Raw genomic sequence first — 57,671 nt, 5'->3', positions numbered from 1 at the left:
GCAAACTCAGATTTTTTAACAATGCGGCATATTTGCATCAGGATGGCATCATCAAAGGCGTGTCTTTCGACAGAATCAATCTGCGATCCAATGTGGAGTATGAAGTCAACCCAAACTTCAATATTGCGCTGAATATCGCAGGAAGAGTTGAAGAACGTAAACAACCGGGAACATCACCCGGATCTCAGGATATTACGATCAACAATTATAAAAATATCATTTTTTATTCCATTCTGGCAAGACCAACCACACTTCCAAATCTGCCTGAGGGCACAGCATTGGGTTGGGGCAATCCGATAGTGGCAAGAGATCAATCCGGATTTTATAACCAAAAAAGAAAGATTTTTCAATCTACTGCTACATTTAAATATAAGATACCCGGCATAGATGGACTAAATGTCAAAGCCAATCTGTCATACGACTATGAAAACAGCCTTGCCAAACACTTTCAGGTGCCCCAAAGATTGGCTACATGGGATTATGCCAAACGCGAACTGGTGTATTTTGACAGATTAATGTCCAAAGATATCGCGTCTAATAAAAATGAACTTTCTCAGGGATTCAGTGATTATCACCGAATCACCACACAACTATCTGCTGACTACAATAAAGCTTTTGGCAAAAATACACTTAATGCACTGGTCTTATTTGAAGAACAGAGTACTAAAACTTCATCTTTTGGGGTAGCAGCTCAGGATCTTCCTCTTGCATCATTGCCTGATTTGAATTTTGCAAGCCAATATATAACCAACAGCCTATATGGGAGTCGAGGTCAAAGAGGTACCAGAGGTTTGGTATCAAGAGTAGGCTATATCATCAATGATAAATACATGACAGAATTTACGGGCAGAGCAGACTGGTCTTCCCGATTTGCCAAAGGTAACAGATTAGGCGTTTTTCCTGCCATAGCTCTTGGCTGGAACATCAGTCGGGAAAATTTCTTTCAGCCATTGACTCCTGTAGTGTCACGATTGAAGTTGAGGGCGTCAGCAGGACTTTTGGGCAATGATGACATCGGAGATTTCAGATTTTTAAAAAGATTTAATTTATCGGGCCAGCCTGAAGTCATATTTGGTGACAGGTCATATCTGGACCTTTTGACGGGCGCAGTACCAAGTTATGACATTACCTGGGAAAAGACAGTGACCTACAATGGTGGATTTGAAGCAGATATATTTGATGGTATGTTTTCTCTTGAGTTTGATGCATTTTACAAAGTCACTTCAGATATTTTACAAAGCATAGCAGGAGTATTTCCTCCTTCAGTAGGTGGAAATTTCCCATCCGTGGTCAATGCCGGAAAAATGGAAGCCAAAGGATTTGAAGCCATAGTCACTCACCGTAAACAGGTGAATAAAGATTTTAATTATCAGATTTCGGCCAATGTCACCCTTTCTCGAAATAAATTTTTGGAAACTGATGAGAGCCCAAATGTACCACCATGGCAACGCAGGACAGGTCAACCTCTGGGAGCTGTCTTAGGATGGGTATCTGACGGTCTGTTTCAGAATGCTGAAGAAATTGCATCATCGGCACTGACCACTTATGAGGTCAAACCAGGATTTATCAGGTATAAAGACCTCAATGGCGATGGTGTGATTAATTTTGCTGACAGAACATGGATAGGCAGAAGTCCGATTCCGGAGGTGATAGGAGGTTTGAATCTAAGTGCCGGATACAAAAACCTGTCAGTCAGCGCATTTTTTCAGGGAGCTACGCGCACAGACCTGATGCTCACGGGAGAGTACCTTGGTGCAGGTTTTTCTGATGGTACATTTTTTACCCAGCCATTCAAATGGGGAGCCAATACACCGTATTTTATCCTTGAAAACACCTGGCAAAAAGAAGGCGATCAGACAGAATTTCCCAGATTGACTACCATTACACCATTTAATAACAACCTGTCTACAGATTTCTGGAAAAGAGATGCATCTTATCTCAGACTCAAAACGGTAGAAGTGTCATATTCCTTCAATCTCAAGCCAAATAAATATTCGGGTCAAACCAAACTTAATGTATTTTTTAGTGGTACCAATCTGTGGACACTTAGTCGGCTGAAATTCATAGATCCTGAAGCGCCTACCGTCAATAATGGATTTTATCCACAGCAAAAAGTGTATAATTTTGGTATAAATCTTTCAATCTAACAGAAATGAAAAAATATATCGTCTTTTTATTCATAGTTTTCGGAAGTTGCTCCGACACAATAGATTTTGTACCAACCAACAGTTACAATGAAATAGCTGTATGGGAAAATGAACAAAGTGTCAACCTGTATATCAACTCCTTTTACCGAATTTTTAATGACTATTTCAATTATGGTGCCAGGCCTATTGGCAGTGATGGTACTATGTCAGACGGTCTTACAGACATAGCCAAGTATTCTTCCAATTCTCCCGGTGAGGGCACTGCCAATCTTATCATGACACAAGATGGATATACGTCAGTAGCGGCCAATCACTTTGGAGTATGGGCCAATGCCTATGCGTGGAACAGGCGAATTTTGGAATTTCTTGAAGATCTTTCCAAATATTCATCTAAATTTTCGGAACCTGTGAGGTTGCGTATGGAAGCAGAAGTCAGATTTTTCAGAGGTTATATTTTTTTCCTGACCTTCAGAAGCCATGGTCCATTTATCATCAGAAAATCTCTTGCTGATCCGTTGGAGATGTCGATCAATTCAGAAGGAGAGTGCTGGGACTTTATAGAAGCTGATTTTGATTTTGCAGCAACACATCTTCCCGGAAGCTGGCAGATCAATACAGACGATGGCAGGGTGACTAAATGGGCAGCCCTTTCTATGAAAGCTAGGGCCATGCTTTATGCTGAAAGATGGCAAAAGGCCGCTGATGCATCTAAAAAAGTTATCGATGAAGGCGGGTTTGCTTTAGAAGCCAACTTTGCTGACATCTTTGTAAATGATAAAAACAGAAAAAGCAAAGAACACATTCTGTTAAAAAAATATAACCATACCTTTGGCTTATTCCATGGTATAGACGAGATGATCGCTCCAAGCGGAGACATCCAGGGTAAGGGTTGTCGTTTATGCCCGACACAGGAGTTGGTCGATGCTTTTTTTATAAGTGATGGTACGGTTTTCAGTACGGCATCGCCTTTTGACTCTACGATGTATCTCAACAGAGAAAGCAGATTTTATGCCACAATTTTGTATAATGGTGCAACATGGAAAGGCAGGAAAGTGCAAACCTGGGTAGGCGAAAATGCAGGAATTGGCAACGGCATAGACAGATTTCTCCCATATAACAGCTCTCCTTATCCAAATACCACAGTTACAGGATATTACTTCCGAAAACTTGCAGATGAAGCCAACCTTAACTTTGATCTTGCCTACAGAAAAAGTGATCAGGACTGCATAGAGATACGTCTTGCAGAAGTGTACCTGATATTGGCAGAAGCATATATCAACCTCAACAGGAAATCTGATGCAGAACAATGGATACTGAAAGTACGTAACCGATCTCTTCAAGAGGATGTCACTACATTAAAATCTGATATCAAGGCTGAATTAATCAAAGAACGAATGCTTGAACTGGCACTGGAAGGACATAGATTCTGGGATCTGAGAAGGTGGAAACTTGCCTCCAATGTATTGCATGGTAAAAAATTGCACGGTGCGATGATCACAAAACTAAGTAATGGCAAACTAAAATATGAAAGGGTAGATATAGATGTCAACACAAGAATATATCCTGAAAGATTTGACAGATTTCCATACCCGATCAGCGAATTGAATAATAACTCAAAAATAACAACCCAACCCAATGGATGGTAAACATTTTTTTTATCAAATTTTTGTGACAGCACTGATCGTTGTCACCTTATACGGCTGCCAGAAAGAACAGGTATTTCCTCAAAGCACCAATAATACTATTTTGAGTATGTCTATGGCATATGCAAAGGATCCCTTTAAAATTTATAATCCGGTATCCAATGATGCAGCAAAAGGTGAGTTACAGTTTAAGATCCCACCATTGCAGGATGCTACATTTACTCAAATGAAAGTAAATATTGTCGTACCTAATGCTGCAGTGATTGTTCCTGCTTTTAAGGGTACTACTAATCTTTCAAAACCTTACCGATTTTCTGTTATAGCTGAAAACGGTGACAAAAAGGATTATTTAGTCGTTGTATATCATTAAATCACTTTTTTATAATTATTAAAATCATTAAATTATGTTAACCGTATTAAAAAGATTCAAAAACCCATCATTACTGCTCATAGGAATGATCATGCTGCTACTTACACTTGATTCATGTAAGAAGGATGAACCTGAAGTAGTAGATCCAAATCTTTCAAAGTATGTGGTCGAGAAAGTAAAAGTACTGACTACTAAAGGTGATGACCTGAATGCACAATCTACCATCACCAAAGTCAATGAAAACGAATATACCGTAGATGCTATCGTACCTGATGACGGCAATGACGGTAAGAGATTTAAAATCGAGTTTCAGTATCCTTCCGGTATTACTCCAGTTTCAGTGACCCCTTCTGTCGCAGATTCGATTGATTTTTCTGTGGCAAAAACATTTACGATCAAATTTACAGAAGCAGTGAGCCGTAAATTTACGGTAAACATCATCGAGCAGGCACCTCAGGCTCCTGTAATAACAGCCATTACGATAACCGGTGCCCAACAGACAGTGATTGAAGAGGATGTAAGAAGAATTAGTGTCAGAGTAGCTCAGGGTACCAACCTGACCGCTATCACCCCGAAAATCACGTTAACACCTTCAACAGCAATCTTAGTAGGTGGTGAAAAAGCACTTGATTTTACTTCTCCTCAAGCTATAACAGTTAAAAACGGCGGTTCTTCAAAGACCTATACTGTCAAAGTTGAAGATTATGGATTTACAAAAATCACCAAACTTATGGATCGCTCCCTTGCATCATCAATGAGACCAGGTATTTTTGCCACCAAATCTGAGACGTCCTTAGCATTGGATTCCAAAGGTGAGTTTGCTTTTGTGTCATATGCCGACGGTATAAAAAAGTATAATCTTGCTACACCTGCAGCTGAACCCACCGACCTTAAGGTAACTTATGCAGATGGCAAATCAGCATCTTTCAAAGTTCTACAAAACGTTGGAACGGTATTACTTGGGTGTAACAATCCATGGGGCGGCGGTGAAGTTGTAATCAGCGCCTGGCCAACAACCGGACCAAGTGACTCTCCGATAGAAGCAGCAAGAATTCCTGTACCGTCCGGCGGTATCATTCAGAATTTCCATGTAAAATTAGATGGGGCTAATATTACAGCTTATTTTGTGGACAGGGCTCCACTGCGCAAAAGTCCGAAAGAAGACCCGGTCATGTATAGCGTCACGATTCCTTTTGCCTCTGTTTTAGCGGGTCAGAAAGTGACATCTTTTACATCCAATCAAAAGATAAACGGACTTCTTGTATCAGGAGCCGGAGACGGTCCTAACGTCGAGTTACTTCCAATTCCGAATTCCAATGAATTTTTCTATAATTCAGGAACATCTACTCCTACAATTTTGAATAGCACATTGGGTAGTCCTGCTTCATTTTCAGGTGCATTAGTAAATGGTTCATCAGTAGGAATGAAAGCATTTGAACACAATCGTGGTAAGTATATCATGTGGGGAGTTTTCTCATGGTCCACCAATGCGGCAAATCCAAAAGCAAGCAAATTTGTTGTACTGGATGTGTCCAAGAAAGGATACAGAAGCAGTATTACTGAAATCAATGCTGAACTGGCCAATTCTAAATTTACAACCTGGAATGATGTACAGAAAATAGATGTCGGACTTGGAGGCACATCAGGAGAATTGGGTGACTTTTACTGTCAAACAGCTTTTGCTACAACTGCAGCCGGCAAACTGAGATTGGCATGTCTGTCAGCGCAGAATGGATTTGTAGTGTATGAAGTAGAATAAGTTAAGTTAGTGAAGGGTTTATATTATTATTGTTATTTTGACGATTCTAACATTTTTAATAAAATCCATAAATCATGGGTCATTATCAATCTTTGGTAATGACCCAATTTTAAATAAAATTATTAAATCATAAGAGAGTGAAAGTTTTTCAAATTTTAATAGGATTGGTTTTGTCTTTTTCATTACTATCATCAGGGTGTAAAAAAAGCGACCCTATGACTGTAGATGAAAGCAGTTTTGTCATTGACTCCATCAAAGTATTCAGCCCAAACAATGAACCCCTATATGTAAACTACAATATAAATATTAATAAAATTGATGCGTTGGTCGAAAACGATGGCGTGGCGGGCAAGGCTTTTATTGTAAAATTTATTTTTCCAAAAGGGGTAAATCCTTTGAGCATTTTTCCTGACATTTCAAAACCTGTTGACTTTAAAAGCCCTGTTACATTTGAAATACAATATACCAGCGCCATAAAAAAATCATATACTTTCACTCTTAATGAAGAAGCTATCAATCCGGCAAGGTATAACATCGAAAGTGTCCAGGTACTCAATGAAGACAACTCTGCAACTAATATCAAATTGTCGCAAGCTGGAAATGATTATATAGGTCTGACTCAAAATCAAACATCAGGCAAAAAATATAAACTTAAAATTACTTTTCCTTCAAAAATAGTACCTTTATCTATCTTGCCGGACCCTGCTACCATCACAGATTTCAGTAAAGAAGTTGTTTTTACAGTCAAATATGACGACCAGATCGTTAAAACTTATACGGTAAAAATCGGCAACTATAATACAAGTGATTTTGCTCGAAAAGTAGTAAGAGGCGTATGGGTAAGTGACGTAGGCAGTGATGTGTTTGCCTCCAAAGCCAATATTGCTGAATGTGTCAATATATGTAAAGACATCGGCATCAATACCATCTTTGTAGTCACCTACAACGATGCTAAAACCAAATATAAAAGCCAGGTGATGAAGGAATATATGGGTGTAGAGATAGACCCGAAATATGCCGGAAGAGACCCTCTCACCGAGATGATAGAAGCTGCAAAACCCCATGGCATCAATGTGGTAGCATGGTTTGAATATGGGTTTGCTTCAGTATATGGAGATAATACCGGAGGAGCATTGATTGCCAAATATCCGGCCTGGGCCTCAAGGGATGCAGCAGGCAGCATTACTGAAAAAAATAAATTTTACTGGTTGGATGCCTTCAATCCTGATGTACAGCAATTCATAAAAAAACTCATGGTAGAAGTGGTACAGAAATATCCTGACCTTGCTGGCGTCCAGGGTGATGACAGGCTACCGGCATTGGCATCCAATGGTGGTTATAATGCCACAGTCACAGCACTTTATAAAACAGAGACAGGCAGAACAGCTCCATCAAATTACCTTGATGCACAATGGCTTCAATGGCGTGCCAACAAATTATCAGATTTTGGAGAATATATCTTCAAACACATTAAATCACTGAATGGCAAACAAATGGTGTCGTGGTCTCCATCGCCATACAGTTGGTCCTTGCAAAACTATCTTCAGGATTGGCCGGAATGGATGAGACGCAACATAGTAGATCATCTTCATCCACAGCTCTATCGTACCAATTTCAATGACTACAAAGCTTCTTTTGATCAGGCAATGACAAATCTGGCACCATTTAATTTTAAAGAATTGATATTCAGTCCGGGCATATTGGTTGGAGTAGGCAGTGGTGATAGCGTCACACCTGCAATTTTGGACCAAAAACTGGCATATAACAGACAGCGTGGCATTGAAGGAGAGACATACTTCTACTATGAACGCATCAGAAAAAATGTAGGATTTCAGGATGTGATTAAGAAGCATAATAAGTAATTTCTCCAATAGGTTTAATATGATAAAGAAGGGAAGTAACCTACTTTTTATTTTTTGGATTTTTTTCAGTTTTGCCCATGGGCAGGAAAAAATCAGCCAGGATTCTGTCTCTTTTTTGAATGCGGTATGGTCATACGATACTATAACCAATGGTGTCATCCACACACATTTCCATTTTGACAGCAATCAGATATTCAACTCCAATCAAAACATACATATCCTTCGTGTGCCTAAAAATAGTTTAAACGTCCAATGGGAAATCGGAACTGCAGGAAATGAGCTCCTGAAAACCAGTAGCATCGCACAAAAAGAAGGGGCACTTGCAGCGATCAACGGTTCTTTCTTCAATATGAAAAAGGGCGGAAGTGTCAATTTTATTCGCATTAACGGTATCATGACTGATACTTCTGCCAATGAAAAAGGCCCTGGAATCTACGGACAAAATCAAACCGGCGCATTCGCCTTTGATAATAAAAATTTTGTCATACTCCAAAGAGAATCGCCTTCTTATGGTAAATGGGAAGAAAATATCCCATACCCTAATGTAATGGAGTGCGGTCCAATACTGCTCGTAAATACTCAAAAACAACCACTACTTGACTCGCCATTTAACAACAACAGGCACCCTCGCACATGCGTCTGCACTACCGAATCAGAAACTTTGCTCATCACGGCTGATGGGCGCAATGCGAATGCTCAGGGTTTATCGTTGCACGAACTTGCTGACGTACTAATATGGTTAGGATGTAAGGATGGGCTCAATCTGGACGGTGGAGGATCTACTACTTTTTATTTGAAAGACAAAGGTGTTGTTAATATGCCCTGTGACAACAAACTGTGGGATCATGAGGGAGAGAGGCCGGTGAGCAATGCGTTGATGATTGTGAAAAAATGATCATCCCACGGAAAAAATATCCGGGTATCTGAACATTTAAAAAAGTAGCTTTTTCCAATCAGTTGGAGTGAGTAAAACATAACTAATTTCATCCCATAAAACTTTTGTTGAGTCTCATTATATGCTTCTACACTATCTTTTATATCCGATTAACGTATTTGGCCAAGTCTATTTCATATGACAATATTTCTATTGCCAAGTGTTTTTAACAATATTTTCATTGTCAAAATTAAATATTATTGCACTTCTTCTCATATTATTTTGATTTACAGAGTGTTACATCCAAATACATTATCCTAATACCTAAGTAAAATATGGGGTTTAAGGCTATTGGGCAACAGCTGGGCAACAAAAGTAGGTAAAAGAAAAAAAAGAAAGAGATAAAAAGTTTCTTCTTTAATGCAAACGATAATCTTCCAACTTTTAATTTTGAGAACAAATATTTGAAAAGTATAATTATAATTTCTGCAATCATAATTCCAATTATTATTTTAGTTTCAAACAGAAAAATACAGTTTAGAGAAGGCATTACAGGGAAATATAATATTCTAAAAATGACAATCAATGGAATTGAACAGACTTCTGCATCATAAAGAAAAATCAAAAAATGAAAAGACAAATTCTGATAATTTTCACAACCGGATTAAGTCTAATGACTTCTTGTAGTCAAAATAAAAGTGAAAAAATAGCAGATGTTGAAATTTGGAAACTTGGTTGGAGAATGATTGCAAGTTCAATGGATGAAAATTATGAACTCTCAAGTATACAATTTGATTCATTGAGAAACAGCACTGAAATAATTGATAGAAAGTATCTTGTAACAGGACTTGAAGCAAAAAATAAACTTGGAAAAGTCAATGAAGTTACTGAAATCATAAATTCCCTGGACACAAAGATGCTGAAGGATATTTGTGGTAAAGGTTTTTTGTCAAGTTATCAAATTTGTAAAGAACATTCAATTGAAAAAGTCGAGAATAAAGAACTTCAAATTGAATTGATTAAAATGTATATAAATGATCAATATGTCAGATCAAATTTGATGACAGATTTACTTTCAAAATACAATTTATTAAAAAGTGAAGTAATAATTGACTCATTTGGGGTTGATACAGATGAACGAAATAGAGAGAGACTAAAAGAGATAATTAAAGAAAATGGTTTTCCAACAAGGAATTTAGTAGGTAATGATGCCATGCAAGGAATATTTTTAATAATCCAGCATAGTGATGGGGATAAAGAATGGCAGAAATCGCAACTAATTAACATAGAGAATGCAGTAAAAAAAGGAGACATGGACGGACAAAGTTTTGCGTATTTATATGATAGGATAAAAATAAACAGTGGAGAAAAGCAGTTATATGGGACACAATTTTCTAAAGTTGATCCAGTAAATAAAACTGTAGAATTAGCTGAAACAGAAGATATAGAAAATTTGGAAAGACGAAGAATGGAAGTGGGAATGATGCCAATAAATATGTATAAAGAATTTATGCTTAAAAATTTATAAAAATGAATACGAAGCAGAACAACGGCTATGATGATAGTTTGGCTATCACCAAAACCATCACATAGCCTAGCCGTGTCTTGAACAACCTATGCAGATAGGTTGATGCTGTATGATAGATGAGAGTAGGTCTCTCGGTGGCTTGAAGCCCGTTAAAAATTGACCGCAAATCAATTTAGGAGCGAACTGCGAAACTCTTTTCGCAGCGAGGAAAGGTAAAAAAAAGAAGTGAAGGTCAATTACTATTTCAAAGCATACAAAGAATAGGGATGAACTCCTAAACCCTTTTGCAGCTAATCAGGTTTATTTAGTTCTATGGGAAGGTTGGGGTGAAATTCTCCTGCCTGAACCGATTAGTGGCAACCATTGGACACAACCTTCGCAATTAGAAATGGACAAATTCACAGATATACTACAACAAGCTAAACTAACTGACGAAGACATTGATGCTTTGCAAAAAATCATTGTACCAATAAATGTGAAGACTAACAAAACATTGATAAATTACGGCGATAAGTGCACATCTATTTATTTCATATTAAAAGGCGGATTTGCTATGCAACTTCTAAAAGAAGATGGCACAGAAAAAACAATCAATTTCTTCTTAGATAGTTTTCAGCCATTTATGACAATTCCACAAAGTTATTTTCAAGAAACAAAAAGTACCTTCAAATTATTGGCAGTCAAAAATTCCAACATTTTAGCATTTTCAAAAATAGATTTACTACAAACCATAGAGAATAGTGCTGCAATCAAAGACTTTTATCAATCCCAAATCATTTTGGCATTACTAAGTGAATTGGATTTTAGGACGAAACTCTTAACCTACTCACCAAAAAGAATGTATGAACTGCTGATTTCTGATTATCAGGAAGTAATTAAAAATGTTTCATCACGACATATCGCAAATTTTATAGGTATTTCACCCGAATGGTTGAGTAATCTAAAAAGAACTCTTTAAGTCTTAAAGTTCTTTAAGGGTGTACACAACTTTTTCGTCTCATCTTTGCATTATTGTTTCACTTAAAATATTGCAAATATGAATTGGGTAGAATTAACTGTATTGCTTAGTGGTATTGCTTGGACAATTACATACGTAGCACTTGTTTATCGTGGCATCAAAGACAAATCTTATGGTATGCCGCTTGTTCCATTAGCATTAAATATTGCTTGGGAAGTTACATTTTCACTTATTTATCCACCTCACGCCAGCGGTGGCTTGGCAACAGTAATCAATACTATTTGGATGATTTGTGATGTGGGTATTGTAATTACTTTCTTCTTATACGGCTACAAGTACTTTCAAAGTAGTTACAAAATTTCAAAAGCAGAATGGATAATGCTTGCTGTTGTTGCTTTTGTATCTTCGTTTGGAATTATGATCGCTGGTGGTCCATTCTTTGGGCAGTTTGAACCTTATTTTCACAAAGAAATTTTTGAAGGTGCAAAATTCATTGCATTTATTCAGAATCTTGTCATCTCTGTTTGTTTTGTTTTGATGTATTGGCAACGACAAAATTCCGAAGGTCAATCGTTTACAATAGCTTGGTCAAAATGGATAGGAACTTCAATGACAGTGGGACTATCTTACCTTTTGGCTGACCACATAGGCGAAGATGCTACTCTAATGTTCATCGTTATTTTAACAACCTTTGTGTTTGACACCTACTATATGCGATTGATTTACAATCAACTTAAAAAAGAAGGTATCAACCCTTGGACAAGATTATAAATTATGGAAATAACAATGTGGATTTTAAAAGGGCTTTTAGCATTGCTTTTTGCCTTTGTTGGTATCAACAAACTTTTTTTTGTCAAAATCTAAATTACTGGACAAGGGAATGAAAGGTTTAATTCATCTTGACGAAAGACAAATTAAAGTAGCAGGCTTTTTAGAACTTTTGGGCGCAATTGGATTAGTTCTTCCATCATTACTTAATATTTATCCAGCTCTATCAGCAGTTTCGGCTTTATGCTTAAGTTTGACCATGATAGTAGCGGGACAAATAAATTATAAGTTAAAACTCTCAATCGTACCGAACTTAGTAATTTTTATAATCTGCGTTTTAATAGCGTATTGGGAATTGAAATAAGGCTGCCACACACAAGGTATATCCAGGCAAAAGCAGGGCTGATGGAAGTAATTAAACATTTGTTACTTCTATCAGCTTTTGTGCTATATTTGAACTTAGGTACTTTCTATTTCACACAGGACGCAAAACCGCTAACCGTGTGTGTCTTGAACAACCTATGCAGATAGGTTGATGCTGTATGATAGATGAGAGTAGGTCTCTCGGTGGCATGAAGCCCGTTAAGAATTGAACGCAAATCATTTTTGGATCGAACTGCGAAACCCTTTTCGCAGCGAGGAAAGGTAAAAAAAAGAAGTGAAGGTCAATTACTATTTCAAAGCATACAAAGAATAGGACGGATCTGCGAAACCCTTTTTGCAGCGTGAAAAAGGCAAAAAAAAGAAGTGAAGATCAATTACTATTTCAAAGCATACAAAGAATAGGGATGAACTCCTAAACCCTTTTGCAGCTACTCATGTTTAATTAGTTCTGTGGGAAGGTTGGGGCGAGATTCCCCTGCCTGACCCGATTATTTGCGATTATTAAAACCATAGTTCTAAAAGTAATATAAAATGAAAAGAAAGAAGATTATCCTAATGGCATTTGCTTTATTAATTTTAGCTGTCATTCTTTTTCTATATATAAATAGAGATAAATTCACCTATGTTGGACAAATAGAATTAGTTGAAGTTGACTGCAATAAAAAAGGAGAAATCCTTGATAGTGTTTACCAAAGTGACCAAAGAATTAGGATGTCAAATGTACCTTTTGAGCAATTTGCGAAGGAAGACCATAGAAACCAGGAATTGGCAATAAGTATCATAGAAAAATGCGGAATGCCTTCATTAAAGGAAGTGAGTCGCAAACAACTAGATGCAATTTGGCTGGCATTACAACATACTGACAAAAAGTATAGGAAAAAATACTTTCCACTGATCGAAGAAGCTGTCAAAAAAGGTGATTTGTCAAAACAGCAGTATGCATTAATGAAAGATCGCATTCTTATGGATGATGGTAAACCTCAATTATATGGTTCGCAAATTAAAAATGGCAAGTTATACGAATTAGAAGCTCCGGACAGCGTCAATGAGAGAAGAAAAGAAATGGAATTGGAGCCATTAGAAGAGTATCTGAAAAATTTTAATATAGAATATAAACCTAACTAATAAACCACAAATAACAAGTGTTTTGACGACATACGGCTAATCGCCGATACGATTGCAAAGCACCAAACCGTGTCTTGAACAACCTATGAAGATAGGTTGATGCTGTATGATGGATGGGAGTAGGTCTCTCGGTGGCTTGAAGTCCGCTAAGAATTGATCATGAGGTCCGCTGCATCGTACAGAATTATCAGAACTTCTTTATAGCATAGTGGGCGTATACAAAGAATTTAATTTACTTTGTGTTGAAATTTAAATTGGTTTCATTTCACAAAAGTCACATATGTCACAACGCAACAAATACCTGATCCCGTTTATCCTGATTACCAGTCTCTTTTTTATGTGGGGTATTGCCAATAATCTGAACGGCATTCTGATACCACATTTGCGCAAAGCCCTGCAACTCACCAATCTTCAGTCCACGCTGGTGGATACGGCGGTATATCTGGCTTATTTTCTGATGGCTATTCCGGCAGGAATTATTTTGAAGAGATTTGGTTATAAAAAAGGAATAATTATGGGTCTGTTGATTTTTGCGGCGGGAGCATTGTTATTCATTCCCGCTGCCAATATGCAGACATATAGTATTTTTTTAGGAGGTCTGTTTATACTTGGATGTGGACTTACACTGTTGGAGACAGCGGCCAATCCTTATGCGACTAGACTTGGCGATCCTGAAGATGCTACCTTCCGGATCAATTTCGCTCAATCATTCAATGGACTTGCTGTATTTATAGCTCCTATCATTGGTACATTGTTTATACTTTCCGGCAAAGAATATACGCCTGATCAATTGGCTGCCATGCCAGAGTTGGAAAAAATGGCCTACCTGACATCCGAAGCCCAATCTGTCAAAATGCCATATATGATCTTAGGTGGTTTTCTGATTGTTTTGGCATTAATATTTTATATCATGGATTTGCCTGAAATAGGAAGTGAAGAACCAAAGTCGGATAAAGCCAAGAGTGGAGTATTTGATACACTGAAATATAATCATGTACGGTGGGCAGTGATAGCTCAGTTTTTTTATGTAGGTGCACAGGTGTGTGTGACGAGCTTTTTCATAAGGATGGCTATCAGCGGTGGTGGTGTGGACGAAAAAACAGCCGGATGGTATCTCAGTGCGTATGGACTATTATTTATGATAGGAAGATTTGTGGGCTCAGGTTTTGTCAAATTCATTAGGCCTGCAAAACTATTGAGTTTATACTCTTTCATTTGTATTTTGCTGAGCTTAGTGGCCATATATGCGGATGGAAAATTTGTCGTACTGGCATTGGGTGGGCTTGGATTTTTTATGTCTATCATGTTTCCGACGATATTCTCACTCGGTATCGAGGGCTTGAAAGAAGAAACCAAACCCGCTTCTTCATTGATTGTCATGGCGATCATTGGCGGAGCTATATTTCCTGTCATCATGGGCGGTATTATTGACAGCATGGGTGATAACATCCAGATAGGATATATCGTGCCGTTCTTATGCTTTTTTGTGGTGTGGTATTTCGGCTGGAAGGGTCATAGAGTCTTCAATAATCCGGTAGAATCCTGATCATGAGGATAAAGCTTGTTATTTTAAGTCTTTTTGTCATACCAGCGATAAAGGCACAACCTATTCAAAAGCTATGGTATAAAAGCCCCGCTGACCAATGGGTAGAAGCCCTGCCTTTGGGAAATGGCATTATTGGTGCTATGGTCCATGGTCGTACGGGAAAAGAATTGATCCAGCTCAATCATACTGATTTTTGGTCAGGAACCATCAAAGACGAAAACTCTAAAAACCCACCTCTCGACTTTGAGAAAGTCAAGTCCCTGATGTCTATGGGCGATTATGCCGCAGCCGAAAAGCAATTACAAAGTATTCAAGGTGCATTTACCCAAGCTTTCCAGCCTTTGGGAGATTTGATATTGACTTTTCCAGATTCATCACATATTTCCAATTATTACAGAGACCTCCGCATTACCGATGCTACCTCTACCATATCATATCAAACACCTCAGGGGCGCTATCAAAGAGAGCATTTCATAAGCTATCCTGACAAAGCGATGGTTATAAAACTTACAGCTGACAAAAGTAAACTGATCACTTTTAAGGCTGCACTGCAATCAAAGGTAAAATACAAGCTCTATACCGAGAACGGGATACTAAAAATGCGGTGTAAGGCACCAAAACACTCAGAGCCCTCGTATAGAGGTGTTTATCCTGATGGAAAAGACATCATCTATGACGACTGGGGTGGAGCAGGTATCGAAGCTGAAGTCCATGTAAAAGTCATAGCCAAAGGCGGAAAATCAGTAACCAATGAAGAAGGAATCTCTGTGACCAATGCTTCTGAAGCAGTAATCATGCTCACAGTAGCAACAAGTTACAACGGACGATTCAAAGCACCACACTCAGCAGGCCTGAATCCTGAAACCGAAGCAGAAAGATACTTAAAAAAGGTCGGGGCACTATCATATAAAAAATTGAAAAACAATCACATCAGCGACTACCAAAGGCTGTTTAATAGGGTTAGTCTTGATCTGAAGAGTACTGAAGATACACCAAAATCTACAGCTGAGCGCATAGTCAACTTTAAAAACAATGCTGATCCCAAACTGGTAGAATTGCTTTTTCAATACGGAAGATTTCTGCTCATAGCATCATCTCGCAGTGGTGGTCAACCTGCAAATCTGCAAGGTATATGGTCACATGAGTTACGCCCTCCGTGGAGCTCCAATTATACTATCAATATCAACACTGAGATGAATTATTGGCCTGCAGAATCTTGCAATCTTTCAGAAACTACTGAGCCATTATTCAGGCTAATCGCTGATCTGGCAGAAAGAGGCAAAGCAACTGCTCAAAAATCTTATGGTGTCAATGGATGGTGCGCCCATCACAATACTGACATATGGGGACACACAGCTTCAGGAGGCGACTATGGTGAAGGCGACCCGAGATGGGCCAATTTTGCTTTTGGCGGAGCGTGGTTGTGTCAGCACTTGTATGAACACTATCTTTTCAGCGGAGATGCGGCATTTCTTAAAAAAATCTATCATATCCTCCGAGGGTCTGCTGAGTTTACTGTAAACTTGCTGGATAAAAACAAAGATGGTTACTATGAAACATTCATTGGGACATCTCCCGAAAATGAATTCAGCTGGAAAGGACAGTCGAGAGTGGTCACCCATGGTCCGGGCATTGACCTTGCGATCACACGTGAGATTCTTCATAATTGTACTGCATCTGCAAAAATACTCAATCTGGAAGATGATCTTACCCGAAAGATAGATCAGCTATTGCCACAATTGCAGCCTTTCAGAATCAACAAGCTGGGCCGTCTCAACGAATGGGGCGACGAAGTGACCGATTCAGAACCTCATCATCGGCATTTTTCACACCTTTATGGACTTCACCCCGGCAACCAAATCAATGCATTTGACAATCCCGAATTGTTTCTTTCCGTAAAAACAGTCTGAATGGTCGTGGCGATGAAGCCACAGGATGGTCCATGGGCTGGAAGACCAATATGTGGGCACGCCTTCTCGACGGCGATCACGCATTGGCCATCATCAAAAATCTGATCAAACCAGTTAGCTTCAAAGGTATAGATATGCATGGTGGCGGTGGTTTGTATCCCAATATGTTTGATGCACATCCACCTTTTCAGATAGATGGAAATTTTGGTGTAACGGCAGGAATCACAGAGATGTTGCTCCAATCCCACAACGGTGCCATACACCTGCTTCCTGCACTTCCATCAAGCTGGCAAAATGGGTCAGTATCAGGCTTGAGAGCAAGAGGCGGATTTGAAGTATCAATGTCGTGGAAAGATGGTAAAATAGCCACAGCAACCATTCAATCAAAGTTAGGCGGTATATGCCGAATCAGATCTGTGGTACCTTTAAATATTTTAGGTGCAATACGCGCCACTGATAAAGATGTAAATCCATTTCAAAAACCTATTCCGCTGCCGGCTCCTGTCATTACAGCGGGAGCGGAATTGGGACATTTGGAATCGCCAAAATATTACGATTATGTAATTAATACAAAACCTGGAGATAGAATAGTAATTAAGGAATAGGTTTTTGACTTTAGACAGTCCGACAAAAGTTTGGACTTATTATTACTCAACAACTAAATAATTATAATTGATGAAGATCCGTTTTTTTCTTTTATTCGTGATTTTATTGTCAACAATACCATTGACATATACTCAATCATATACGCCAACACAAGCCAATCTCGAATCGAGAAAATTGTTTCAGGATATGAAGTATGGTATGTTTATACATTGGGGTGCATCCAGTATTTTGGGACACGGAGAGTGGGTGATGAATAACCGTAATATCCATGTCTCTGAATACAAAAAGTTGGTCAATGTATTTGATCCGCACCTTTTCAATGCACAGGAATGGGTAAGCCTTGCCAAAAGCAGTGGTATGAAATATATCACTTTTATCACCAGACATCACGATGGGTTCAGCAATTGGGATACCAGATATTCTGACTGGAAAATCACTAAAACCCCTTATGGCAAAGATTTACTCAAACAGTTGTCTGACGAATGCAAAAAGCAGGATATCAAGCTTATTTTATATTATTCTCTCCTCGACTGGAGCAGAGATGACTACCAATACAGCACAGGTAAAACAGGAAAAGGTACCGGGAGAACAAAAAAGGAACCCTGGCAAAACTATCTTGATTTTATGAATAATCAATTGACAGAATTGCTTACAAATTATGGTGAGATTAGTGGCATTTGGCTGGACGGACATTGGGATCAATTGGACAATGATCACGACAAATCTCTCAAGTCTAAAGTGGATTGGAAGTATGATATCATGTACTCATTGATACACAAGCTGCAGCCAAAATGCCTGATAGGAAACAATCACCATCTGACACCTATACCCGGGGAAGATTTTCAAATGTTTGAAAAAGACCTGCCAGGCCAAAATACAACGGGCTTTGGGGGTGCGGACATCTCGGCCTTACCACTCGAAAGCTGCGAAACGATGAATGACAATTGGGGCTACAGCATCACTGACCGCAATTTTAAGTCATCAGAAAAACTCATCAAATATCTTGTCAATGCAGCCGGAAGAAATGCAAATTTCCTCCTGAATATAGGTCCGAGACCTGATGGCACCATTCAGGAAGAGTTTAAGGACACGTTGGCTGTAGTAGGCAAATGGTTGCAAAAAAATGGGGAATCCATTTACGGCACCAGAGGTAATGTATATCCTGTACAGAATTGGGGAGTCATCACTCATAAACAGAAAACATATTACCTCCACATTCTTGATTGGTCCAAGATTATGAATCCACTATTTTTAACCGGATTTAATTATGGTATCAAAGATATTACAATGCTAAGAGACAATACAAAAGTTACTTTCAAACAACAGGAAGAAGGCACTTTTATATATCTGAAAGATACTAAACCGGATCCGATTGATACCATTATAAAAATAGAGCTTAAGTAGGTGACCTTTAGAGTTAAGGATACAGCGATAAAAAATAAACACTAAAAAACATTTAACTTTACAACCAAAAAAAAATGCAACGTTTCTGTCTCGCCTTAGATCTCATGGATGATCCTCAGCTCATTGCGGAATATGAGCGATATCATGAACGGATACCAGAAGCCATAGATAAAAGTATCAGGGACTCAGGCATTACCAATCTTGAGATTTATCGCATCGGTAGCCGGCTCTTTATGATCCTCGAAGCCAATGATGATTTTACTTTTGAGAAAAAAGGCAAGATGGATGCTGACAATCCGGATGTACAGGCTTGGGAGACCCTCATGTGGAAATTCCAAAAGCCATTAAAAGAAGCCAAAGAAGGCGAAAAATGGATTTTTATGAATAGAATTTTTCAGCTTTAACACACAAAGTGAAAGTAAAAAATGATAAAAATAATATCTTTTTTAGTATTAATTTTTACAATGGTCGCTCAGATCAATAGTAAGATTTTTGCTCAGAAAAGACCCAATATCCTGATACTCTTTACTGATGATCACAGCTATAATACTATCGGTGCATTAGGCAATAAATCCATTAAAACAACTAATTTAGACAGATTGGTCAAAGAAGGTACTGCTTTTACCAGAGCCAGTTGTCTTGGCGGCAAGCATGGTGCATTGTGTATAGTGAGTCGTGCAGGTATTATGACAGGTCTTTATTTAAATAGCCTCAAGGGAGGTGCAGATGTGATTCCGGCCGAAATCACCATGATGCCTGAGCATCTTAAAGCCCATGGATATAAAACTTTTGCTACAGGCAAGTGGCACAATGATAAAGAGTCATTTGTCAGAGCATTTGAAGATGGTGACAATATCTTTTTCGGAGGCATGAATTTTCCTAAAGATGGAGGTCATGAGCATACCTTAATGTATCATTTTGATCCGAATGGTCAGTATCCCAAAACAACTCAGTTCAGGGCTGAAAAATATTCCAGTACCATGTTTGCCGATGCAGCAATAGCCTATTTGAAAAAAAACAAGGATGTCCAACAGCCCTTTTTTGCTTATGTAGCATTCACATCGCCTCATGACCCTCGTACGCCTCCGCCACCTTTTGACAAGATGTATGATCCCGATAAAATTCCGCTGCCAAAAAACTTTTTGCCAAAACATCCTTTTGACAATGGCGAAATGGAAGTCAGGGATGAAAAATTATTGCCGGTACCAAGGACAGGAGAAATGATTCAAAAAGAAATAGCCTTGTATTATGGTATGATCAGCGAAGTAGATGCTCAAATCGGACGTATCCTGGATGCTTTGAAAACCAATGGACTGGATAAAAATACTTTAGTCATCTTTGCGGGAGATAATGGATTGGCTGTCGGTCAGCACGGGTTGATAGGAAAACAAAGTGTGTATGATCATAGTATGCGTGTACCATTAATCCTGAAAGGCCCAAAAATCCCAAAAAATAAAAAAAATCATGCTTTGGCGTCTCTTTCAGATATATTTCCAACTGTTTGCAGCTACCTGAATCTTAAAACACCTGAAACATCCGAAGGTAAAAACCTGATGGAAGCCATAGTAAATCCGCGTAAAGTCTTCAGAGAGAACATGTACTACAAATACAGGGATATTCAGTTGGCAGTACGAACTAATGATAATTGGAAGCTGATCAAATACAATGTGGATGGTACAGAACGTACGCAATTATTTAATCTCAATCAGGATCAGTATGAAACAAATAATTTGGCAGGAAAGCCTCAGTATCAAAAAAAGCAAATCGAATTGACAAATATTTTAAAAAGGGAAATGGCGTTTTATCGCGATGAGCTGGATATAGATAAACCTGATTGGGGTAGGAAGAAGAGTAAATAAATTGGAATATTTTAGATAACTGTTTTTAATATATACAAAAATTATGAATCCACTTTATAATACAAACTATCCCGGCATAGACGACCTCAGAAATCGAGCGAAGGCACGCATCCCTCGTTTTGCATTCGAATATCTAGACGGAGGCTGCAATGAGGATGTAAATCTTCACAAAAATACTTCAGAACTAAGAGAAGTGGAACTTAAGCCACATTACCTCAGTCCGCATACTGAATCAAACTTAAGAACTAATCTCTTTGGTGTGACATATGATGCCCCTTTTGGTATCGCACCTGTAGGATTGCAAGGCTTGATGTGGCCCAACGCTGCGGAAATCCTTGCAAAAGCAGCTTTCAAACATAATATTCCCTTTGTACTGAGTACAGTGACAACTTCAAGCATCGAACGTATAGGTGAAATCACCGAAGGTAAATTTTGGTTTCAACTCTATCATCCTGCTGATAACAATTTACGAGATGATATACTAAAAAGAGCCGCTGATGCAGGATGTAAGACGCTATGTGTACTATGTGATGTGCCTACTTTTGGCTTCAGGCCAAGAGACATCCGCAATGGTCTGGCGATGCCTCCCAGAATGACTCTGGCCAATATGTTACAGGTAATGGGTCGTCCCAACTGGGCCATCAGTACACTTATACACGGACAACCTGAATTTGCTATAATGAAAAAATACATGCCCAAAGGTCTGAACATGGCTCAACTCGGAGCTTACATGAATGCTACTTTTTCGGGACGAGTCAATGAAGCAAAAATAGCTCCTATCAGAGATATGTGGAAAGGCAATCTTGTACTCAAAGGTGTGGCCAGCGAGCAGGATACAGAGATGGCTATACGATTGGGATTTGACGGAATCATCGTCTCCAATCACGGAGGAAGACAATTAGATGCCGGCCAATCTTCAATAAAATCATTATCTCCGATTGTGGACAAGTACAAGGATAAACTCTCTATCATGATGGATAGTGGATTGCGCTCAGGACCTGATATAGCACGTACCCTGGCTTGTGGAGCAGATTTTACATTCCTTGGGAGATCCTTTATGTATGCTGTAGCAGCACTTGGTACTGAAGGTGGTGACCATATGATTAATATTCTAAAAACGCAACTAAAACAAGTGATGGAACAGGTCTGCAGTGCTGAAGTGCATGATCTTCCCAATCACCTTATCAAAAAGTAACGAGCATGTCTGAAAAGAAAACAATAGCACACCTCCATCCTGATGATAATGTCCTGGTAGCACTGAAAGATCTGCCAAAGGGAACAACCATTAACCACAATGGAAGCAATTTGGTATTAGCTCAGGATATCGAAGCAAAACATAAATTTTCCATAAAGTCACTCCATATAGGCGATGAAGTTATCATGTATGGTGTACTTGTTGGTAAAGCCATCCAACCCATTGCTCAGGGTGAGTGGATATCTACAACCAATTTAAAGCATGATGCTGAGCCATACAGTTTATCCAACCGTGGTCAAAAGACAGATTGGATACTTCCGGATATCACCAAATGGAAAAATCGAACATTCAATGGATATCATCGCAGTGATGGAAAAGTGGGAACCCGAAATTTTTGGCTGGTCATTCCCCTCGTTTTTTGCGAAAACCGCAACATCATGATGCTGAAAGATGCTTTCGAAAGAGAGTTGGGGTTTGCGCAGCCTGAAAAGTATCGTCTTCAGGTCAGACAATTGCTTGAACTATATAAAAGTGGAAAACCGACAGAAATAGACCAGCTCACATTTGACGAAGACCAAAACAAACCAACAGTCAGAAACCCTATTTTCCCCAATGTGGATGGCATAAAGTTTCTGACCCACGAAATGGGCTGTGGCGGCACCAATGAGGACTGTCAGTTATTGGCCGAAGTTTTTGCAGGCATGTGTATCAATCCCAATGTAGCAGGTATAACCGTCCTGAGCCTCGGCTGTCAAAAAACCCAAATCGAAGATCTGCAGGCAGCAATTAAAAACAGAACCAACCACTTTGACAAGCCATTACTGTACTATAATCAGCAAACTTATGGGACAGAGTATGCTCTCATGAGCGCTGCCATCAGAGACACATTCAAAGGTCTGATACAAATCAATAACATCCGACGCAAACCAGCTCCGCTTTCTAAAATCAATCTCGGTTTAAAATGTGGCGGTTCTGATGGTTTTTCAGGTATTTCTGCTAATCCGGCTCTTGGTCATGCTTCAGACATTTTGGTGGCTCTGGGCGGTACGACATTACTCGCTGAGTTTCCGGAACTATGTGGTGTGGAGCAGGATCTTATCAATCGCTGTGAGAAGGCAGAAGATGCTGAAAAATTTATCTATCTCATGGATACATACAACGATGAAGCAAAATCACAGGGCTCAGGCTTTGACATGAACCCATCCAAAGGTAATATAAAGGATGGTCTGATCACCGATGCCATCAAATCCGCAGGGGCTGCTAAAAAGGGAGGAAATGCGTCTGTTTCCGGGGTATTACGGTATACTGAGTTGCCGAAAAAAGGAGGTTTACATTTGCTCTGTACTCCGGGAAATGATGTCCTTGCCACTACAGGTATGGCTGTTTCCGGTGCTAACCTGATTGTGTTTACTACAGGGCTCGGAACACCCACAGGAAATGCGATCACTCCTACAGTAAAAGTATCTACAAACAACCTATTGGCCACAAAAATGCCGGACATCATTGATTTTGATTCAGGTACTATCATCTCCGGTGAGGAAACGATTGCCGAAAATGGAGAAGCCATGCTGGAATATCTCATAGGTTTAGCCTCAGGTGAATGCCTCACAAATGCTGAAATATTGGGCCAGGATGATTTTATACCGTGGAGGAGAGGAGTGAATTTATAGATGGTTTTTAAGTGTATACTTTCTGAGAAAATTATAAATTATAAAAATGATGTTTAGTCTTAAAGATAAAGTAGCAGTAATCACAGGAGGTGGCAGTGGTATAGGCCAGGCCATCGCTGTCTTGTTTGCCAAGCAAGGAGCAACAGTTCATATACTCGAATTATCTGCTGAGTCAGGTGCTGAGACAAAAAAACAAATAGAAAATACAGGAGGTCACTGTACCATCCAAACTTGTAATGTAGCTGATCAAAAAGCTGTGCTGTCTCTATTTGAAAAAATAGGAAGAACAGACATATTGGTCAATAATGCCGGAATAGCCCATGTAGGTACAGTTGAAAGCACGTCAGAAGATGATTTTGACAAAATTCTGAATGTCAATGTCAAAGGTGTGTACAACTGTCTGAAAGCATCCATTCCTCAGATGAAAACACATGGCGGCGGCGTCATCCTCAATATGGCAAGCATCGCGGCATTGGTGGGTATTCCCGACAGATTTGCGTATTCGATGTCCAAAGGTGCAGTCCTTGCAATGACATTATCCACAGCCAAAGACTATCTCAAGGATAATATAAGATGCAACTCAATCTCACCTGCAAGGATATATACACCTTTTGTGGAAGGATTTTTAAATAAAAATTACCCGGACAACAAAGCAGAAATGTTTGACAAACTTGCAAAATCACAACCCATCGGGCGCATGGGTACACCGGAAGAGGTAGCACATCTAGCTCTTTACCTTTGCAGTGATGAAGCAGGATTTATTACAGGTTGTGATTATCCTATCGATGGTGGTTTTGTGAAGTTAAATAATTGATTAAAGTTCTATAAATATTAATATCTGAATAATGAAACTTTTCAAATTTATACAAAACGGTCAAACTCATTGTGGTGTCGAAATCAACCATCAGAAATATGATGTATCTCCCCATTTCAATGATTATGACGAAATGTTTTTTGAATCCAATGGCTTGGAGAAATTGAAAGAACTGGCGCAAAAGGGACAATTATGTGTTTTACCAGCTGATGATTTTATATATACTGCACCCATCGGCCGTCCATCAAAGATAGTATGCATAGGACTGAACTATGCCCAACATGCCGCAGAATCAGGTATGGCTGTACCACCGGAACCAGTTATTTTTTTCAAATCCACAACGGCTTTATGTGGTCCCAATGACGATGTGATCATACCACGTGGCTCGGAAAAAACGGATTGGGAAGTAGAATTAGCCGTCATCATTGGAAAAAAAGCAAGCTATATCGATGAAGATGAAGCCATGGATTTTGTGGCAGGATATACATTGCATAATGATTACTCTGAGCGGGCCTTTCAGCTGGAACGTTCAGGCCAATGGGTAAAAGGTAAAAGCAATGACACTTTTGCTCCTCTGGGTCCATACCTTGTGACAAAAGATGAGATACCTGATCCTCACAATTTGCGACTATGGCTCTCTGTAAATGGCGAAATGCTGCAGGATTCAAATACTGATGATATGGTATATAAAATTCCTTTTGTGGTCGCTTATCTGAGCCAGTTTATGACGTTGCTACCGGGAGATGTTATTTCTACAGGTACGCCTTTCGGAGTTGGATTGGGTTTGAATCCCCCGCGTTATCTGAAAGCAGGGGATGTAGTGGAATTGGGAATTGATGGATTGGGAACACAAAGACAAGTGGCAAAAAATTGGGTGAAACAATGAAAATAGACGGTCATCAGCATTTCTGGCAGTTTGATCCCGTCCGCGATGCGTGGATAGATGAAAAAAGCATGTCCATCATCAGACGTGATTTTCTACCGGAAGACTTATTGCCTGTACTCAAAAAAAACGGGTTGCATGGATGTGTTGCAGTTCAGGCTGATCAATCTGAAAAAGAGACATTGTTTTTATTGGATCTGGCTGAAAAAAATAACTTTATACAAGGTGTGGTGGGCTGGATAGATGTAAAATCCGAAAAACTGCCTGAAAGACTGGAATACTTCGGTCAATACCGGAAACTGAAAGGTTTTCGGCACATTCTTCAGGGTGAAAAGCCGGAATTTATGCTTAACCCTGATTTTGTGCGTGGTGTCAGATTGTTGGGTCAGAAAGGCTACACTTATGATATCCTTGTTTTTCCAAAACATCTCAAAGCTGTAAAGCTGTTTTTGCAACAATTAGAAAATCAGCCATTAGTAATTGATCATATCGCAAAACCCTATATAAAAAAAGGATTGATCAAAGAATGGGAAAAAGACATCAAGGCCATTGCCCGACATACAAATGTATATTGCAAAATCTCCGGCATGGTCACAGAAGCTGACTGGAAATATTGGAAAGACAGTGATTTTACTTCATATCTTGATGTAGTATTTGAAGCTTTTGGTGTAGATAGGTTGATGTATGGCTCAGATTGGCCGGTTTGTCTTTTGGCAGCTGAGTATGATCAGCAAATGAGTATTTTGAAAAACTATATTTCAAAGCATGCACCTACAGCAGAAGCAAAAATATTCGGAGCTAATGCAGTAAGATTTTATAATTTGTAAAATAAAAAGATTGTGGATTTAAATCTAAAAAATAAAGTCATCATCGTCACCGGTGGTGCAAAAGGTATAGGAGAAGGGATCGCTGAAGTATTGGCTTCTGAAGGGGCGATTGTCTCTATTGTAGGACGCAACGAAGCAGATAACCAAGCAACAGTTGACAAAATAAAAGTAAAAAAAGGCAAAGCATTTTCAGTAGTTGCAGAGTTGACCAAACCAAAGGAATGTCAGAAAGCGGTAGAAAAGATAGTAAAAAAATATGGCCGGATTGACGGTCTTGTCAATAATGCCGGTGTCAATGACGGTGTAGGTCTCGAAAATGGGAGCTATGATGGGTTTATGGCGTCTTTGCATAAAAATCTGGTGCATTACTATCTGATGGCCCATTATGCTTTGCCGTATCTGAAAATTTCCAAAGGTCCTATAGTCAACATCGGCTCCAAAACTGCAGAAACAGGACAAGGTGGTACTTCTGCCTATGCTGCCTCCAACGGTGGCCGCAATGCCCTCACCAGAGAATGGGCGGTAGAACTCCTCAAATATGGTATCAGGGTCAATGCCGTTATTGTCGCAGAATGTTATACACCCCTTTACGATAAATGGATCAAAACACTTCCAAATCCGGAAGAAACTTTAGCTTCCATCACTTCAAAAATTCCCCTCGAAAAACGGATGACTACAGCTGAGGAAATTGCCAATATGGTTGCTTTTTTGCTATCTGATAAGTCAAGTCATACTACCGGCCAATTGATACATGTAGATGGAGGATATGTACATTTGGATAGATCGCTTTTATAAGCAAGGTACTTTTTAGTATATATATAGCTACATTTGTTTGCCATATTGAATTTTTATATTTCGTGGATAAAGGCATGAGGATTTTTTTAATTCTACCTGCAATTCGTCTCTAAAGGGGCTTCAATTGTCCAATTTTGCATAAGGTTGCTGAATAATTTTATTATTTTCCTATAAACTGGTTTGCCCGGGAAAATACCTTTTGGCCCCGAGCATAAATAAATCTTCTCTGTAAAAGAGTATATCTTTAAACTTCCCCTTGGTATACATTTCGCCCTGATCAAAAAAATGGGGTGATTTTTCATCACCACTATTGCCTCCCGCCAGGAGCGATTTAGCCTTTATCTTTGGCCCGAATTCCACAGCACATACGAAGCTATTTCCATTGACGCCATATCTCTTTTTGGTACCGGAAAAGGGCCGGCTATTGTAGGAAGGAAGCATACCCCATAAAGATGATGCATATCCTACCGGAAAAGAAGGTTTGCTATCGTCAAATCTGTGCTCTATGTCGGTAGAAATCCGTTGAAATCGATTGATCTCACCCCAAGGTGTCTGCCATTTACCAAATTTGGATTGCAGCTCCTCTATTGTTTTCAATAAAGGCATGAGCAAGGTTTGCGGGTCTACAACGGATGCAAAATATATCGCTTTGTCCACCTGGTCGGCATTTTCTATAACCGGAACCTTTGTTTTCAGGATATCAGACCATATCTTTTGTCCCCATTCTATCGCAAGGGAAGTAGCTATGGAGTTTTCACCGCTTTTATAATCCCACCTTTTCAGGACTTCCACAGGTCCTGCAAGTAAAGCAAAGAGTGTATCTTCATAAGGCACCTTTTCAAATGCTTTCACCAATGCAGGTACCAACACTTCAAATGCAGCCAGCCTTCGGTCATAACCGGCTTTGATGACCTTGTCGATGTTGTATTTTTTTTCTTCCTGAAGAACTCTCACCGCGTTTATTCCCCGAAAATTTTCACCATCAGGCGCCATATAGGCAGGAAAACTTTGCCTTTTGGGGCTTTGATCTCCGGCGACAGTATAGGGCGTAGCGTTGCAGTTTTGAAGCCAGCCATTGGATGGATTGATACTATGTACTATCTCTCCCATCTCGTGGTATCCTTTCCACTCAGTAGCAGAGATACTGCCATCGACGGGCTGAGACCAATCCAGCGTTGGATCACGTCTTGGTATTCTGTTGCCATGCCAATAAACGATATTTCCTTTGTTATCTGCATATACAGTATTGTTGGATATATTGCCTTTGAGGTCCATGGTTTTTTTAAAATCATCCAGACCCAGAGCCTTTGTTCTTAGCCAGGATTGCATCAGCCCATTTACGATGCGGTTGTCTGATTTTACAGATATCCACTGTCCGTTTCGTTTGGCCATGATCGGTCCGTGATGCGTATGCAGTGATTGAATTTTTATGGTATCATGCCTGTGGGCAGTTTTTGAAAGGATAGTGATGGGTTTTGTTGTTACAGGTTTTTCCTTTCCATCATACATATATACCCACTTGTTTTTTTTAAGACTTACTTTTTCTTTATAGGTGTCTGCAACGTCCACAGCACTGCTGGTATGCATCCATCCACAATGCTCATTGAATCCCTGATAGATAAAAAATTGACCCCAGGTCACGGCACCATACACGTTTAAACCTTCATCACTGACCATATGTACTTCAGGTCTGAAATAAAAAGTAACGTGAGGGTTGATATATAAAATGGCATTGCCGGATTCCGTCATAGAAGGAGCCAAGGCAAAACCATTGGATCCTGTCAGCATTTCATCTTCAAATCCTGTTTTGACTGGTTTGTATTCCTGGGTTTGCGAAAGCGAAGGTTGCTGTGAATAAAAAGCCTTTAGTTCTTTGACTTCAATATCGGCTACATTGATGGCTCCTATACTACCGTCCGTCCATAACATCGGATACCAGGGTTCAAATTTTGTCAGCAAAGCCGGTTTTACCTGTGGGTTTTTGTACAGGTAAAAATTAATTCCGTCCGCAAATGCAGTGCACAACTTTTTCAACCACTCAGGAGCTTTCTGAAAGTCTTTTTTGGCATCTTCGGCATCGATGATAAGTCGAATCAAGAGATCGTCATATATTTCTTCTGCACCATTGACTTCAGCCAACCTGCCCAATTTTTCGATATAGTTCATTTCTACACGCTTGAAGTCATCTTCACATTGCGCATACAGCAGGCCAAAAACAGCGTCAGCGTCCGTTTTTCCATAGATATGCGGTACGCCATAATTGTCACGTATGATAGTAACTTGTTTGGCTTGTTGTTCCCAGCGGTTGATGACTTCTTTTGCAGGGGATTGAGATAAAAGATATAGCGGAAGGAATAAAAAAGTAAACAGATGTCTCATCGATATTTATTTTTAGTCTTAGTATTTATAGCGTACAGAAAATATTCTTCAAAAAAGTTTAACCATACTCTAAATTAAGTACCCTAAAAAAGCCATTGTTTAAACAGGCTTATAAATTTATACAAGGTGCCATTACATAACAGATTAAAAGTCCTTCCATTTTAAGGGAAGGATTTAGGATGGGTAAATTTAGAAGAATAATTATGATATTCAATTTTCGCATTCAATTTTCTGTTTTGTATAAAACAGGAACAAGATGAGCAAATTATAACAATCATTCAAATTTATCAAATAAATATTTACTTATAATCATTGCAAGTAAGAGTATGTTTGAATTTTTATTTGAGCGAAAGTGAGAAATTTAATTTAGGACAAGATGAATGAAAGGTCTCATCGGTGATGAGAATTGAGTGAAACAAAAAAATATCATATCATTTCTTTTGTAACTTTTCTGTAACTTCAGGATCTTACATTTGCAGTATTAAATAACAAAAATAAAAAAAATCATGGAAGTGAACACTAATAATCCGGTTGAACAAATGACTGTAGAAGCTAAAAAAGTAGTAGAAACAGTTAAAAAACCTGTAGTAAAAGCTACTTCAAAAGTAGTCTCAAAAGTACAGGGAATAGCTACTGCCAAAAAAGAGACAGTAAAAAAAGTAGTTAATAAAACTGCAAAAAAACCTGTTTCTGTCGTGGATAAAGCTAAAAAAGAAGTTCAAAAAGCTGTCGATATCGTTACTGACAAAATAGAAGACGTAACAGATATCCCTACCCTCAACAAAGTGATTAAAACAGGTAAATTGACTTCAAAAATTTTAATGAAAGCAGGTGAAACTTTACTTGACAATTCACTGAAAACATCTAAATCTATTGCAGGAGTTTACAGCAAAGCTGGCAAAAAAGTATTAAACATTGGTAAAGAGCTTTTTCAGGAAACTAACAAAATCATGACTGAAAATCAGAAAGTGATGAAAACAACTTCCGTTAAGGCCATTAAGGAAACCAAAAAGACCATCAAAGAAAGTCATCTGATTGATTTTGCGTTTAGCAAAAACTAATGAAATCTAAACCTTTGTTCGGGCTTTTTCAAATCTGTAAAGTGACAGAGTAAAAGTTTGAGAAAAAAGGATGTATTTTTTTCATTAGTATGTATTCCTAATGCCAATGAGGTGGTTTATTACAACTACTCTTTAAAAAAAGTACAAAACCTCTAAGTGCAGGTTTTGTACTTTTGTCATTTATTTCATATTTTATCAACATTTTACTGCCATGATCAAATCCAGCCACAACATAGAACTATATACGAAAGATTACATCGTCAAAAATGCAAAAGCAAACCTTCTTATAGTCCACGGACTTCATGAGCACTGTGAAAGATATCACCACGTTGCAAAAAGTCTCAATGACATTGGGGTCAATGTTTTTACTTTTGATTTGCGTGGGCATGGCAAATCAGGTGGCCCAAAAAATATCATCAAAGACATAGACGAGTACCGACAGGATGTAGAGAATGTTTATAGAAGCATTCCTAAGGATAAACCATTTTTTATCTTAGGTCACAGTATGGGTGGACTTATCGTTTTCCATTTTCTGATGTTTCAGGAAAGAACGGATATTGCAGGAGTAATATTTTCAGGCTCTGCTCTTGAAGTTGGAGAAGATATCACGCCCATGACAATAAAAGTTGTCAAAGTGATAGGTAAGATACTTCCAGGATTAAAAACCGAAAAGTTAAATCCGGAAAATATCACAAGGGATAAACATGAAGTAGAACTTTATAAAACTGACCCTTTGATCACCAGACATGGTGCCAAAGCGGGATTAGGTTTGGCTCTGATCAATGCCATTCATGATGCCAAAGAGATGTTTAAGGACTTTCATTTTCCTGTGTTGATCATGCATGGCGGAGACGATAAAATTACAAACCCGAAAGGATCTGTTGCCTTATATGAAAACTGTGCTTCACAAGACAAAACGCTTCAATTGTGGCAAGGTGCATTTCATGAAATCTTCAATGAATTAAACAAAAAGGAAGTTTTGACTTTTATGAACAACTGGATTTCTGCCAGAATCTAAAAATTCAATCGAGTAATGAAGCACCATAATCCACCACAGAGTACATGTGTGTCAAGATATACAATGAAATAAATTGAAATATTTACCAATTATTTGATATTCAAGCGGCTACATGGTGTATATGTAAGTACTCAATAAAAGGTATATTAACCTGGAGAGGAACTTTGGCGGATCATAATAATATTTAATTGGTCGATGGCATTTTTCAGAGAGAACCTATCGTTGAGATACTCCCAAAAGGATATATTCAATTTTCGGCAAGTTTTTTTTATGGACAAGAATGTGTCTCTTGCCATTTCCCCATTTTCGTAATTTCCACTTCCAGATTTATGTTTATACCTTTCACCAGTCTCGTTTCCACTTTTGTACTGTCCTTCGGCTATTAGGTTGTCATCCCACCATTCCTGTAGTCGGGCGGGTAAAATAAACCATGATTATTTTTTATGTCGATTTCATCTGGTTATAGTGAATTTTACTTTATGGTATCAACGGTCAAAAATAAAATAATACAATGGTTGTGTAATTTATTAGCTCCATTTGCACGTAAAGAACATTTTTTTACATCATTTCGCTCCTTTTAATCTGCTCAAACATCCCTGTCGTCTATTTTTCAAAACCATTTGCCATGTAAATCCTACCTTTGACGATTTACAAACTTTTATGCTTAATCGATCTCTCATACTTTTTATAGCTATTTTGGTCACATATGCTGTCAGGTCTCAAAATACCAATGAGCAGACCTTCATCTATCAGTTAAAAAAAACCACCGGTGCCGCCAACATCGATGGCAATGGTGACGAAAAGGACTGGACACTTGCTCAGGAAGCCAAGGATTTTATACTCAATGCACCGGTAGATATCGGCAGACCCAAGTATGAGACCATAGTAAAAATGCTGTGTGACGATGACAATCTATACCTGCTTGCAATTTGCTATGATGATTCCTACTATGTTACACAAACGCTCAAAAGAGACGGCTTTGGTAACAGTGATGAGTTTGCGCTACTTCTGGATCCCGTAGGCAAAAAAGCCAATGGTTTTGGATTCGGCATCAATGCCATGAATGCACAAACAGAAGTCCTCTTATCAACCAATGATCCTGATATTTCATGGGACAACAGATGGTATTCAGCAGTGGTAAGGTCTGAAGACAAATGGGTAATAGAGATGAAAATTCCGCTGAAAAGTATTCGGTTCAAAAAAGATAATGCTTCCTGGCGAGTCAACTTCGGCAGACGAGATCCAGGCAACAACGAGACCAGCGTGTGGGCACCTGTGCCACGACAGTTTGACTTTGCAGATATTGGCTATTTTGGTACCCTTTTATGGCCGGAAGCACCTACTAAACAAGGTGGTAATGTTTCATTGATTCCATATGTATCTTTGCGAAATGATAAAACGAGCGCAGGTAATGAATCAAAATTACAGTCAGGCGGAGATGCAAAAATAGCTCTGACTTCGGCATTGAATCTGGACCTTACTACATTTTCTGACTTCTCACAGGTGGAAGTGGATGCACAGGTAACCAATTTGACCAGATTTAATATCTTCTTTCCGGAAAGGCGTCAGTTTTTTATTGAAAACAATGACATTTTTAATAATTTTGGACAGGGTGCCGATCAGGTGTTTTATTCACGGACTATTGGACTGAATAATACGGGACAACCAACTCCCATTTTATATGGAGCAAGGCTTTCCGGAAACATTCATGAAAAATTGCGCATTGGGGCATTTAATATGCAGACTCAGGACAAAAATGGGTCGGGTGCCAATAATTTCAGCGCATTTGCATTTCAGCAGCGGGTATTTGACCGATCAACATTTCGGGGAATTTTTCTTAACAGACAAGGGTGGAATGATGGAAGTCTGAACAAATCAGATTTTGGCAGGAATGCCGGCGGCGACTTTGTTTATACGACCAATGACGGAAAATTTCAATCATCAATTGGATATCTGCATTCTTTCAAAGGAAAAGAGTTGGATACAAAAAATGGGCAGCTGTACTATGGTTTGGCCTACAACGGACAAAATTTCAGAGGATTTGTCAACGTGCAGCATGTCGGAAAAAATTATTTTTCGGATATGGGGTTCAACGGCAGGATTGAAAATTATGATCCGGACAGTGACAGAATAATACGAATCGGTTACACCAATGTAGGCTCCATGCTGGATTATTACCACTATCCAAAACAGAGTAAAAAAGTGAATTTTCATTGGTCAGGACTTGAAAATTTCGTTTGGGTCAATCAGGACGGTACAGGACTCAACGAGTGGTACACCAGACTAAGGCATTTTATTTTTTTCAAAAATACGTCAGCACTCAGATTCAGACTCAACAATAATTTTGTGCGCCTGATATTCCCATTTCAGATCACAAGTCCTGCTTTGCCCAAAGGAGATTACAATATGACTGAGTTTAATATCCAGTACAATAGTGACAACAGGAAGCTGTGGGTCTGGGATATATTCGGTGTATATGGTCAGTTTTACAATGGATGGAAACACACATACAGAGCCGGACTTACATACCGGGCACAACCATGGGGCAACTTCCGGCTTGGTGTGGAGCACAATGATATCCGTTTTCCGTCACCATATACTGACAGAAAAATCACCCTTGGGACTGTCAGGGCAGAAATCAATTTCTCTACCAAACTCTTCTGGACCACCTTCCTTCAATACAATACACAAGCCGACAATTTTAATATCAACAGCCGACTGCAATACAGGTTTGCACCTATGAGCGATGTATTTCTGGTTTATACGGACAATTACGGTATTGAAAATATATTTACCAATAAGAGCAGATTTGTCGTACTCAAGGTCAACTACTGGCTGACGCTTTGATATGTTTCATGACATTAAAATAATAAAAAATAAAAAAATGAAAACTAAAATTTTAATTGCACTTTTGATTGTGGCTTCATTGTTCGGATATCTCGAATGGGGTATGGGCAACCATACATTTTTAATTGCAATAGAATGGGAAGTATTATCAAAATTGTTTACTGATCCAAAGTCAGTAGCACATCCGTTTATATTTATCCCATTGTTTGGACAATTGTTGCTGTTGATTACATTGTTTCAAAAAACACCACGTAAAAAATGGATTTATGCGGGTATGGCTTGTATCGGACTACTGCTTGTATTTATGTTGGTGGTTGGAATCCTGGGGAAAAATCTTAAGATAATTGCCTCTACGATACCTTTTATTTTGACTTGTATATATGTTATCAGATATTTCAAGACTGTTTCCACCTGACAATTAATCGGCAAAAGTATCAGTTTTGTCGAAAACATCACTTACGTTAACTAATGAAGCCATAAAACAGGTATTTTTGATGATTTTCTTACCAAATTAAATGAACCAGTCATGAAAACCTTTATTCAAAACTTCAGGCATTTATTTACTTTCATTTTGTTCATTCAGATGTCAGGTGCGCTTATAGGGCAGGCTTTAAGGATTCCCGGCACAGCAAATCTGACGAGTTCTGCAGGGAGAAAAGTAGGAGGTACTGAAATCAATATTCAATGGAATGCACCGGGAGTCAAAGGCCGTGAAGGAAAGATTTGGGGCACTAATGTGGCTTATTACGGGACACAGGTTCTTGGATTTGGCTCAGATATGAAATCTCCATGGAGAGCCGGAGCTGACGAGTGTACCACGATTTCATTCAGCACAGATGTGACTATCAATGGCAAGATGCTTAAAGCAGGTAAATATGCTTTGTTTATAGAGTTGGGTCAAGACGAATGCACGCTGATTTTTAACAATAACCACCATGCCTGGGGCAGTTATTTTTATGATCAGACTAAAGATGTGTTGAGGGTAAGTACAAAACAGCAGACAGGGCAGAAAACCATGAAAGAATGGCTTGAATTTACATTTGCCAATCAAACTCCAAGCAGCGTGGAAGTAGCCCTTGAGTGGGAATACTGGAGAATCCCTTTTACTATCGGAGTAGATCTGAAGTCAACAGTGCTGTCAGATATTCAAGCCCAGATGAGCGGTGCCTTGGGTTTTGATCCGCCTAGCCTGATAGCGGCAGCAAATTGGTGTCTGCAGAATGAAATTAACTATGAACAGGCTCTTGGATGGATTTCTTCGGCTACCAATCCGAATCTTGGAGGCATCAATAGTTTTCAGGCACTTTCTGTAAGGGCAGGTTTGCTAAAAAAGATTGGTAAAACTCAGGAGTCAGACCAGATAATGAATCAGGCTGTGGAAAACGGAAGTGCTGTTGAATTACATCAGTACGGCCGACAACTGCTCAATGAAAAGAAAGTCAACGAGGCATTGGCCGTCTTTGAAAAAAATCATATCAAAAACAAAGGTGCATGGCCTACCAATGTCGGTATGATGCGTGCCTTTTCTGCCATGGGAAATATCAAAAAAGCGCTTGATTTTGCAAGAGAAGCGCTGAAGCAAGCACCTGACGAAATGAATAAAAAAAATCTGGAAAACGCCATCAAAACCCTGGAGAGCGGGAAGGCATTGTGATGGGAAGAACATTAAAATAACCTTATGGAACACAGTTTATTAGAAAAAACAGGAAAATCACTGGATCACTGGCTCGAAATAGTTGCAGCCTCAGGTAAGGTTAAACATGGCGAAATAGTCAGTTTTTTAAAGGAAAATCATGGATTTGGTCATGGATTTGCCAATTTTGTAGGCCACAAATTCAATAAATCAGATGCGGGATCAGCTGATTATGATCTGGTGGACAGTCAGTACAAAGGAAAAGAAAACCTATTTCACATATATGAAAAGCTGTTGGACATTATTAAATCTCTTGGCGAAGATATCACCTTCGCCCCCAAAAAAGATTCCGTCAGTTTTATCCGAAAAAAGCAGTTTGTCCTCATCAAACCAGCATCAAAAACAAGGGTGGATCTGGGGCTGAAATTAAAAAATGTAACACTATCAGGCAGGCTTGAAAACTCCGGACCCTTTGGTGCCATGTGTACCAACAGGATTCAGATCTGCAGCCTGGACGATGTAGATACTGAAACCACACAGTGGATCACCGAAGCTTATAATCAATCAGTATGAGAAACAAGGCCTGGATTATTTTACTGTTCATTTCTACAGTGGGTTTTTCACAAAGTAAAGAGTATGAGAGTTTTAGAAAACTGTCAGACATCCTCCTGGCTCATGAAGGCAAATGGATGACAACCAACACTGAATTTGATGCAACATCTGAATGGTCTGCAATTTAAACATACTCTAAAATGGCAATTCATCGTCATTATTATTATCACCATCTTTTTCATCCTTTTTCAAATCATTAAAGTCAATATCCCATCCTTCCAGCAAATTATTTTGTTCAGGATGAATCAACAGATAATTTTGAATGGCCGTAATATTGTCATTGGGTCCAAGTGCCATATCTGGGTTACCTTCCTTGATCATATCTATCACTCTGACGAGTTTGCGGTAATGGCCCAAACGCACCACTTTTTCACCAGGTCTGAACCATATGTTCCATCCACCGTTTACCAGTATTGCATAGTTGCCATCATCATCTTCGTCATAATAATCGTCTTTAATAAAGATTTGGTCTGTACCGGTCAATGTATAGTCTTCGCCAAATTCATTTAATTCTTCATCCGGAGTACAGTAAAATATGTCACCACTATCAAGTTCTGTAGCGAGTATTACTTCAAATTTGAATTTCATTTTGTCTTGTTTTTAAATTACCGAATTACTAACATTTTTACAGATAGAGTAACAAAAATTGTGTGCTTATCATAAATTCAAAGGATTCTTTAGCACTTGATGGAGAATTTAAACAAACTCTAAATAGGAAAATTATACCAAAAAGAAAATTGAATGTAAAAATTTATAATCATAATTATTTAATTTACATTATGATTTAAATTTTTACAGAATATTTTCTGTTCGCCATTAGTGTCATCAATGATACTTACTGCTTTTTATAAACTGTTATTCCAGATATTTTTCACTTTCTATGTAATGTGGCCTGTTTCTGGTTTCATCATATATTCTTAGCACATACTCACCTATGATGCCAAGAGCAAGCAACTGAATACCGCCAAAAAGAAATATTGCAATAGCCAATGTAGTAAAACCCTGAGGAACATCCGGCTGAGTTATTTTGGTATATAATGCGTAAAGGCTATATAATATTGAAATGATGATCACTACAAAACCCATTCTGGCAAGGATTTTAACTGGAAATTGACTGAAGCTGAAAATACCATTGTACGCCAAAATCAATAATTTTTTTAATGTATATTTTGTCTCACCTGCATATCTGGCATCTCTTTCATACTCAAAAGGAAATTGTCTGAAACCTACCCAACTCCTTACACCGCGTAGAAATATATTTTTTTCCTGTATTTCGACCATTTGCAGGAGTACACTTCTGCGTATCATAGAAAAATCTCCACTGTCCAGAGGTATAGGTATAGTAGAAATATTGTTGAGAATGATATAATATAGTTTGTAAGAAAGCCTCTTAAAAAAACCCTCTTTTCTTTTTCTTCTCACTCCATATACTACATCATACCCTTCTACCATTTTTTGGTAAAACTGTTGCAACAACTCCGGAGGATCCTGCAGGTCACCATCTATCATCGCAATATAAAGGCCGGTACTGTTTTTTAGACCACTCAGAAAAGCAGCCTGATGACCAAAATTGCGTGAAAAACTAATGACTTTAAATCTTTTGTCTTTCTCGTGATATTGCTTTAAGAGCTGTAATGTACTATCTGTACTCCCATCATTGACGCAGATTATTTCATAGCTTGTACACCAATTATTCAATGCGGTAGTACATCTGGAATAGAGAGTGTCTATGATTTTTTCTTCGTTATACAATGGAATGACTACAGAAAGTAAAGGCTCATAATGCATGGTTGATTACTGTTTTAATTCGAAAAAGAAAAGTACATCTTCTGAGCCTACCTTGTCTTGGGTAGCTTCTGCATCCCAGTAATATTCTGAAGGTTTATTTTTATAAATGTTTATAACTCCTTTGAGATCATATGATTGAAAAAGCTTGTTTACCCATTGGAAAAGTTGATTGTTCGGATCTTTTACCAACCATGAAAACCCACTTCTTGCAAATACAAGAAACTTGGGTTTGGACTTTTCTACTTTTGTAATTAATTCAGTCTGTAGTGAATCATTTTGTGGCCCTCCATCTACCAGCTGATAATAATGCATATGTTGTGAAATAGTAGGCAGTTTTGCATAGAATAGCAACTCTGGTTCTGAACCTAAGACCAATAAGGAGTCACCGGATTTGCTCATACTTTTAATTTTATTGCCAAGTATGTAGGCTTCCTGAAAGGGGTTTGTGCCATATACTTGTCTTACAATATCTGCTTTTTTAGTCCTGGTAAAATAATTTTTATTAGGTGTATATTGTTTATAAAATAGTAAAATAAAAGCAAACATCATTACAGGGTATGTGAATATAGTATTTTGAGTAAAACGGCTAAATATCCTATAGATGAAATGAAATGCCAGCCCAACACCTAAACTAATAGCTGGTAATAAAACTACAAAATAGTGAGGATAATAATGAAAGCCAACCGATAAAGATATAAAACCAAAAATAGCCAACAATACTGCAAAAACTTTATTTTCTATAGACCATTGATCCATAAATGAAAGGATCAGTCCTGATAAACCAAGATACCAAAATATTTCTATATTATTAGTAACCATATTGTACATCATCTTAAACATTTCAATATTACCGGTTTGCGTTGCAGCAAATTGAGCCGGCCAGACATACGTCCAATACCAGAAATTATTTAAATTGCCGGAAAAATAAAACCAAATGATGCATATTAGGTAAGGAAACAAAGCTGAGATTGTAAGAATCGATCCTGTAAAGAGCCACCTTTTCCAATTTTTATCTTTGATGAGCGTCAGATAAGTAAGGTAAAAACCCGCAAGGAGCATAAAACCAATAGCCTGTTGTTTGACGAGAAACGCCATCCCTAATAAAAATCCGGCAGGAACTAAGTATTGGGATTTTGATTTTTCCAAGCTGCAGTCAGTAAGCCATATCCCTGCTATGGCTGGCCATAAAAGGAGTTGTGTTGCATGAGCCGCAAATCCGAAAACATTGGGAAGAGCTGATAAAAAAATAAACACCAAGGATGAGATAACCGCAGTCCCAAAACTAAATTTCTTCTTGATATATAAATAGAAAGTTATAGTAAATCCAAGATTGAAAATAAATAGTCCTGTATGAATCCCTTTGGGGGTTGCACCAAACAAACCTTCAAAAATACCATAAAGTATATAAATCAAGGGAGGCTTTACGTCGACATAGTCACTAAACAATGGAGTGCCATTCAACCAGGTATATCCCATATATGCAAATCCTCCTTCATCTCTTTCTAGCGGAATATCCAGCAATCTCCATCTCAATACAAAAGTAACTAAGGCGAAAACTATGATTGGCAGATATGTGGATACAAATGGATTTGTAGTAAATTTTTTAATGGAAAACGCATCACTTTTGTTTTTTTCAACAGCTGTTTTTTCTTGAATTTTTTTGCTCATAACCATAAAAATTACTAAAAGGATAAAAAACTATAAAATTACTATTTTAGTGAACTAAACAGTCACTAAAATATATAGTGGACAGAAAATATTCTGCGAAAAATTTAAATCATAATGAATTGTAATTTAAATAATTATGATTATAAATTTTTGCAATCAATTTTCTTTTTGGTATAAAAATACAAATGTAGCAAATTTGTAATATATAACTATTAAAATATAATATAAGATTGGTCAGGATATAGAATTTAATCTTCCTTTTCTGAAATGTTGAAATAGGAAACTCCAAAAGGAAGGCTTACCAACTTAAGCAGGAATAATTCAACTGAAAAAATAGTTTTGAGCGTTGTATTGATCAAAGGATGGGTATTGGTTTGAAAATCTGATTGAGGTATTTCATTTTTACCCAGAGCATTCTTTGCTAGCCTTATCAACAAAACGGGTAAAAAAAGGATAGTATTGAAATAGCTGGAATATTTTGTTTTTAAATGGTGATGTGACAACAATTTCAGGATGCCTTCTTTTTTGTACCTTCTGAAATGATGGTTGATCACATCGTGGCCGCTCCACATCATCATGAATGCAGGAACAGTTACAGCAATATGGCCTCCGTTTTTACAGACTCTTTTCATCTCAGCATATGCCTGAATATCATCTTCTACATGCTCTATGACATCAAAAGCACAGACGAGATCAAAAGTATTATCTGCAAAAGGAAGCGCTGTCACAGAAGCTTGTGTTACATCTATTTTAAGTTCATCTCTAAGAAATTGACATGTTTCTTCATCGTATTCGGAAGATATAACATTTCCAAAAACAGATAACATGTCAGAACCGGCACCCGTAGCAACACCGATATTCAAAATTTTTAATGGTGTGCCTTTATAAACATACTTTTTGATGGTTTGTCTGATGATTTTAAACCGTACAAGAAACCACCAATTATTTCTCTCCAGATGAAAATATTGATAATAGTAATCGCGCTGCATCCGGACAGGGTTATACTTTTGATACAGCTATTTTCAAACTCAGGGTATCGGTAATCTCTACAGATTCTCCTGATTCATTGCCATTGAGTGTTATTGCATCTCCCAGTACTTCATTTTTGATGTATTCTCCAAATTTTTCCACGGCAGGTTGAATCAGTTCATGATCTTCTATATGGATGGTAATCCTGTCCGTTACATTAAAGTTGCTGGCTTTTCTTATATTCTGAATTCTGTTGACCAACTCACGTGCAATTCCTTCAGCAATCAGATCATCTGTCAGTGTTATATCCAACGCTACTGTGATTTCTCTGTCCACTGCTACCTGCCATCCTGGAATCTCATCAAAACTGATCTCCACATCATCGGTACTAATCATAAATCTGTCTCCGTCTATCTCAAGGATGTGACTATTGGTTTTTTCAAGATGTGAGATTGCCGTCTGATCAAATTCCGCTATCATCTGTGCTCCGGCTTTCATATGTCTTCCGAGCAGTTTTCCCAATGTTTTGAAATTGGCTTTTGCTTTTTTGGTGATAAAACCTTCGGTATCTGTGATATATTCTATTTCTTTGACATTGACCTCAGACAGGATGAGTGGCTTTACAGCATCTACCTGATCAATAAATGTTGGGTCCAATATCGGCAAAAGAATTTTAGTAAGTGGCTGTCGGACTCTATGCCCTTCTTTTTTTCTGATGGACAGGACCAGGGAAGAAATCCGCTGTGCATAATCCATCCTTTGCTCCAAGGCTTTATCAATAGCCATCGGATCATAATCAGGAAAGTCCGCCAGGTGGACAGATTCATGAGTTTCAAGTCCTGAAGCATTGTTGAGATTTATAAACAACCAATCAGCAAACATTGGGGCCACGGGAGCCATAAGTTTTGCTATCGTAGTAAGGCACTCATACAGCGTCTGGTAAGCTGCAATTTTATCTTCAGAATATTCTCCTTTCCAGAATCTCCTGCGACAGAGTCTCACGTACCAGTTGCTCAGATGTTCGTCCACAAAAGCCATGACAGGACGTGTAGCATTCGTAGGTTCGTAATCTGCATATTCAGCCCTGACTTCTTTGACAAGAGAGTTGAGCAGCGAGATGATCCACCGGTCTATTTCCTGTCTTTCTTCAAGAGGAATTTTATTTTCTTTATAGATAAATCCATCAATATTGGCATAAAGAGCAAAGAAGGAATACGTATTGAACAGCGTACCAAAAAATTTTCTCCTGACCTCATCGATACCATCTAAGTCAAACTTGAGATTGTCCCAGGGCTGAGCATTGGAGATCATATACCATCTTGTGGCATCAGCTCCATATTCCTGTATCGTCTCAAAAGGGTCAATGACATTACCCAGACGTTTTGACATTTTTACCCCGTTTTTATCAAGCACCAAGCCGTTGGAAACCACATTTTTGAAAGCCACACTTTCAAACACCATACTGGCTATAGCATGCAAAGTAAAAAACCATCCTCTTGTCTGATCCACGCCCTCAGCTATAAAATCAGCAGGAAAAGTAATGCCCTTTTCTATAAGATCTTTGTTTTCCATCGGATAATGCCATTGTGCATAAGGCATGGCCCCTGAGTCAAACCAAACATCGATCAGGTCCAGCTCTCTCTTCATGGGTTTTCCGGTTTTGGACACCAAAACAATTTCATCAATATATGGCCGGTGAAGGTCTTTGGGCACAGATTGTTTCAGTCCAAGTTTATTATTGGCATGTGCAATATGCTCAGCCAGTGATGCTATAGAGTCAATACAAATTTCTTCAGATGTGTCATCGGTTCGCCATATCGGGAGCGGAATACCCCAATACCTTGATCTGGAAAGGTTCCAGTCATTGAGATTTTCAAGCCAGTTTCCAAAACGTTTTTCTCCGGTATGTGCCGGTTTCCAGTTGATCGTTTTGTTAAGCTCAATCATCTTATCTTTCATGGCCGTTGACCTTATAAACCAGCTGTCCAGTGGATAATACAAGACCGGTTTATCTGTCCTCCAGCAATGAGGATAATTGTGGACGTACTTTTCTACCTTGAATGCCTTGTTCTCTTCTTTGAGTTTGATGGCTATTTCGACATCCACTGATCTTTCGGGAGCTTCACCATCATTATAATATTCATTTTTGACATACTTACCACCGATCTCATCCAGTTCTGCCCTGAATTTTCCCTGCAAATCTACCAAAGGAACAGCATTTCCATTTTCATCCAGAACCAGCATAGGGGGCACCTCAGGATTGGCTTCCTTGGCTACCTTGGCATCATCTGCTCCAAATGTAGGTGCTGTGTGTACAACACCTGTACCATCTTCTGTGGTAACAAAATGTCCTGAGATAACTCTGAAGGCATTATGCGCATTTTCATGAGGATGTGCGTATGGTAATAATTGTTCATACTTTATGCCAACCAGCTCTTCTCCCTTGACTTCGGTAATGATCTTGAAAGGAATTTTTTTATCCGCCTGGTCAAAGGAAAGCAGATGGTCTATGGAGTCAGTTTTTTCATATTTGCCGGTAAATTGCTTCTCTACCAATGCTTTGGCAAGCAAAACATTTATGGGTTTGAAGGTATATTGGTTGTATGTTTTGATCAGCACATAATCAATATTAGGTCCGACAGTCAGGGCCGTATGGGAAGGTAAGGTCCATGGAGTGGTTGTCCAGGCAAGGATGTACACAGCGCCGTGCTCCCGCAATTTGTCAGGAAGCGTTTCGTCTATCGTTAAAAACTGAGCTACAACTGTAGTATCTGTCACGTCCTTATAACATCCGGGTTGATTGAGCTCATGAGAACTAAGCCCAGTACCTGCTGCCGGCGAATATGGTTGTATAGTATAGCCTTTATACAGCAGGTTTTTCTTGTACAGTTGCCCGAGCAGCCACCACACTGACTCGATATATTCATTATTGAAAGTGATATAGGGATCGTCCAGGTCTACCCAGTAGCCCATTTTTCTGGTGATATCATCCCAAAGGTCCTTGTACTGCATGACAGTTTCCCGGCATTTGGCATTATACTCGTCAACACTGATCTTTGTTCCGATATCTTCTTTGGTAATGCCCAGTTCTTTTTCTACAGAAAGTTCAATAGGCAATCCATGAGTATCCCATCCACCCTTGCGCTCTACTCTTTTTCCCATCATCGTCTGAAAACGACAGAATACATCCTTTACTGTTCGGCCCATGACGTGATGTATTCCCGGTTTACCATTGGCAGATGGTGGTCCTTCATAAAATACAAAGCTGTTTTCAACAGGTTTCTGTTCAATACTCTTTCTGAATATGTCATTTTCTTCCCAAAACTTACGTATTTGATTGTCTATCTGAGGAAGATTCAGTTGTTTTAAGTCGTCGTTATATTTAGCCATATGCCCTTTGTTCTATCACTACAGAATTAAATGAAGTATAAAATATTATTTCCATCAAAAAAGACTGCAAAGGTACGATTTTTTAACAAAGATTTGGCTATAATTGGTGATTTAGTAGTCAATAATTGTTATACAAATAGAAAGTAATCAATAAATAGAAAAGAGTATATTTAAAATTTAGCCTTTAGATATAAAATGACTTATTTTGTCAAAAATTAATTTGTCAGAATTACAAAATCAAATTGTACTCATTGCATTGAAAATGATCAAAACAGGTAAAATATATTTGTTTCCTTGCCCGATTTCAGAAGGAAAAACCGAAAGTCTGTCAACTGAGGCCATAAACTTTCTGCACCAAACAAAATACTTTATTGTTGAGCGGGCAAAAACAGCCAGACATTTTTTAAAAACCATCCATCATCCTTTGCCAATTGCCGAACTCAATATACATGAGATTACAAACCTTAAATCAGAAAACGAAACTTTTTTAAAAGCCGTCTTTGAAGGTGCAGATATAGGAGTGATATCTGATGCAGGTTGTCCCGGTATAGCAGATCCGGGAGCGGAAGTAGTCGATTGGGCACATACACACGGTGTAAGGGTTGTACCATTTGTCGGGCCTTCATCTATACTTATGGCATTGATGTCCAGTGGGATGAGTGGTCAGAACTTTGCTTTTAATGGTTACCTTTCCAATAAAAAACCTGAACTTATTCAGGAACTTAAATCGCTAGAAACAAAAATGTACAAATCAAACCAAACGCAGATATTTATGGAAACACCTTATCGCAACGATTTTGTAATCGAAACCTGCTTGCAATCACTGCGTCCTGAGACAAAGCTTTGTATTGCTTGCGACATCAATGGGCCCGATGAAAATATCAGGCAAATGAAAGTTTCCGATTGGAAAAAAGCTGAGAAAGAACATTACCATAAAAAACCTTGTATCTTTATTATCGGCAAATGACACTCATAGATACGAATAAGGAATATAATGAATAATTCACATGGATAACCCTTTTAAATATGATTAAAAAAATAACTTTTTATGTATTCTCGGCATTTCTGATTTTTGCTTTGTCTGAGTGCAAAACAAATAAGCCCCTTGAAACCGGCGATCCATCCGGCAGAACGCCCAATGCAGAAAGAGAATTCAGGGCAGCATGGGTGGCAACGGTGGCAAATATCAATTGGCCCAGCAAGCCCGGACTTTCTGTCAGTCAGCAGAAAAAAGAAGCTGTTGATCTCCTTGATCTGCTTTTTAAAAACAACTTCAATGCAGTTATTTTCCAGGTAAGACCACAATGTGATGCCCTGTATCAAAGTGATTTAGAGCCATGGTCATATTATCTTTCGGGAGTCCAGGGCAAAGCTCCGGATCCGTTTTATGATCCGCTTAAATTCTGGATCGATGAGGCTCACGCCCGCGGCATAGAACTTCATGCCTGGCTGAACCCATACAGGGCTCATCATACTGCTGGAGGTCCGGTATCTGATGCTTCGATTGTAAAAAAGCATCCTGAACTAGTGGTTAAGCTCGAGCAGGGTTACTGGTGGATGGAACCTACCAAAAAAGCTGTGCAGGATCAGACATACAATGTTGTGATGGATCTTGTACGCAGATACGATCTTGATGGTATTCATTTTGATGATTATTTCTACCCATACCCTTCTTACAACAATGATAAGGATTTCCCTGACGAAGAGAGTTGGCGCGCTTATCAAAAAAGTGGTGGAAAGCTTTCCAGAGGTGACTGGAGAAGAGAAAGCGTAAATCTGCTGGTGGAAAGAATTTATAAAGGTATCAAATCTGAAAAGCCCAATGTGAAATTCGGACTGAGCCCGTTTGGGATCTGGCGACCTAATCATCCATTGTCAGTCAGCGGTTTTGACCAGCACAATGTACTTTATGCTGATGCCCGAAAATGGCTTAACAAAGGATGGATAGATTATTACACACCTCAATTATATTGGTCAATAAATCAGGTTGCGCAGAGTTATCCTGTACTGCTGGGATGGTGGAATCAGGAAAACAAAAAAGGAAGACATCTATGGCCTGGCATAAGCCTCAGCATACAACCATTATCAAAATTGATTGATGAAAACATTAACCAGGTGATGATAGCACGCGGTATGTTGCCCGCCAGTCCCGGGGTCGTTCACTGGAGTATTGGACCTATAGCATCCAATCCGACTCTGGCAAAAGCTTTGCTTGATGGACCTTACAAAAGAAAAGCGCTTATTCCGCCATCTCCATGGCTGGACAAAAAATCACCGGCACCTCCGGATTTGAATGTTAAAAAGCATACCGGCCAAATTCAGGTAAATTGGTTCCATTCCAATCCTGATGATATAGCCCGCTGGGTATTTTACTACAAACATGGTGCGCAATGGAGCTATAATATTCTGGGAAGCAGTATTAAAACGGATAGTGTTTCAGCATTTATTGTGAATCAGCCCCTTTTGAGCCGCAGGGACCCAAAAGCTATAAACAAAATAGAAGATATCCTTATTCCTTTGGATAGCATTGCCGTTTCCGTCGTTGACCGTTTCGGAAATGAAAGTGCTTTGACATCAAGAAAGGTGTCAGGCATTTCATTGACCGATGCACCTTCCCTCTCTGAAATTTTAGCAAAATATAGTACAAACAAAACCAAATCAGTGCTGCAGAAACCAACCGTTACCTCTGGAATTGACATCCTTGTAACGGAGCATATCGATTTGATAAAGGGTAAAAAGGTCGGCCTTATCACCAATCCATCAGCTGTCGGTGCTGATTTAAGAAGTAGTATAGATATCCTCGCCGGTACTGAAGGCGTAAACCTTGTGGCTTTGTTTGGAGCTGAACATGGAGTAAGAGGTGCTACTCAAGGCAGGACTTTTGAAGATGGCGCAGTAGATCCTATCACGGGCATACCAGTATATAGCATGTATGGACATTCGTTTGCGCCTAAAAAAGAATGGTTAAAAGGCCTTGACGTTCTTATATTTGATATTCAGGGTGTAGGATCAGCCTGGTACACTTATAAGTATTCCATGTCATTTGCCATGCAGGCATGTGCCGCTGCAGGAATTCCATTTATCGTACTTGACAGACCAAACCCGTTGGGAGGCAGCGTAGTGGAAGGTCCGCTACATGATACGGTAAGTATATTCCGTCATCCTCTTCCACTCAGGCACGGAATGACCTATGGAGAATTGGCCACCATGTGGAACGAAACGGAAGGATATGGTGCTGACCTTACTGTCATCAAGATGAAAGGGTGGAGGAGAAATATGTTATGGAATGAAACCGGACTTTTATGGGTAATGCCGTCACCCAATATGGGAACGCTTGAAACGGCTATTGTCTATCCCGGACAATGTTTGTTTGAAAGGACCAATATTTCCGAAGGGAGAGGTACTACAAAACCTTTTTTAATGACAGGTGCCACATGGATTGATGCCGAAAAAGCAGCAAACGATCTCAATACGAGAGGTATCAAAGGCGTACATTTCCGCCCTGTCCATTTTATACCCGATTATCATGCAAAAAGCAATCCGCGAAATAAACCATGGCAAAAAATGAGTCATGGCGTAGAGGTTTTGGTGACCGACCCGGCAGTTTTCAGATCTGTTGAAGCGGCTGTCCACACTTTTGATGCATATCGCAAGACAAATCCGGACTCTCTTGTTTGGTCTCCGCCGGCTATTATCAAAAGATTGGAAAAACCAGGTGCGACTGTTGAAGAAATTGTAAAAACTTGTCAGGAACAGGTAAGTGATTTCATAAAAATCAGGCAGAAATATCTCCTATATAGATGAGAAATACAAAAATATTGCTCCAATTAAGGACGGCTCTAATTATCCTGACAATAATTTTTACAGGATGCAAAACCCAACAGAAAATCCTGGATACGTCTGACAGAAAAGATAATGTACAAAACACAGTTTTTTTCTATACGGACAAAGGTTATGCTGAATTAAAAGACATTGTCGATAGCGCACACTCCAAAAAGCAAAAAATCTATGTTGTTGTTGACATGTCATTTTCTTCAGAAACTGACATCGCGGCTTCCGCTGATAAATTGAGGACCGATCTTAAAAAAGAAGTTCAGCACCTCGTTACTAATTATGCTATTGATGGCCTTGGAATCAAAATTTCCGGTCATTCTCAGGATCTGATTGAAACCATGACTGTTGAAACCATGTTGCTGAAGCCATATCTTGTAAATTTTGTAATTTGGACAAATGAGGATGAATATAAAAGGGCTAATCAATTTTTGATAGACGGTGTAATTGACCTGATGGTTCCTGATAGTATCATTGAAAGAAATCACAACAATAGGAATGAAGGTGTGGCAAACCTCAGGAAATCTCTTAAAAAAATTAAGCCTGAACAGGTGTTCAGAATTGACATGTCTCCTTTTTTTCCGGCAAATCCCGGTGGCAGAAAAATAAAACTTCGTCCAGGTAATAAATCGATGACCACTGATACTGAAGGATGTATCCATTTCATTACAACAAAAAAAGACACTTTAAATTTAACTGCAGAGTCAGTGTCTTTAAAAATTTTAACATCAGACTGGATGGTTCCATACCATTATACTGTTGATACTAAAGGCAAGACATCAAGAAAATCTCCCTGGGTTGAATTCCGAAAAATGCCGAGGGAAATTACCGATCTCCCTGAATTTGAATTATTATGCAAAACGAATTACCCCGCAAAAGTATGGATCAACGGGGACCCGGTAAAGCAATATAAAACCGGGATATTCTTCAAGAAAATTACACTGAATGAAGGACCAAACCGCATAAGGGCTACAGTCATGGATGAGGATTCTTTGTCTGTTTTTTATGAACGGGAGTTTATTTACTCCAAAAATCCAAAAACAAGACCTGTGTTTCCGCTTTGGATAGATCAGAAGAGTTTTGAACCGGCTTCAGTGATGGAGTTACTTTCAGATGATATGGTGAGAGTAAGTTTTCAGGGGTCAAAAGGTCAGCATGGATATGTAAACGTAATGCCAGGTAAAATAAGAATTAAATGTTCGCGTGAAGATTTTGACGATTACTCACTTTATAAGGCAAACCTTTATTTGAGTAGCTTAAAAACAGGAAAAACATATACTTTACTGCCACAAATTTCAACATCTAATGGCACTGAAAAAAGTCAGGTAGATTTTTCAACCACATTTAAAGTTAAGCAAATAGAAGAATTTCCCGTAGTTAAAGTAAAAAACCCACACTCACGCCTGACATACAATCTGGCTGCGCCAAGATTAGGTGGACCGATAAGATCAGAGCTAAACCTCGGAGTTATACTTAAGACCAGCGGAAGGTCAGGTGATTATTACAGAATAAAGTTAAGCAGCATAGAAAGTGGATTTATACATAAAGATGATGTAGAGTTGTTGCCGGAAGAAACAGTTACCCCTTCATATGTTATTACCACCATGTCTTGCGGACCATCTTCAGATGCTGATGTATTGAGCATTCCGTATCCGGAGAGTGTACCATATGAGATATTTCCCGAACCTGATCAGAATAGGATTGTGGTTACCCTGTATGGTGTTCAGACCGCCAGCACCTGGATAACACACATGAATAAAAGAAAAATCATTGAAAGGGTAACCTGGCAACAGACGACACCGGATACATATAAAATATTTGTACATCTCAACACTTCGAATATTTGGGGTTATGATATCAAACCGGACGGTAAAAGGCTTTTATTAAAGGTTAAATATCCTCCTGCTTTTGACCTTACAAATAAAAGTCCTCTTACTGGCTTAAAGATAGCTATTGAAGCCGGACATGGTGGTTCCAATACCGGCGCTGTGGGATTATCAGGATTGCTTGAAAAAGATATCAATCTTGATTTATCATTAAGGCTTGGAGAATTATGCAGATCCTTGGGAGCCAATGTTGTGCAGGTTCGTGACTCCGATAAGGACATGAGTCTTTTGACCAAAAGGGATATTGCAATAGAATCTGATGCCGATCTGCTGATAAGCATCCACGCCAATGCCGGTGGTCGAGGTTATTTATCCGTTGCAGGGACGAGTACTTATTGGCACAATCCTTTCTGGGCTCCGTTGGCAGGGAGCATTTATGACAGGTTGCTCGAACTTGACCTGAAGGAATTTGGAGTGGTCGGATCTTTTAATTACACTGTGACGCGAGCTTCACAGATGCCTTCTGTTCTTGTTGAGCAGGCCTTTATGTCTCATGCAGAAGATGAAGAAAAACTGGCTGACCCTGAGTTCAGACAGCAAATGGCCCAAAAAATTCTATCAGGGCTGATAGATTATCTAAGAGTCAATAACTGAGTATTTTGTTTGATGAAAATGAATAAAAGGTCTCGCGGAAGAAATAAAATGTTCTGTATCTTCATCCGAAGATAAATTTTTTTACATAAAGTTTTGATTTTCAGAATACTTTTTGTATATTCGTCCTTGATAGACTTTATTTTTTAACAGCCATAAATCGATATTGTTATGATGAACTTAGAAGTACGTTCGATTATGACGAAAGATCCGGTGACTGCTCACCCAAATCAGTCAATTGATGATCTTTCTCAATTCTTTTTGGAATCAGAATTCCAACAGTTACCGGTAGTGGATCACGGAAAATTAGTAGGCTTGATCACCTCTTCAGATGTGTTGAAAATCTCCAGGTTCAATCTTGAAAACGACCTAAAAGTCAAAGACGTGATGACATCAAAAGTTGTCAGAATCACCCCTAAAGACAAAGTAGGTACAGCAGCAGAATTATTTGCTGACAAGAGATTCAAAATGATACCTGTAGTAAATGTAGACAATGAACTGAAGGGGATTGTGACAGCGTTTGATGTGATCAAATGTGCATTTAACGAAGAGTATGCACGGCCTATTTTGTATCAGGACGTGTTTACGCATTAATCATTTAAATAATAACGCCTATAGAATAATTTTACATTTTAACACATTTATAAGTTTGGTATTTATTGTTACATTATTGGCAACTGTCAATAAATAGTGTAGCTTTATGAATGATAAGTGATGCGTTAAACTTATCTTAATTTGTTGTTTCTAAAAGCAACATGTATGCCTTTATGCCCGTTAAGGAGTAAGTAAAGAAATACACATGAAGTTATATATCCTGGTAATTACCATTTTTGTTTCAGGCTACACTACCCTATCAACTGCTCAAAATAAAGTCATCAGCGGATATGTCGAAGATGCAGCCACCGGAGAAAAACTCATCGGTGCCAATATATTTATACCTTCTCTTGCTATCGGAACTGTAACCAACACATACGGGTTTTATTCTATTACTGTACCTGTTTCACCAAACCTGGATCTTGTATTTTCATACATTGGGTACAATAATGAAAATAGGACCATCGATGTCATCAAAGACATAAAGATTGATGTAAGTCTGAAAGCTGAAGTCCAGCTGGAAACCGTAGAAATCATCGCCAGCAAAGAAAAGAAAATTGAGCGTGAAACACAGATGAGTGTGGCAGAGATTCCCATAAAACAAATTAAAAAAGTACCGGCTTTATTGGGCGAAGTAGATTTACTGAGAGTATTGCAGCTGCTACCAGGGGTACAGTCGGGAGGAGAAGGTCAAAGCGGGTTTTATGTACGAGGAGGTAGCCCTGATCAGAATTTGATTTTGCTTGATGGCGTGCCGGTATACAACGCATCACATCTGTTTGGATTTTTCTCCGTATTCAATTCAGATGCGATCAAAGATGTAAAATTAATCAAAGGAGGATTTCCGGCAAGATATGGAGGCCGCCTTTCTTCAGTGTTGGATATCAATATGAAAGAAGGCAACAATAAGGAGTTTCATGGAAATGCTTCTATAGGACTGGTGGCGTCGAAGTTTACACTCGAAGGGCCTATCAACAAAGGCAAAACTTCTTTTTTGATCTCTGGCAGACGGACTTATATCGATGTATTGGCACAGCCTATCATCAGACAAGGATTTGCAGATGATGATACAGACGGCTCGGTAGGGTATTACTTTTATGACCTGAACGGAAAAATCAATCACAGACTATCAGACAGAGACCGATTGTATCTGAGTGTCTACACAGGAAGGGATAAGTTTTATTTTGATCAGAAAGACAAATCAGGAACAGCAAAAAATTATTCAGACACTGGTCTGGGATGGGGCAATATCACATCGGCATTAAGGTGGAACAGAGAGATTTCCAATAAAATATTTGCTAATACAACCCTAACTTATAGTCAGTACAAGCTTGACACACGAGTATTGTCCGGTACAGAATTTCCTTCTTCTTCTGATATAGACGAGATAGGCATTAAGTATTTGTCAGGTATCCGGGATCTTGCATTTAAAATAGATTTTGATTATATACCTTCCACCAAACATTATATTAAAACAGGGGCAAATGTCATCTATCATCAGTTTGATCCGGGACTATTTACATTGAACCAAAAGAATACAAGAGATAATCTAAACTTCAATACAGAAATCGGACAAAAGGAAGTTTTTGCTACAGAATTTGCATCTTATGTGGAAGATGATATCACATTGACAAAAAATACAAAGGTGAATGCAGGATTGCATTTTTCAGGATTTGCTGTTCAGGACAAAGTATATACCTCACTGCAACCCAGAATAAGTTTCAATCAGGTGATTCCGGGCGATATCGGATTTAAGGCTTCTTTTGCTACTATGAGACAGTATATCAATTTACTGGCATTTGAAGGTATAGGCTTACCCACAGACTTGTGGCTACCTACGACAGCGAGGATCAAGCCACAGGACTCATGGCAGGTCGCTGCCGGTTTTGCCAAAACATTTAAAAATTATGAAGTCAGTCTGGAAGGTTACTACAAAAAGATGAAAAATCTGATTGCATACAAAGATGGTGAGGGGCTTTTTGACCTTTCTGACTGGCAGGACAGAGTGACCCAGGGCAATGGTGACTCTTATGGATTGGAGTTGTTTTTGCAGAAAAAAGAGGGCCGATTTAGTGGTTGGATAGGCTACACATTGTCGTGGTCCAATCGTCAGTTTGATGAGATCAATGACGGTAAAAAATTTCCATTCAGGTATGACCGCAGACATGATATTTCACTCGTGGGTATGTATGACCTGAGCAAAAAAATCAACCTTGCTGCGACTTGGGTATTTGGCACCGGAAACGGTGTGACATTGACCAATTCGTCATATGGCTCGCCTGCAGGGAATGTAGAAACCTTCGGACCACGCAACAGTTACCGTATGCGTCCATACCACAGGCTGGATGTGGGTATCAATTTTGTAAAAAAGAAAGCCAAATATACAAGAACATGGTCTGTCGGAGCATATAATACCTATGCCAATAACAATCCGTTTTTTGTATATTTTGACACATCATATGACGAAAATAATGTGAAATCCACTAAACTCAAACAAATTACATTGTTTCCTTTGATACCTTATATCAACTGGTCCTTTGATTTTTAATAAAGCAAAGATAAAAATGAAATCACAACATAAACATTTCCTGGTGTGTACTTTTATGATGGTATTATTGTCATCATGTACCGATTTTTTTGAAACAACCCTTACACTCGACCCACCTCCATTTGAGAAAAAATTAGTCATCATAGCAGAAGCAAAAGCAGGTGATTCCACCATCCAGATAAAGATTACTGAAAATTTCGGTATTCTGGATGATAAAAAAGATACTATGGTAGTCAATCCGCAACTTACCTTTTATGTAAATAGCATCGAACAAACCAACAAAACTTATAACAAAGGACTATTTATCATAAAATTGAACGGGCCACTCAAAGCCGGACAAAAATGCGATATACAAGCTTCTCATGCGGGATTTAAACCCATCTTTGCAACTCAGACAGTACCTGCTTTGCTCCAATTAAAAACACTGAAGTTTGTGGAAAACGGAGGTATCACACCTGATGGCGACATGCGTAGCAAGGTAGATGTGAGCTTTACTGATCTTTCAGGCAAAGATTTTTATGAAGTTTTGGTACTGACAAGATATGCAAAAGATCAACCATTCAGAAGCACATACACATCTGTGAACGAACCCGGATCAGTCGAGTCGGTAAGAAACAGCGGAGTTTTATTCGGTGATCAGGCATTTGAAGGACAGGACAAAACCATGAGTTTTCAGTTTTACAGGATAACAGAGCAGCAAGCCATAGGCAATATTCAACTCAGATGGAGAAATGTCTCTGAGTCATACTTTAAATACAGTAAAACCGCCAATGTTCATTTTGAAAGCAGAGACAATCCTTTTGCTACACCATCGGATATTTTTACCAATATAGAAGGAGGTTTAGGTTATTTTTTTCTGCACAATCAAAGGACATACAATGTGCCTTAGCCTGTAAAAATGTGTCATTAAGAAGCAGGTGGTGATGGTATCATATTGAGTTTTTAGAAAAAGTCTTTATTGCAATTATTGCATGAATTTTAACCCGAATTCACGTTAAATTAGGGGCACAACTATTTAAGTTTGCCAATCAATCGGAAAGTCCGTAAAATTTGACAAAGCAGAATTAATGCAACCCTTGGGTACCGCCACAACAAAACCTTCAAAGTGGTTTACAACTTCACAACCCGATGTGTCTCTGACCCACCATCATAGGAGATACGTATGATGAGTGCACCTGATTTCAAATCCTGTACATCTATAGTGCTGTAATTTTGCAAATTATGGTATCTTTTTACCTCTGTGCCCCAGCTGTTGTAAATAATCACATCATAGTCTTCAAGGGGCGTATTGACCACCAGAATATTGTCTGTTATAAAGGTGTTTAATTGTGATTTTTCTGCAGTTACCATACTGACTGATCTTACATCAGAGTATGAAAATTTTCCGTCAAAATCTGTCTGTTTGATCCGATAATAGTTGGTACCTCTCAATGGAGAAACATCAGTAAAACTATAATAAATTTCTGTGCTGCTATTTCCAGCTCCCTCAATAATGGCAATATTTTCAAAATGCACTGCATCTGCTGATCTCTGAAGGGTGAAAAAATCATTGTTGGTTTCAGATGCGGTAACCCAAAGCATATTTACGGCATTCGCATTATTTTTTATTTCGAAACTTTTTAATTCTATAGGCAACACAGTTATTGGCCCTGCAGACCCAGTAGCAGGACATTGAACATTAGACCCAGCAGTTCTTGTAAATGCTGCAGAAATAGAATTACTCCCTGACCCCAATGATATAAAACTTACAGTACAAGAAGTTGCATTTGATACACCTGTACATGATAAAGTAGTAGGTGTACATGTAGGGCATGAGAAAGTAACGGAATACACACATGAGGGGTTGCCACTAAAGCTTGCAGTAACACTTCCTCCTCCACCTGATGTCAAACTAAATGTTTGACTTTTTAAAACACTAAGACAGCAAAAAAGAAAAAAAGAAATGTAAAATACTCTCATAAGGTGTTAATTAAAAGATTATATGTATTGAAATTCAAAGCAAAAATAATTGAAAAAAACATAAAATGAATATAACTTTTGTTATATATTCCAAGGCAAGGTGCATTAATAACTTAAATTTAAGCTATGACTTTTAGGCTATGAGCATCAGATTTCAATATTATAACTGTTTTTTTTGACATGTATCACACATTTTTCAAAAATTTACTGATCGCATTTCTGGCCATCTCCGTGAGGATCAGCTTCCCACTGATCTCAGCCCTTTGTTCCAGGAGTGTATCCCAATGTTCTGTACCTTCCCAAAAAATCTTCTTAAGTGCTGAGAGTGCTTCCGGACTTTTGGTTATCAGACTTTCAGTAAAATGATCTAAGTATGCATCCAATTGTTCGACAGACTCAAAAGCTTCCGTAAACAGTCCTTTCTGTTTGGCCCATTCTGCCGTCTGCCATTCATCTGCATTGATAGCGAGATGGCTGAAAGCTGAAAGTCCAATTTTTCGTTCTACAGCGGGGCCGATCACAAAAGGACCGATGCCAACTGCCAATTCGGAAAGTCTGACAGAGGCATATTTGCTAGCCATGCAGTAGTCGCAAGCAGCAGCTAGGCCTACACCACCGCCCACAGCTTTACCATGTACACGCCCGATCACTATTTTGGGGCATTTTCTGATCGCATTGATCACACTTGCAAATCCCATAAAAAAGGTCTTACCAGATTCAAAACTTTCAATGGCAGCTAACTCCGTAAAACTGGCACCGGCACAGAAGGTACGATCCCCACTGCTTTTGAGTGCAATAATAAAAGTTCTTTCATCAGCACCTGCCTGATGGATATGGTTGACCAGATCAGCAAGGAGATAACCCGGCATGGAATTTTGAGCAGGGTGATAAAACTCTATGGTAGTGATGTGATCTTTGTAAGTGGAGGTGATATGGCCTTCTGACATAAAATTAGTTATTGTATTCTGAATCGGTGTATCATCCAAAGAAGACTTACATTTTTAGGTAAAAATATCTTCAAAATTGGGCTTAATGACACATCCATCTTTGAGTTCGATTTCTAATTTGGATCTTGCGGATATTTGTACATATGCTCCGGATATAAGTTGAAATGTCTTTATACTCTTGTCTTCCGCATCAACAATTATATAGTATTTAATTCCAAAACCTTGATACAATTCAAATTTTGTATATGTATCTTTGAGACGAGAAACAGGCGAAATGATTTCTATAACCAGACTAGGTGGCTTATCATAATATTGTGTGGTAACATCTTCACATATGATAAGCAGGTCTGGGTTTACAACTGTATTTTCTGAAATTTTGAGATCGATGGGCTGGTAAACATGACAATAGCATGAGGTTTTATCTATGCTATTCTGCAAAACTGTGTTGAGTCTGGATGCTATTCTTTGATGGACAGGACTTGGCATTGGGCTCATATCAAATGCTATGCCATCAATAATTTCCCACCTGCCTTCCCAGCGAAGGTAATCCTGATAAGTATAATTCGGTAAGACCCTAAGGGAATGCGACATGGCTACTTTTTAGGACAAATATACATCATTTTTTTATTAAGTCTTCAATTTGACCATTGTCAATATAGTGGCAATTGCCACCGTCTCTCCGGTTTCATCATATACATCGACGAGCCATTTGACAATACCTTTGGTATAGTCCTCATCTTCCCTTTTTTCCTGAGCTACTTTTTCTTTGACTGTCAGACGCACACCGATGGTCATACCGGCATATACAGGTTTGGTAAAACGGCACTCTTCGAGACCATAATTGAGCATGACCTGTCCTTTGGCGGCATCTACAAATAAGCCAGCTGCTGCCGACAATACAAAATAACCATGTGCCACTCGCTCTTTGAAGGGTGTCCCTTCCAGGGCGGTAGCATCTGTATGGGCATAGAAATGATCCCACGACACATTGGCAAAATTGACGATATCTGCATCTGTCACTGT

At 38.8% G+C, this 57,671-nt stretch carries 46 protein-coding genes (2 of these 46 cut by a window edge); 36 read left to right on the top strand and 10 right to left on the bottom strand.

Translation table 11 applies throughout. The features are described 5' to 3' along the window. The 23 genes from IPK35_01640 to IPK35_01530 all read left to right on the top strand — a co-directional run. A protein-coding gene (locus tag IPK35_01640) for a SusC/RagA family TonB-linked outer membrane protein (GenBank protein MBK8052001.1) crosses the window boundary here: on the top strand, window positions 1–2,147 show its 3' portion. 1,252 nt of this gene lie to the left of the window's left edge; only the last 2,147 of its 3,399 coding nucleotides appear in the window; the start codon falls outside the window, past its left edge; the stop codon is at window positions 2,145–2,147. A gap of 5 nt (window positions 2,148–2,152) precedes the next feature. Then, a complete protein-coding gene (locus IPK35_01635; GenBank protein ID MBK8052000.1) occupies window positions 2,153–3,793 on the top strand; it encodes a RagB/SusD family nutrient uptake outer membrane protein in 1,641 nt (546 codons plus the stop codon). Then, window positions 3,783–4,160 carry a hypothetical protein gene (locus IPK35_01630; GenBank protein ID MBK8051999.1) on the top strand — a complete coding sequence of 126 codons (378 nt, stop codon included), beginning with the start codon at window positions 3,783–3,785 and terminating at the stop codon, window positions 4,158–4,160. Before IPK35_01635 ends, IPK35_01630 begins: the two co-directional genes overlap by 11 nt. 34 nt (window positions 4,161–4,194) lie before the next feature. Then, window positions 4,195–5,919 (top strand): hypothetical protein, encoded by a 1,725-nt coding sequence (locus IPK35_01625; protein MBK8051998.1) that lies wholly within the window; start codon window positions 4,195–4,197, stop codon window positions 5,917–5,919. Between the two features lie 137 nt (window positions 5,920–6,056). Then, a complete protein-coding gene (locus IPK35_01620) occupies window positions 6,057–7,781 on the top strand; it encodes a family 10 glycosylhydrolase (protein ID MBK8051997.1) in 1,725 nt (574 codons plus the stop codon). A 19-nt stretch (window positions 7,782–7,800) separates the two neighbouring features. Further along, a complete protein-coding gene (locus tag IPK35_01615; GenBank protein MBK8051996.1) occupies window positions 7,801–8,676 on the top strand; it encodes a phosphodiester glycosidase family protein in 876 nt (291 codons plus the stop codon). Between the two features lie 607 nt (window positions 8,677–9,283). Next, a complete protein-coding gene (locus IPK35_01610; GenBank protein ID MBK8051995.1) occupies window positions 9,284–10,183 on the top strand; it encodes a hypothetical protein in 900 nt (299 codons plus the stop codon). 388 nt (window positions 10,184–10,571) lie between these two features. Then, window positions 10,572–11,141 (top strand): Crp/Fnr family transcriptional regulator, encoded by a 570-nt coding sequence (locus IPK35_01605; GenBank protein MBK8051994.1) that lies wholly within the window; start codon window positions 10,572–10,574, stop codon window positions 11,139–11,141. Between the two features lie 78 nt (window positions 11,142–11,219). Then, window positions 11,220–11,912 (top strand): hypothetical protein, encoded by a 693-nt coding sequence (locus IPK35_01600; GenBank protein MBK8051993.1) that lies wholly within the window; start codon window positions 11,220–11,222, stop codon window positions 11,910–11,912. Window positions 11,913–11,991: 79 nt separating this feature from the next. Continuing rightward, window positions 11,992–12,273 carry a DoxX family protein gene (locus IPK35_01595; protein MBK8051992.1) on the top strand — a complete coding sequence of 94 codons (282 nt, stop codon included), beginning with the start codon at window positions 11,992–11,994 and terminating at the stop codon, window positions 12,271–12,273. Between the two features lie 551 nt (window positions 12,274–12,824). Beyond that, complete coding sequence (locus IPK35_01590; protein ID MBK8051991.1) at window positions 12,825–13,418, top strand: hypothetical protein; 594 nt, start codon at window positions 12,825–12,827, stop codon at window positions 13,416–13,418. A gap of 280 nt (window positions 13,419–13,698) precedes the next feature. After that, the gene (fucP, locus tag IPK35_01585; protein MBK8051990.1) at window positions 13,699–14,964 is read left to right on the top strand and encodes an L-fucose:H+ symporter permease; all 1,266 of its coding nucleotides are present in this window, start codon (window positions 13,699–13,701) and stop codon (window positions 14,962–14,964) included. A 2-nt stretch (window positions 14,965–14,966) separates the two neighbouring features. Further along, entirely contained in the window at window positions 14,967–16,874 is a 1,908-nt protein-coding gene (locus IPK35_01580) for a glycoside hydrolase family 95 protein (GenBank protein MBK8051989.1), read from the top strand. A gap of 50 nt (window positions 16,875–16,924) precedes the next feature. Beyond that, complete coding sequence (locus IPK35_01575) at window positions 16,925–17,479, top strand: hypothetical protein (protein ID MBK8051988.1); 555 nt, start codon at window positions 16,925–16,927, stop codon at window positions 17,477–17,479. A 70-nt stretch (window positions 17,480–17,549) separates the two neighbouring features. Beyond that, window positions 17,550–18,884, top strand: a complete 1,335-nt coding sequence (locus tag IPK35_01570) for an alpha-L-fucosidase (GenBank protein MBK8051987.1) — start codon at window positions 17,550–17,552, stop codon at window positions 18,882–18,884. A gap of 74 nt (window positions 18,885–18,958) precedes the next feature. Then, the gene (locus IPK35_01565; GenBank protein ID MBK8051986.1) at window positions 18,959–19,288 is read left to right on the top strand and encodes an L-rhamnose mutarotase; all 330 of its coding nucleotides are present in this window, start codon (window positions 18,959–18,961) and stop codon (window positions 19,286–19,288) included. Between the two features lie 60 nt (window positions 19,289–19,348). Further along, entirely contained in the window at window positions 19,349–20,743 is a 1,395-nt protein-coding gene (locus tag IPK35_01560) for a sulfatase-like hydrolase/transferase (GenBank protein MBK8051985.1), read from the top strand. A gap of 43 nt (window positions 20,744–20,786) precedes the next feature. Beyond that, the gene (locus tag IPK35_01555) at window positions 20,787–21,938 is read left to right on the top strand and encodes an alpha-hydroxy-acid oxidizing protein (protein ID MBK8051984.1); all 1,152 of its coding nucleotides are present in this window, start codon (window positions 20,787–20,789) and stop codon (window positions 21,936–21,938) included. A 5-nt stretch (window positions 21,939–21,943) separates the two neighbouring features. After that, window positions 21,944–23,608 (top strand): altronate dehydratase, encoded by a 1,665-nt coding sequence (locus tag IPK35_01550; GenBank protein ID MBK8051983.1) that lies wholly within the window; start codon window positions 21,944–21,946, stop codon window positions 23,606–23,608. 49 nt (window positions 23,609–23,657) lie between these two features. Next, window positions 23,658–24,422 (top strand): glucose 1-dehydrogenase, encoded by a 765-nt coding sequence (locus IPK35_01545; protein MBK8051982.1) that lies wholly within the window; start codon window positions 23,658–23,660, stop codon window positions 24,420–24,422. A gap of 31 nt (window positions 24,423–24,453) precedes the next feature. Further along, window positions 24,454–25,308, top strand: coding sequence for a fumarylacetoacetate hydrolase family protein (locus IPK35_01540; protein ID MBK8051981.1), 855 nt, complete (start codon window positions 24,454–24,456; stop codon window positions 25,306–25,308). Next, a complete protein-coding gene (locus IPK35_01535) occupies window positions 25,305–26,132 on the top strand; it encodes an amidohydrolase family protein (GenBank protein ID MBK8051980.1) in 828 nt (275 codons plus the stop codon). The genes IPK35_01540 and IPK35_01535 overlap by 4 nt, the downstream gene beginning before the upstream one ends. A 12-nt stretch (window positions 26,133–26,144) precedes the next feature. After that, entirely contained in the window at window positions 26,145–26,927 is a 783-nt protein-coding gene (locus IPK35_01530) for an SDR family oxidoreductase (GenBank protein MBK8051979.1), read from the top strand. A gap of 168 nt (window positions 26,928–27,095) precedes the next feature. Here the strand turns inward: IPK35_01530 and IPK35_01525 are convergent, their stop codons facing one another. Further along, window positions 27,096–29,306: a penicillin acylase family protein gene (locus tag IPK35_01525; GenBank protein ID MBK8051978.1), complete on the bottom strand. Its 2,211-nt coding sequence runs from the start codon at window positions 29,304–29,306 to the stop codon at window positions 27,096–27,098. Window positions 29,307–29,812: 506 nt separating this feature from the next. Between IPK35_01525 and IPK35_01520 the strand changes: the two genes are divergently transcribed. The 7 genes from IPK35_01520 (at window position 29,813) to IPK35_01490 (ending at window position 36,605) form a co-directional block, all read left to right on the top strand. Continuing rightward, complete coding sequence (locus IPK35_01520) at window positions 29,813–30,367, top strand: hypothetical protein (protein MBK8051977.1); 555 nt, start codon at window positions 29,813–29,815, stop codon at window positions 30,365–30,367. Between the two features lie 211 nt (window positions 30,368–30,578). Then, the gene (locus tag IPK35_01515; GenBank protein ID MBK8051976.1) at window positions 30,579–31,385 is read left to right on the top strand and encodes an alpha/beta hydrolase; all 807 of its coding nucleotides are present in this window, start codon (window positions 30,579–30,581) and stop codon (window positions 31,383–31,385) included. Window positions 31,386–32,045: 660 nt separating this feature from the next. Then, window positions 32,046–34,232 carry a carbohydrate binding family 9 domain-containing protein gene (locus IPK35_01510; GenBank protein ID MBK8051975.1) on the top strand — a complete coding sequence of 729 codons (2,187 nt, stop codon included), beginning with the start codon at window positions 32,046–32,048 and terminating at the stop codon, window positions 34,230–34,232. Window positions 34,233–34,269: 37 nt separating this feature from the next. Further along, entirely contained in the window at window positions 34,270–34,647 is a 378-nt protein-coding gene (locus tag IPK35_01505; GenBank protein MBK8051974.1) for a hypothetical protein, read from the top strand. 111 nt (window positions 34,648–34,758) lie between these two features. Continuing rightward, window positions 34,759–35,886, top strand: coding sequence for a DUF2911 domain-containing protein (locus tag IPK35_01500; protein MBK8051973.1), 1,128 nt, complete (start codon window positions 34,759–34,761; stop codon window positions 35,884–35,886). Between the two features lie 24 nt (window positions 35,887–35,910). After that, the gene (locus IPK35_01495; protein MBK8051972.1) at window positions 35,911–36,438 is read left to right on the top strand and encodes a DUF4287 domain-containing protein; all 528 of its coding nucleotides are present in this window, start codon (window positions 35,911–35,913) and stop codon (window positions 36,436–36,438) included. Beyond that, complete coding sequence (locus tag IPK35_01490) at window positions 36,435–36,605, top strand: hypothetical protein (GenBank protein MBK8051971.1); 171 nt, start codon at window positions 36,435–36,437, stop codon at window positions 36,603–36,605. Before IPK35_01495 ends, IPK35_01490 begins: the two co-directional genes overlap by 4 nt. A 7-nt stretch (window positions 36,606–36,612) precedes the next feature. Here the strand turns inward: IPK35_01490 and IPK35_01485 are convergent, their stop codons facing one another. From IPK35_01485 to IPK35_01465, 5 genes are all read right to left on the bottom strand, one after another. Next, window positions 36,613–37,065 carry a hypothetical protein gene (locus IPK35_01485; protein ID MBK8051970.1) on the bottom strand — a complete coding sequence of 151 codons (453 nt, stop codon included), beginning with the start codon at window positions 37,063–37,065 and terminating at the stop codon, window positions 36,613–36,615. A gap of 267 nt (window positions 37,066–37,332) precedes the next feature. Next, window positions 37,333–38,265 (bottom strand): glycosyltransferase family 2 protein, encoded by a 933-nt coding sequence (locus tag IPK35_01480; GenBank protein ID MBK8051969.1) that lies wholly within the window; start codon window positions 38,263–38,265, stop codon window positions 37,333–37,335. A 6-nt stretch (window positions 38,266–38,271) separates the two neighbouring features. Further along, entirely contained in the window at window positions 38,272–39,933 is a 1,662-nt protein-coding gene (locus IPK35_01475; GenBank protein ID MBK8051968.1) for a glycosyltransferase family 39 protein, read from the bottom strand. Between the two features lie 248 nt (window positions 39,934–40,181). Next, window positions 40,182–40,922 (bottom strand): class I SAM-dependent methyltransferase, encoded by a 741-nt coding sequence (locus IPK35_01470; protein ID MBK8051967.1) that lies wholly within the window; start codon window positions 40,920–40,922, stop codon window positions 40,182–40,184. 10 nt (window positions 40,923–40,932) lie between these two features. Then, window positions 40,933–44,292 carry an isoleucine--tRNA ligase gene (locus IPK35_01465; protein ID MBK8051966.1) on the bottom strand — a complete coding sequence of 1,120 codons (3,360 nt, stop codon included), beginning with the start codon at window positions 44,290–44,292 and terminating at the stop codon, window positions 40,933–40,935. Between the two features lie 262 nt (window positions 44,293–44,554). On the opposite strand from IPK35_01465, the gene IPK35_01460 reads away from it, so the two are divergent. The 6 genes from IPK35_01460 (at window position 44,555) to IPK35_01435 (ending at window position 54,631) form a co-directional block, all read left to right on the top strand. Then, window positions 44,555–45,259: an SAM-dependent methyltransferase gene (locus tag IPK35_01460; GenBank protein MBK8051965.1), complete on the top strand. Its 705-nt coding sequence runs from the start codon at window positions 44,555–44,557 to the stop codon at window positions 45,257–45,259. 59 nt (window positions 45,260–45,318) lie between these two features. Beyond that, window positions 45,319–48,096, top strand: a complete 2,778-nt coding sequence (locus IPK35_01455; protein MBK8051964.1) for a DUF1343 domain-containing protein — start codon at window positions 45,319–45,321, stop codon at window positions 48,094–48,096. Then, window positions 48,093–50,603, top strand: a complete 2,511-nt coding sequence (locus IPK35_01450; protein MBK8051963.1) for an N-acetylmuramoyl-L-alanine amidase — start codon at window positions 48,093–48,095, stop codon at window positions 50,601–50,603. The genes IPK35_01455 and IPK35_01450 overlap by 4 nt, the downstream gene beginning before the upstream one ends. 168 nt (window positions 50,604–50,771) lie before the next feature. Further along, entirely contained in the window at window positions 50,772–51,194 is a 423-nt protein-coding gene (locus tag IPK35_01445; protein MBK8051962.1) for a CBS domain-containing protein, read from the top strand. Window positions 51,195–51,399: 205 nt separating this feature from the next. After that, entirely contained in the window at window positions 51,400–53,742 is a 2,343-nt protein-coding gene (locus tag IPK35_01440; GenBank protein MBK8051961.1) for a TonB-dependent receptor, read from the top strand. A gap of 16 nt (window positions 53,743–53,758) precedes the next feature. Then, complete coding sequence (locus IPK35_01435; GenBank protein ID MBK8051960.1) at window positions 53,759–54,631, top strand: DUF4249 domain-containing protein; 873 nt, start codon at window positions 53,759–53,761, stop codon at window positions 54,629–54,631. A gap of 221 nt (window positions 54,632–54,852) precedes the next feature. On the opposite strand, the gene IPK35_01430 is transcribed toward IPK35_01435, so the two are convergent. The 4 genes from IPK35_01430 to paaZ form a co-directional block, all read right to left on the bottom strand. Then, entirely contained in the window at window positions 54,853–55,632 is a 780-nt protein-coding gene (locus IPK35_01430) for a T9SS type A sorting domain-containing protein (GenBank protein ID MBK8051959.1), read from the bottom strand. Window positions 55,633–55,886: 254 nt separating this feature from the next. Beyond that, the gene (locus IPK35_01425; GenBank protein ID MBK8051958.1) at window positions 55,887–56,648 is read right to left on the bottom strand and encodes an enoyl-CoA hydratase/isomerase family protein; all 762 of its coding nucleotides are present in this window, start codon (window positions 56,646–56,648) and stop codon (window positions 55,887–55,889) included. Between the two features lie 54 nt (window positions 56,649–56,702). Continuing rightward, on the bottom strand, window positions 56,703–57,239 hold the full coding sequence (locus IPK35_01420; GenBank protein MBK8051957.1) for a Uma2 family endonuclease: 537 nt from the start codon (window positions 57,237–57,239) through the stop codon (window positions 56,703–56,705). Between the two features lie 36 nt (window positions 57,240–57,275). After that, window positions 57,276–57,671 carry the 3' end of a phenylacetic acid degradation bifunctional protein PaaZ gene (gene paaZ, locus IPK35_01415; GenBank protein MBK8051956.1) on the bottom strand. It continues 1,644 nt past the right edge of the window, so only the last 396 of its 2,040 coding nucleotides appear in the window; its start codon lies off the right edge, out of view; it ends in the stop codon at window positions 57,276–57,278.

The organism is Saprospiraceae bacterium, from assembly GCA_016713025.1.
In the GTDB taxonomy this organism is placed as follows: Bacteria; Bacteroidota; Bacteroidia; order Chitinophagales; family Saprospiraceae; genus OLB9.
The sequence above is the reverse complement of the archived record's forward strand: the minus strand, read 5'-3'. Positions and strand labels throughout refer to the sequence as shown.

Bases quoted from the DNA above. Each gene is read 5' to 3' on its own strand.
- IPK35_01560 (MBK8051985.1), top strand. From the start codon at position 19,349: ATGGTCGCTCAGATCAATAGTAAGATTTTTGCTCAGAAAAGACCCAAT.
- IPK35_01575 (MBK8051988.1), top strand. From the start codon at position 16,925: ATGTGGGCACGCCTTCTCGACGGCGATCACGCATTGGCCATCATCAAA.
- IPK35_01465 (MBK8051966.1), bottom strand. From the start codon at position 44,292: ATGGCTAAATATAACGACGACTTAAAACAACTGAATCTTCCTCAGATA.
- IPK35_01615 (MBK8051996.1), top strand. From the start codon at position 7,801: ATGATAAAGAAGGGAAGTAACCTACTTTTTATTTTTTGGATTTTTTTC.
- IPK35_01610 (MBK8051995.1), top strand. From the start codon at position 9,284: ATGAAAAGACAAATTCTGATAATTTTCACAACCGGATTAAGTCTAATG.
- IPK35_01435 (MBK8051960.1), top strand. From the start codon at position 53,759: ATGAAATCACAACATAAACATTTCCTGGTGTGTACTTTTATGATGGTA.
- IPK35_01635 (MBK8052000.1), top strand. From the start codon at position 2,153: ATGAAAAAATATATCGTCTTTTTATTCATAGTTTTCGGAAGTTGCTCC.
- IPK35_01515 (MBK8051976.1), top strand. From the start codon at position 30,579: ATGATCAAATCCAGCCACAACATAGAACTATATACGAAAGATTACATC.
- IPK35_01425 (MBK8051958.1), bottom strand. From the start codon at position 56,648: ATGTCAGAAGGCCATATCACCTCCACTTACAAAGATCACATCACTACC.
- IPK35_01420 (MBK8051957.1), bottom strand. From the start codon at position 57,239: ATGTCGCATTCCCTTAGGGTCTTACCGAATTATACTTATCAGGATTAC.
- IPK35_01455 (MBK8051964.1), top strand. From the start codon at position 45,319: ATGATTAAAAAAATAACTTTTTATGTATTCTCGGCATTTCTGATTTTT.
- IPK35_01495 (MBK8051972.1), top strand. From the start codon at position 35,911: ATGGAACACAGTTTATTAGAAAAAACAGGAAAATCACTGGATCACTGG.
- IPK35_01535 (MBK8051980.1), top strand. From the start codon at position 25,305: ATGAAAATAGACGGTCATCAGCATTTCTGGCAGTTTGATCCCGTCCGC.
- IPK35_01440 (MBK8051961.1), top strand. From the start codon at position 51,400: ATGAAGTTATATATCCTGGTAATTACCATTTTTGTTTCAGGCTACACT.
- IPK35_01500 (MBK8051973.1), top strand. From the start codon at position 34,759: ATGAAAACCTTTATTCAAAACTTCAGGCATTTATTTACTTTCATTTTG.
- IPK35_01580 (MBK8051989.1), top strand. From the start codon at position 14,967: ATGAGGATAAAGCTTGTTATTTTAAGTCTTTTTGTCATACCAGCGATA.
- IPK35_01520 (MBK8051977.1), top strand. From the start codon at position 29,813: ATGGAAGTGAACACTAATAATCCGGTTGAACAAATGACTGTAGAAGCT.
- IPK35_01630 (MBK8051999.1), top strand. From the start codon at position 3,783: ATGGATGGTAAACATTTTTTTTATCAAATTTTTGTGACAGCACTGATC.
- IPK35_01605 (MBK8051994.1), top strand. From the start codon at position 10,572: ATGGACAAATTCACAGATATACTACAACAAGCTAAACTAACTGACGAA.
- IPK35_01565 (MBK8051986.1), top strand. From the start codon at position 18,959: ATGCAACGTTTCTGTCTCGCCTTAGATCTCATGGATGATCCTCAGCTC.
- IPK35_01625 (MBK8051998.1), top strand. From the start codon at position 4,195: ATGTTAACCGTATTAAAAAGATTCAAAAACCCATCATTACTGCTCATA.
- IPK35_01540 (MBK8051981.1), top strand. From the start codon at position 24,454: ATGAAACTTTTCAAATTTATACAAAACGGTCAAACTCATTGTGGTGTC.
- IPK35_01450 (MBK8051963.1), top strand. From the start codon at position 48,093: ATGAGAAATACAAAAATATTGCTCCAATTAAGGACGGCTCTAATTATC.
- IPK35_01490 (MBK8051971.1), top strand. From the start codon at position 36,435: ATGAGAAACAAGGCCTGGATTATTTTACTGTTCATTTCTACAGTGGGT.
- IPK35_01445 (MBK8051962.1), top strand. From the start codon at position 50,772: ATGATGAACTTAGAAGTACGTTCGATTATGACGAAAGATCCGGTGACT.
- IPK35_01485 (MBK8051970.1), bottom strand. From the start codon at position 37,065: ATGAAATTCAAATTTGAAGTAATACTCGCTACAGAACTTGATAGTGGT.
- IPK35_01545 (MBK8051982.1), top strand. From the start codon at position 23,658: ATGTTTAGTCTTAAAGATAAAGTAGCAGTAATCACAGGAGGTGGCAGT.
- IPK35_01590 (MBK8051991.1), top strand. From the start codon at position 12,825: ATGAAAAGAAAGAAGATTATCCTAATGGCATTTGCTTTATTAATTTTA.
- IPK35_01555 (MBK8051984.1), top strand. From the start codon at position 20,787: ATGAATCCACTTTATAATACAAACTATCCCGGCATAGACGACCTCAGA.
- IPK35_01510 (MBK8051975.1), top strand. From the start codon at position 32,046: ATGCTTAATCGATCTCTCATACTTTTTATAGCTATTTTGGTCACATAT.
- IPK35_01505 (MBK8051974.1), top strand. From the start codon at position 34,270: ATGAAAACTAAAATTTTAATTGCACTTTTGATTGTGGCTTCATTGTTC.
- IPK35_01525 (MBK8051978.1), bottom strand. From the start codon at position 29,306: ATGAGACATCTGTTTACTTTTTTATTCCTTCCGCTATATCTTTTATCT.
- IPK35_01460 (MBK8051965.1), top strand. From the start codon at position 44,555: ATGATCAAAACAGGTAAAATATATTTGTTTCCTTGCCCGATTTCAGAA.
- IPK35_01475 (MBK8051968.1), bottom strand. From the start codon at position 39,933: ATGAGCAAAAAAATTCAAGAAAAAACAGCTGTTGAAAAAAACAAAAGT.
- IPK35_01550 (MBK8051983.1), top strand. From the start codon at position 21,944: ATGTCTGAAAAGAAAACAATAGCACACCTCCATCCTGATGATAATGTC.
- IPK35_01470 (MBK8051967.1), bottom strand. From the start codon at position 40,922: ATGCAGCGCGATTACTATTATCAATATTTTCATCTGGAGAGAAATAAT.
- fucP (MBK8051990.1), top strand. From the start codon at position 13,699: ATGTCACAACGCAACAAATACCTGATCCCGTTTATCCTGATTACCAGT.
- IPK35_01480 (MBK8051969.1), bottom strand. From the start codon at position 38,265: ATGCATTATGAGCCTTTACTTTCTGTAGTCATTCCATTGTATAACGAA.
- IPK35_01570 (MBK8051987.1), top strand. From the start codon at position 17,550: ATGAAGATCCGTTTTTTTCTTTTATTCGTGATTTTATTGTCAACAATA.
- IPK35_01600 (MBK8051993.1), top strand. From the start codon at position 11,220: ATGAATTGGGTAGAATTAACTGTATTGCTTAGTGGTATTGCTTGGACA.